The 47,733-nt window shown below is 42.8% G+C and carries 45 protein-coding genes and 2 pseudogenes; 39 read left to right on the forward strand and 8 right to left on the reverse strand.

Features of this window, described 5'->3' with window-relative positions:
* The coding region (locus E4K67_RS30905; RefSeq protein ID WP_243454662.1) for a hypothetical protein at nucleotides 1-216 on the forward strand (216 nt) is incomplete at its 5' end.
* Between the two features lie 41 nt (nucleotides 217-257).
* Here the strand turns inward: E4K67_RS30905 and E4K67_RS30915 are convergent.
* Together E4K67_RS30915 and E4K67_RS27300 are read right to left on the reverse strand one after the other, a co-directional pair.
* Nucleotides 258-718: pseudogene (locus E4K67_RS30915) on the reverse strand (DUF3102 domain-containing protein); the annotation flags it as partial.
* Nucleotides 719-1,078: 360 nt separating this feature from the next.
* Entirely contained in the window at nucleotides 1,079-1,471 is a 393-nt protein-coding gene (locus tag E4K67_RS27300; RefSeq protein ID WP_135552577.1) for a hypothetical protein, read from the reverse strand.
* 196 nt (nucleotides 1,472-1,667) lie between these two features.
* Here E4K67_RS27300 and E4K67_RS29980 point away from each other — a divergent pair, with 196 nt between their 5' ends.
* A complete protein-coding gene (locus E4K67_RS29980; protein WP_158408594.1) occupies nucleotides 1,668-1,826 on the forward strand; it encodes a hypothetical protein in 159 nt (52 codons plus the stop codon).
* A gap of 789 nt (nucleotides 1,827-2,615) precedes the next feature.
* Here the strand turns inward: E4K67_RS29980 and E4K67_RS30920 are convergent.
* The 3 genes from E4K67_RS30920 to E4K67_RS27315 are packed head-to-tail and all read right to left on the reverse strand — an operon-like array spanning nucleotide 2,616 to nucleotide 4,480.
* On the reverse strand, nucleotides 2,616-3,086 hold the full coding sequence (locus tag E4K67_RS30920; protein ID WP_243454656.1) for a hypothetical protein: 471 nt from the start codon (nucleotides 3,084-3,086) through the stop codon (nucleotides 2,616-2,618).
* A gap of 4 nt (nucleotides 3,087-3,090) precedes the next feature.
* Complete coding sequence (locus E4K67_RS30925) at nucleotides 3,091-3,882, reverse strand: hypothetical protein (RefSeq protein ID WP_243454657.1); 792 nt, start codon at nucleotides 3,880-3,882, stop codon at nucleotides 3,091-3,093.
* Nucleotides 3,883-3,925: 43 nt separating this feature from the next.
* Nucleotides 3,926-4,480, reverse strand: a complete 555-nt coding sequence (locus E4K67_RS27315; protein WP_135552581.1) for a CBO0543 family protein — start codon at nucleotides 4,478-4,480, stop codon at nucleotides 3,926-3,928.
* Nucleotides 4,481-4,978: 498 nt separating this feature from the next.
* On the opposite strand from E4K67_RS27315, the gene E4K67_RS27320 reads away from it, so the two are divergent.
* The 5 genes from E4K67_RS27320 to E4K67_RS27340 all read left to right on the forward strand — a co-directional run bounded on the left by E4K67_RS27320 (nucleotide 4,979) and on the right by E4K67_RS27340 (nucleotide 11,120).
* Nucleotides 4,979-6,160, forward strand: a complete 1,182-nt coding sequence (locus E4K67_RS27320) for a C40 family peptidase (protein WP_135552582.1) — start codon at nucleotides 4,979-4,981, stop codon at nucleotides 6,158-6,160.
* Between the two features lie 459 nt (nucleotides 6,161-6,619).
* Complete coding sequence (gene buk, locus E4K67_RS27325; protein ID WP_135552584.1) at nucleotides 6,620-7,684, forward strand: butyrate kinase; 1,065 nt, start codon at nucleotides 6,620-6,622, stop codon at nucleotides 7,682-7,684.
* A 39-nt stretch (nucleotides 7,685-7,723) separates the two neighbouring features.
* The gene (locus E4K67_RS27330; RefSeq protein ID WP_135552586.1) at nucleotides 7,724-8,632 is read left to right on the forward strand and encodes a bifunctional enoyl-CoA hydratase/phosphate acetyltransferase; all 909 of its coding nucleotides are present in this window, start codon (nucleotides 7,724-7,726) and stop codon (nucleotides 8,630-8,632) included.
* Nucleotides 8,633-8,808: 176 nt separating this feature from the next.
* Nucleotides 8,809-10,539, forward strand: a complete 1,731-nt coding sequence (iorA, locus tag E4K67_RS27335) for an indolepyruvate ferredoxin oxidoreductase subunit alpha (protein ID WP_135552588.1) — start codon at nucleotides 8,809-8,811, stop codon at nucleotides 10,537-10,539.
* Nucleotides 10,539-11,120, forward strand: a complete 582-nt coding sequence (locus E4K67_RS27340; RefSeq protein WP_135552590.1) for an indolepyruvate oxidoreductase subunit beta — start codon at nucleotides 10,539-10,541, stop codon at nucleotides 11,118-11,120. Before iorA ends, E4K67_RS27340 begins: the two co-directional genes overlap by 1 nt.
* A gap of 117 nt (nucleotides 11,121-11,237) precedes the next feature.
* Here the strand turns inward: E4K67_RS27340 and E4K67_RS30930 are convergent, their stop codons facing one another.
* Both E4K67_RS30930 and E4K67_RS27350 read right to left on the reverse strand, forming a co-directional pair.
* Nucleotides 11,238-11,417, reverse strand: a complete 180-nt coding sequence (locus E4K67_RS30930) for a type II toxin-antitoxin system antitoxin (RefSeq protein WP_243454658.1) — start codon at nucleotides 11,415-11,417, stop codon at nucleotides 11,238-11,240.
* Between the two features lie 55 nt (nucleotides 11,418-11,472).
* Nucleotides 11,473-12,312, reverse strand: coding sequence for an SPFH domain-containing protein (locus E4K67_RS27350; protein WP_135552592.1), 840 nt, complete (start codon nucleotides 12,310-12,312; stop codon nucleotides 11,473-11,475).
* Nucleotides 12,313-12,522: 210 nt separating this feature from the next.
* On the opposite strand from E4K67_RS27350, the gene E4K67_RS27355 reads away from it, so the two are divergent.
* The 17 genes and pseudogenes from E4K67_RS27355 to E4K67_RS27440 all read left to right on the forward strand — a co-directional run bounded on the left by E4K67_RS27355 (nucleotide 12,523) and on the right by E4K67_RS27440 (nucleotide 30,019).
* Nucleotides 12,523-13,392, forward strand: a complete 870-nt coding sequence (locus tag E4K67_RS27355; RefSeq protein WP_135552594.1) for an SDR family oxidoreductase — start codon at nucleotides 12,523-12,525, stop codon at nucleotides 13,390-13,392.
* Nucleotides 13,393-13,977: 585 nt separating this feature from the next.
* Nucleotides 13,978-14,961, forward strand: coding sequence for a 4Fe-4S binding protein (locus tag E4K67_RS27360; protein ID WP_135552596.1), 984 nt, complete (start codon nucleotides 13,978-13,980; stop codon nucleotides 14,959-14,961).
* 349 nt (nucleotides 14,962-15,310) lie between these two features.
* Entirely contained in the window at nucleotides 15,311-15,619 is a 309-nt protein-coding gene (locus E4K67_RS27365) for a hypothetical protein (RefSeq protein ID WP_135552598.1), read from the forward strand.
* Nucleotides 15,616-15,915: a hypothetical protein gene (locus tag E4K67_RS27370; protein WP_243454659.1), complete on the forward strand. Its 300-nt coding sequence runs from the start codon at nucleotides 15,616-15,618 to the stop codon at nucleotides 15,913-15,915. The genes E4K67_RS27365 and E4K67_RS27370 overlap by 4 nt, the downstream gene beginning before the upstream one ends.
* A gap of 147 nt (nucleotides 15,916-16,062) precedes the next feature.
* Nucleotides 16,063-17,451 (forward strand): APC family permease, encoded by a 1,389-nt coding sequence (locus tag E4K67_RS27375; RefSeq protein WP_135552600.1) that lies wholly within the window; start codon nucleotides 16,063-16,065, stop codon nucleotides 17,449-17,451.
* A 25-nt stretch (nucleotides 17,452-17,476) separates the two neighbouring features.
* Complete coding sequence (locus E4K67_RS27380) at nucleotides 17,477-17,728, forward strand: hypothetical protein (protein ID WP_135552602.1); 252 nt, start codon at nucleotides 17,477-17,479, stop codon at nucleotides 17,726-17,728.
* 359 nt (nucleotides 17,729-18,087) lie between these two features.
* Nucleotides 18,088-18,921 carry a pyrrolysine--tRNA(Pyl) ligase large subunit gene (gene pylSc, locus E4K67_RS27385; RefSeq protein WP_135552604.1) on the forward strand — a complete coding sequence of 278 codons (834 nt, stop codon included), beginning with the start codon at nucleotides 18,088-18,090 and terminating at the stop codon, nucleotides 18,919-18,921.
* A 185-nt stretch (nucleotides 18,922-19,106) separates the two neighbouring features.
* The gene (locus E4K67_RS27390) at nucleotides 19,107-20,060 is read left to right on the forward strand and encodes a choline/ethanolamine kinase family protein (RefSeq protein ID WP_135552606.1); all 954 of its coding nucleotides are present in this window, start codon (nucleotides 19,107-19,109) and stop codon (nucleotides 20,058-20,060) included.
* A 32-nt stretch (nucleotides 20,061-20,092) separates the two neighbouring features.
* Nucleotides 20,093-21,043: a choline kinase family protein gene (locus tag E4K67_RS27395; RefSeq protein ID WP_135552608.1), complete on the forward strand. Its 951-nt coding sequence runs from the start codon at nucleotides 20,093-20,095 to the stop codon at nucleotides 21,041-21,043.
* A gap of 659 nt (nucleotides 21,044-21,702) precedes the next feature.
* Nucleotides 21,703-22,776: a methylornithine synthase PylB gene (pylB, locus tag E4K67_RS27400; RefSeq protein WP_135552610.1), complete on the forward strand. Its 1,074-nt coding sequence runs from the start codon at nucleotides 21,703-21,705 to the stop codon at nucleotides 22,774-22,776.
* Nucleotides 22,777-22,808: 32 nt separating this feature from the next.
* On the forward strand, nucleotides 22,809-24,002 hold the full coding sequence (pylC, locus tag E4K67_RS27405; protein ID WP_135552612.1) for a 3-methylornithine--L-lysine ligase PylC: 1,194 nt from the start codon (nucleotides 22,809-22,811) through the stop codon (nucleotides 24,000-24,002).
* Nucleotides 24,003-24,007: 5 nt separating this feature from the next.
* Nucleotides 24,008-24,826, forward strand: a complete 819-nt coding sequence (pylD, locus tag E4K67_RS27410) for a 3-methylornithyl-N6-L-lysine dehydrogenase PylD (protein WP_135552614.1) — start codon at nucleotides 24,008-24,010, stop codon at nucleotides 24,824-24,826.
* A gap of 23 nt (nucleotides 24,827-24,849) precedes the next feature.
* Nucleotides 24,850-25,173 (forward strand): pyrrolysine--tRNA(Pyl) ligase small subunit, encoded by a 324-nt coding sequence (gene pylSn / locus E4K67_RS27415; RefSeq protein WP_135552616.1) that lies wholly within the window; start codon nucleotides 24,850-24,852, stop codon nucleotides 25,171-25,173.
* A gap of 143 nt (nucleotides 25,174-25,316) precedes the next feature.
* Complete coding sequence (locus E4K67_RS27420) at nucleotides 25,317-25,958, forward strand: cobalamin B12-binding domain-containing protein (RefSeq protein ID WP_135552618.1); 642 nt, start codon at nucleotides 25,317-25,319, stop codon at nucleotides 25,956-25,958.
* Nucleotides 25,959-26,130: 172 nt separating this feature from the next.
* Nucleotides 26,131-27,597, forward strand: a pseudogene (gene mttB / locus E4K67_RS30935) ([trimethylamine--corrinoid protein] Co-methyltransferase).
* Nucleotides 27,598-27,987: 390 nt separating this feature from the next.
* Nucleotides 27,988-29,664: a sodium:solute symporter family protein gene (locus tag E4K67_RS27435; RefSeq protein WP_135552623.1), complete on the forward strand. Its 1,677-nt coding sequence runs from the start codon at nucleotides 27,988-27,990 to the stop codon at nucleotides 29,662-29,664.
* A gap of 157 nt (nucleotides 29,665-29,821) precedes the next feature.
* The gene (locus tag E4K67_RS27440; RefSeq protein ID WP_135552625.1) at nucleotides 29,822-30,019 is read left to right on the forward strand and encodes a hypothetical protein; all 198 of its coding nucleotides are present in this window, start codon (nucleotides 29,822-29,824) and stop codon (nucleotides 30,017-30,019) included.
* A 37-nt stretch (nucleotides 30,020-30,056) separates the two neighbouring features.
* On the opposite strand, the gene E4K67_RS27445 is transcribed toward E4K67_RS27440, so the two are convergent.
* Nucleotides 30,057-31,484, reverse strand: coding sequence for a sigma-54 interaction domain-containing protein (locus tag E4K67_RS27445; RefSeq protein ID WP_135552627.1), 1,428 nt, complete (start codon nucleotides 31,482-31,484; stop codon nucleotides 30,057-30,059).
* 349 nt (nucleotides 31,485-31,833) lie between these two features.
* Between E4K67_RS27445 and E4K67_RS27450 the strand changes: the two genes are divergently transcribed.
* The 15 genes from E4K67_RS27450 (at nucleotide 31,834) to E4K67_RS27520 (ending at nucleotide 47,559) form a co-directional block, all read left to right on the forward strand.
* Complete coding sequence (locus E4K67_RS27450; protein ID WP_135552629.1) at nucleotides 31,834-33,288, forward strand: APC family permease; 1,455 nt, start codon at nucleotides 31,834-31,836, stop codon at nucleotides 33,286-33,288.
* A gap of 37 nt (nucleotides 33,289-33,325) precedes the next feature.
* Entirely contained in the window at nucleotides 33,326-34,678 is a 1,353-nt protein-coding gene (locus E4K67_RS27455) for an amino acid permease (RefSeq protein ID WP_135552631.1), read from the forward strand.
* A gap of 121 nt (nucleotides 34,679-34,799) precedes the next feature.
* Nucleotides 34,800-36,131 carry a sensor histidine kinase gene (locus E4K67_RS27460; protein ID WP_135552633.1) on the forward strand — a complete coding sequence of 444 codons (1,332 nt, stop codon included), beginning with the start codon at nucleotides 34,800-34,802 and terminating at the stop codon, nucleotides 36,129-36,131.
* Complete coding sequence (locus E4K67_RS27465; RefSeq protein ID WP_135552635.1) at nucleotides 36,128-36,700, forward strand: ANTAR domain-containing response regulator; 573 nt, start codon at nucleotides 36,128-36,130, stop codon at nucleotides 36,698-36,700. Before E4K67_RS27460 ends, E4K67_RS27465 begins: the two co-directional genes overlap by 4 nt.
* Before the next feature lie 494 nt (nucleotides 36,701-37,194).
* Nucleotides 37,195-38,439: an ethanolamine utilization protein EutH gene (eutH, locus tag E4K67_RS27470; protein ID WP_243454660.1), complete on the forward strand. Its 1,245-nt coding sequence runs from the start codon at nucleotides 37,195-37,197 to the stop codon at nucleotides 38,437-38,439.
* A gap of 703 nt (nucleotides 38,440-39,142) precedes the next feature.
* Complete coding sequence (locus E4K67_RS27475; protein WP_243454661.1) at nucleotides 39,143-39,463, forward strand: BMC domain-containing protein; 321 nt, start codon at nucleotides 39,143-39,145, stop codon at nucleotides 39,461-39,463.
* 47 nt (nucleotides 39,464-39,510) lie between these two features.
* The gene (gene eutL / locus E4K67_RS27480) at nucleotides 39,511-40,158 is read left to right on the forward strand and encodes an ethanolamine utilization microcompartment protein EutL (protein WP_135552637.1); all 648 of its coding nucleotides are present in this window, start codon (nucleotides 39,511-39,513) and stop codon (nucleotides 40,156-40,158) included.
* A gap of 24 nt (nucleotides 40,159-40,182) precedes the next feature.
* Complete coding sequence (locus tag E4K67_RS27485) at nucleotides 40,183-41,679, forward strand: acetaldehyde dehydrogenase (acetylating) (RefSeq protein WP_135552639.1); 1,497 nt, start codon at nucleotides 40,183-40,185, stop codon at nucleotides 41,677-41,679.
* 171 nt (nucleotides 41,680-41,850) lie between these two features.
* Entirely contained in the window at nucleotides 41,851-42,162 is a 312-nt protein-coding gene (locus E4K67_RS27490) for a BMC domain-containing protein (protein WP_135552641.1), read from the forward strand.
* 102 nt (nucleotides 42,163-42,264) lie between these two features.
* Nucleotides 42,265-43,656 carry a phosphate propanoyltransferase gene (gene pduL, locus E4K67_RS27495; RefSeq protein ID WP_199242669.1) on the forward strand — a complete coding sequence of 464 codons (1,392 nt, stop codon included), beginning with the start codon at nucleotides 42,265-42,267 and terminating at the stop codon, nucleotides 43,654-43,656.
* A gap of 3 nt (nucleotides 43,657-43,659) precedes the next feature.
* Entirely contained in the window at nucleotides 43,660-44,577 is a 918-nt protein-coding gene (locus E4K67_RS27500) for a flavoprotein (protein WP_135552643.1), read from the forward strand.
* Nucleotides 44,574-44,867 (forward strand): EutN/CcmL family microcompartment protein, encoded by a 294-nt coding sequence (locus E4K67_RS27505; RefSeq protein WP_135552644.1) that lies wholly within the window; start codon nucleotides 44,574-44,576, stop codon nucleotides 44,865-44,867. Before E4K67_RS27500 ends, E4K67_RS27505 begins: the two co-directional genes overlap by 4 nt.
* A gap of 17 nt (nucleotides 44,868-44,884) precedes the next feature.
* On the forward strand, nucleotides 44,885-46,255 hold the full coding sequence (locus E4K67_RS27510; protein WP_135552646.1) for a 4Fe-4S dicluster domain-containing protein: 1,371 nt from the start codon (nucleotides 44,885-44,887) through the stop codon (nucleotides 46,253-46,255).
* Nucleotides 46,252-46,800, forward strand: coding sequence for a BMC domain-containing protein (locus tag E4K67_RS27515; protein ID WP_135552647.1), 549 nt, complete (start codon nucleotides 46,252-46,254; stop codon nucleotides 46,798-46,800). Before E4K67_RS27510 ends, E4K67_RS27515 begins: the two co-directional genes overlap by 4 nt.
* 96 nt (nucleotides 46,801-46,896) lie before the next feature.
* Nucleotides 46,897-47,559: a cupin domain-containing protein gene (locus tag E4K67_RS27520; RefSeq protein WP_135552649.1), complete on the forward strand. Its 663-nt coding sequence runs from the start codon at nucleotides 46,897-46,899 to the stop codon at nucleotides 47,557-47,559.
* The last annotated feature ends 174 nt before the right edge of the window (nucleotides 47,560-47,733 follow it).

Consider the following 47,733-nt stretch of genomic DNA (forward strand, 5'->3'; position numbering starts at 1 on the left):
TCCAGGGCCGATGATACTTGGGGCGCAAGCCCCTGGGAAAGTAGGTCATCGCCAGGTAAACAAGCAAAAAGCTATCTCTTAGGAGATAGCTTTTTTGTGTTGAGTTATACTAATATGGGGCCGGGGTTCCACCCGTTCATCCACATTGCTGGAGCTTGCGTTATGAGTCGCAGTGTGGGGAAGGCTTGTCCGCCTTTCGACCTCCAGGGCCGATGATATTTGGGGCGCAAGCCCCTGGGAAAGTAGGATCCACACTGCTGGAGTGTCTGCCGCAGCTCCCGCTTGCTCATGTTCCCAACATCATTGGCCGCTATAAATTGATCCCGGTCCTCTACCGGAATCCCAAAAAGGATGAGCCCTTGGGTGTAGTTCAAATGGTGCACCGGTGCACCATTTGGGCCCTCTTCCTCGTCAGGGGTGGAGAGTATAGGGGTTCAAATGGTGCATCGATGCACCATTTGGGCTCTCTCTCGTCAGGGGAGGAGAGTATAGACCCGTACTCCCGGAAGGTTTTCATCAGTCTGCTGGCCGTGCTCCGGGTGTAACTCACGGATTCAGTCAGCCAATTGAGCCACTCCCCATGGGGTACCAGCTCTTTGGCTTCCGTCAGACGCCTTCCGATCTCCACGGCATTGGGAAGCAGCATTTTGCCGCTTTCTTCTTTGATAACGTTCTCGGACGCAATTTGCTCAGGCGTCCTGTTGGAAATCATCCTCATACCGGCTGCCCATCCTTTTTTCGGAATGTCTTTTCAGATACTCTTATAGGATATGCCGGGCCCCGGACAAGTGTGAGGGTTATTCACCCATAAAAGAATGCGGTTTGGACAAAGATGCTTCCCAACTGTAAACCATAGTACTAGCAAATCCAGACTATATACTCCCCCTTGATCCATCGGCCTCTGGATCAAGGGGAAGGGAAAAAGAGATGGCTATCGTTGATAAGCCGTAAGGAGCATCTCATTTATGTTAGAGGTGGTCCTTATCCTTCGTTTTATCAGTAAAGGAAGGTGGCAAACGAAACGTCCCCTTGCCACCCTTGCCAACTCAGTCGCAGTGTAGCGAAAGGCTCGTCAGCCTTAGTACATTGTTGGATTTAAAGTTTGGTCGACATTGGTGTCAGGATGGATGGACCGATTGAGATCATAATTGGTATCTTGTAATTCCACCCCTTTTTGGTATTGGTTAAGAGCTGTTAATGTGTTTCTGTACTCATCATTCATACCAAGTCCCTTTTGGATTTGTGCCAGCATTTCTATGAACTCTGAGCATGTACTCGAGTAGTATCTGTCACCCGTTCCCAAATCATCATAGACACTTATCATATCTAAGATTAAAGGAATCCTTTGTTTCACATTAGAATAATCATTGGTCTCCTCGGCTCTCTTCACATCAGCTCTGAAATAACTGGCGATTATTTTGGTTTTTTGTTCAAGGGTCTCAATGTATTCAGTTTGAGAGATATCCGACAATTAAAACACCATCCTTAATATATGTCCTTATTTGACCTTTCCATTATAATTTGGTATGCGTGAGTAGTAACATCTTTCCCACTATGTAAGATCTATACTGTTGTTTGACTACTATCGCGAACTTAGTTGAATCGTCATATTTTTACCAAAATCTGCACAAACTATGTAAGTAGCTTATTATGAAGGAGATTATGCCATGGAAAACGACGACCTAAACGTGCAAAAAGAGAGCCCTGTGGATTATCAAACAATGTTTCCAGGATACGAGAAACATGTTTACAAAAGTGCTTTCGCTAATGAACTATCTCCTCCAGATAAACTACCAGGTGCACCATGTCACAGTCCTTTAGAGTGACTTTGTGCACCTGGATTATCACAGCTTATAGCATTAAAGAGACTACATGACAGATGTAGTCTCTTTAATATATTTCATAGGGTTTAAGTTTCGTAAGTCTGAGGCATATCATTTTGAGTTGGTTATTCTTTTTTCGAGGTATTCGTGGTAGACATATATTAGAGTAAAAGCTAGTATATATACGATTGGAGACCAAGGGATTATTTTCCATTTTGGATAAAGCGAAATTTTATAGGGCACTACAATGAATATCTCAAAGAGTGTAAGAGCAAGAGAATAAAAGGCGATATAGGCCATGACAGCATATCTTGATCTAGGTGCAAATTTCAAAAACGTAATTGCAAGACTTGGAAATACTAATAGACATGACCAGAAGCTATACCACCCTCTGTATTCTACACTTACAATGTAGTATAACGAAAACTGTTTGCAAAGAAGCATATCACTGCCCATTGAAAGTGCGATAACCATTACTATGATTAAACCATCAATAAATGTTAGCTTATGCCTGGAGACCGCCACTACTGCCATAACCATAGATACAGTTACCATAGTCCAGTACGGAACGTAAAACAATTCATCACCCCGGTATTTACGCAATTTTATAACAATCGATTATATAAGCGAGTGTTCCACTTTTATTTGTTTTGGTGGAATAGTACACTTCTTTCCGCGAAGCATTATTTTTTGGAGACGACACCCTCAACTGGAGACTATAGTCACTGAAGTCTCACTGTGCTGCTTTAGCTGGACGTGTACACTATCACACTCTGTTAATCTATATCGGAATTAGTCATTGGATTCTAGATCTAATTTTCTTACACCTAGAGCGTGGTGCTCCCAAAGTAAGTCTTTAACCATCTCCACTTGGGTTTCTTTACACTCAATTATTAAGACAACCTCCGAGGCCTTTGAATTCTTTTGTCTATAACAATTGTATTTCTTAGTGATACTCAACTTAATAATTAAACCTAAACTAAATCCAACCACAATACCGATGATTCCCCATAAAATTGGCCCCCATCGTAGTAAAAAGCCATAAATGCTTGCAAAGAGACAAAATAGAGCAGCTAGAATAATAGGCAAATCCAATAAACTCAAACCGTCCGAAGAATGAATAGAATCAAAGAGTTTTAGGTCTTCTCCTCTTTTATCCATCGCCACACCTAGGATTTTATCTTTGGGGATTCCTTTCATTTGCATTGCAGTAATAGCTAATTCTAGATAATTCGAATGGTCAAATGTTGAGACAATATACATGTGTTTACTCGCTTTCGTCCGCTTTAAACGGCATTTTAAAGTATCTATTCTGATAATTCTTATTAAGAAATTTGTTTTGTTCCCAATCAAACAATTTATTATTTGATACACAATTTATATAGGCGTCATAAATTGCAAAGAAGTAGACACTAGGAATATTTAAGAACCATTGTGGATTAAGAATAGATTTAGCGTAGTCAATCTGTCCTAATAACGTGTAATGGATAGCGGGAAGTATAGCGGCTTGCTGGGCAATCGCGATAGTAGCTATTATGATAAACAAAGCACCTGGAATCCGATGAATTAAGAGTTGTCCGAGTCCTGGCATCATTGCTGACCAGAGGGCTGCTGTCCATGGTGTTCTCTTATCTAAATAATTAAATTCAAGCTGGCCTATGTTGAACATATTAAATTCAGCATCTTCTCTGACCGCTAAAATGTATTGATGATTAATGTCAACTGTAGTTCGATAGGCATCCCAAACGCTAAAAATATAAGTCGGAATATAGAGTAGTACCCAATTAATATCAAGAATGTCTTTCGCCATTTCGAATCTGCCAGTAAAGGAATATAGAATTGCTAGGTTAATATGTGCCTTCACATTAATAAAAATTTCCCAAATAAATAGGAAATATCCCCTTATGTATTTTGATAGCAATAAGTGACCTAAGCCTGGAAAGGTAAGGGACCACCCAGCAATAATGTAGGGGTTTCTTAAATGAAGTTGTGTAGTACCATATAAACCAATATAGGCAATGTAACGTCGTACGGAAGAATATAATTCTGGACGGTCCAATTAATAGCCTCCTCAAATGATTATATTAATAGTATGTCCCTATTTATAAAGCTTCTTCCTGGCGTGATAACATTTTGTTTGTTACAAGCTTACTAAGAATAGATATCAGTATGTAAATTGGAAATGAATAAATGAACTGCCAAGAAATTAATTGGTACTGTTTTATGTACACTGCTAGGGGTTCAACAACAAAAGCTAAAGCTAGGGCTACGATTGTACTAGCAATCAAGAATTGCTTCCATGCTTGGTAACGCTGATAGATTAGCATGTAAAGAATAGGTAATAGGATAAAATCTACAGGAAAAAGCAAAGGCGTTTGGGGGAGTATTCTTATCGTGTAGTTCCAAAGAAGTGATTCAGACCCTAATACATCAAGAAAGCTCGCTGAGACATTTATCAAGAGCCCAAATACCGATATTTCGAGTATTCTTTGTTTATCTACAAGTTTCCACCATACAAATAACGGTATGACTACGCAAGCTATCCCAATCCACCATTGCCAAGTGAACACCTCATACTTGAGCCAGTGTTCTATTGATAACTGCTTATAAACCTGCTTTGTTTGAATTATTTGCTCAGTAATTGTTGAATTGTTCATAGATCACCCTCCAAATAGTACTAAACTATATCTGTCTTAATGTAGCTCTAGTCTTCTTACACCAAGTGCATTATGCTCCCAGAGTAAGTCTTTTATCAACTCGCACTGGCTTTCTGGGCACTTAATGATTAAGACACACTCCATGAAATCAAGCTGTTTGTCCCTATTATCGTTTCTTTGAGTGGTGATCAACTTCATAATTAGACCTAATCTACAACCAATAAGCATACCGATAATTCCCCATAAGACTGGACCCTATGAAAGCAAAAAGCCGCAAATGCTACCAAAGAGACAACAAAGAGTTACGTGTATAATGGGTATCGACATTAGGCTAAGTAACGCCTTACAGATGAATTATCCAGGATGCTACACTTAATACCCTCCTAGAATTCTTTTATTTAGCATGCCCTTTTTTATATAAAATCCAATGAGTAGGGGAGGAGTTTCGACATTAGTGGCGAATCCTACTATAAAAGAGTAAGTTGAGGGGTTAAATGAATGAAAAAGATACGTTTTCTACATAAGGCAAGCTTAGTAACCATCATGGGCATCATTCTTTTAGCAGCTTCAGTGATCCCAGCACGTGCGGATACTTTACAGCAACAGCTGAATCAATCTAAGGAACAAGCAAATCAGTTAAATAGTTCCTTAAAGGCTCAGAAAGATAAAGTCGCGGGTGTAACGACACAGGTAATGGCATTAAAGCAATCTGTTTTAGCTTTAAATAATAGTATGGCGCGGGAACAAGCATTACTAACAGCGGAACAACGTAACCTTAAGGGATTGGAAGAAGAGCAAAAAAAACTTGAGGCTAAGCGTCAGGAACATATAAAACAGTTAGGTAATGTCTTAAAGAGTAACTACGAAGATGGTATGACAACGTATTTTGAGGTGTTGTTTGAAGCCACTAGTTTATCTGATTTCATTGAACGCGCGGATAAAATCCAGATGGTCGTCGGGAGCTTTAGTAAGCTCCAAAAGGATATTGTAAAGTTAAACGAAACTATGGACAATCAAAAAGGAATCATAGTGCAAAAGCAGACTTTAATTCAAGCTTCGATAGAGAATAAAGCACAAACACAGCAAACCGTGCAAGAAACGCTGGACAAGCAACAAGCAATCCTTGCTCAATTAAGTACAGATGAGAAATCATTACTTAATTCTTCTCTGGCAGCTCAAACAAAGGTTGGTCGGATACAACAATTGATTGAACACGAAGCAATCGAAGCTGCTAACGCCGCTAAAGACCCCAGTTCTCGTGGGACGAGTAATGGTGGTGGAGGAGTTGCTGGAACTGTTAAAGTTTCAGGTGGAGCCCAACAAATTCTTAATTTTGGGGCTAAGTTTATTGGGACACCATATGTCTGGGGAGGCACAACCCCTTCGCCCGGATTTGATTGTTCAGGATTCACGCAATATGTGTATAGTAAAAATGGCATATCGTTGAGTCGAACATCGGAGCAGCAGTTTAACAATGGAGTTTCCGTTTCACGATCAGAATTAAGTCCGGGGGATTTAGTGTTCTTTCATACGTACTCTTCAGGTGCTTCCCATGTTGGAATCTATACAGGAAATAACACAATGATTAATTCGTCTAATGGTGGTGTGTCTTATGACGACATGTCAAATTCCTATTGGGCACCACGATATCTGGGTGCTCGTCGTGTCGTGGCGAAATAACAGGACCTTTTAGCTGAGACTCCCACTTCTATAAGTGGGAGTGTACCCCGTACTCCGCTTCGCTGGGGAGAGCGTACTCCTTCGCCGCGAAGTGTTCTTAATAAGATAGAGCAGTTCGGCGAACCCATGCACAGGAAGCTTTCATTACTGAACTCGATGTTCAACTTTAGTTAAGCGAGTTCACTCCGGTTAGTACTAAGATAAGAAGGCGTTCTCTCAATCGAGAAACGCCTTCTTAATCAATCTAACGGATGAGGCATTTTTACTTCTATTTTAGTGGGCCCAAAATTGGATAAAACAATTTGATTATAGATAATATATGAATAGAATATCCAATATTCGGTAAGTGTCTATGTGAACACTGTCCTTGCTTGCGTTCTGTGGTATAATCAAATAATCAATTTTGTAATAGCTCTACATTGTGATTTTGAGCGAGTTTCAGAATAAGGAGGACGGGTTTTGAAAGTACTTGCCATTAATCCGGGATCAACGTCAACGAAAATCGCGGCCTATGCGAATGAAACTTGCCTTTGGAATCAAGGAATTGAGCACTCAGCTAGTGAGATCAACGCTTTTGCCTGTGTAGGAGATCAATATAAATATCGAATAGCGTCAGTCTTAAAATTGCTTGAAGAAAAAGGGACGCCATTAGAGTGTTTCGATGGGATAGTTGGACGGGGTGGCTTACTTAACCCCTTAGTGGGAGGCACCTACTTGGTGGATGACGATCTTGTCCGCGCTTTGCATAATGCCCCTGGCGGCGAACATGCTTCCAACTTAGGTGGAATTATTGCGTATCACTTAGGGCGGAGTATCAATGTCCCTGTTTATATCGTGGATCCAGTCTCAGTGGACGAAATGGAACCAGTAGCACGACTTTCTGGGCTGCCAGAATTGCCTCGTATGAGCCAGTCTCATGCATTAAATATGAAGGCAGTTGCCCGAAAAGTAGCCCTTGAGAGGGGGACAACCTACCAGGATCTAAACTTGATTATCGCTCACTTGGGTGGAGGGATTTCTGTAGCCCCGCACTGTAAAGGAAAAATGATTGATGTGAATAACGCCAATAATGAGGGCCCTTATTCCCTAGAACGGTGTGGCACGTTGCCAGCTTATCACCTCGTTAAACTCTGCTTTTCCGGAAAATATACTGAGAAAGAGGTAGTCACCAAACTTCATAAAGAAGGGGGTCTATTCGCTTACCTTGGGATAAAAGATGGGCGGATTGCTGAAAAAAGGATGAACGAGGGAGATCTTTTTGCTAAGCTTATTTTAGAAGGGCTCTGCTATCAAGTTGCTAAGGAAATCGGCGCAATGGCCACAGTGCTAGCGGGAGAAGTAGACCACATCGTTTTAACCGGGGGACTCGCTCATTCTGAATATATAACCCAAGAAATCGCTCGACGCGTATCGTTTATTGCCCCTGTTCGGGTGATTCCTGGAGAGTCAGAAATGGAAGCACTAGCACTGGGAGCCTTAAGAGTCCTCAATGGGCAAGAGAATGCGTTAACCTATGAAGTATAGCAGGGGCTGGTAGCCATCGGAAAAATGGAGTGTAAATAAATGCGATTTATCGGATTTGAATCTTTACTCGACAGGGCGAAGAGCATGGGTCGGGCAAAGGTTGCCGTAGCGGCAGCAGCAGATAAAGAAGTATTGGAAGCGATCAAGTTAGCAGAAAAAGAAGGCCTGATCACCCCAATACTCGTCGGTGATGTATCAGAAATCGAGCGCTTAGCTAAAGAAATAGGGTTCGACTTAAATGGAGCGCAGCTTGTCCATGAAGCTAGCCCCGAAGCAGTGGCGCATAAGGCAGTAGATGTCGTTGTCGATGGACAGGCGCATTTCTTAATGAAGGGACTTATTAACAGTGCGGATTTTTTACGGGCAGTATTACGACCTGATCGGGGATTGAGAACGGGACGGTTACTCAGTCACCTATCTGCATTTCAAGTGCCTGGATTTCCCCATATGCTATACGTGACTGACGGGGGAATGAATATTGCTCCGAATTTGGCGCAGAAGAAGGAAATTTTAGAGAATAGCTTGTTATATTTGAACGGAATTGGGATGGATTCAGTCAATACGATTGTGTTAACGGCGAATGAAGTAGCGAATCCCAAAATGCCGGCGACAATGGATGCCCAGGCCTTGGCACAGATGAGTCAGGCTGGAGGATTTCCAGGGGCGATTGTGGAAGGTCCGATGGCTCTCGATGGAGCAGTGAGCGCTGCTGCTTTGAAACACAAGGGGATTTCTAGTCAGATTAATGGAGATGTTGATCTGTTTTTAGTATCTAGCATTGAAGTCGGGAATGTTTTAGGAAAATCTCTGGTTTACTTTGCAGGGGCGACAATGGCAGGAATTGTGCTGGGGGCGAAGGTGCCAATTGTCTTGACGTCGCGTAATGATACCCCAAGGAGTAAGTTCATGGCGTTGACAATGGCTGCGCTTAATCGAACAATATTATAAGTTAGAAACTAGTGTTTTTTTGACATAAGTGAAATATAGCTAAATGAAGGACAAACTGCACAATAAAGAACCTACTAGGCTCTTACATTTTTCTATTTTCTGAGTTAAAATGCTTACATGGGCTAAGTTTAGGAAAACTTTGCTCATTTCCACTAAGAGGGGAGACTTAAAAAGGCATGAATACATTAATGACAGGCAATGAGGCAATTGCTCGAGGTGTCTACGAATATGGTGTCAGCGTTGCTGCAGCCTATCCTGGCACACCAAGCACGGAAATCCTCGAAAATATTGTAAAATACCCAGAAGTTTATTGTCAGTGGTCTCCTAATGAAAAGGTAGCAATGGAAGTAGGCATTGGCGCAGCTATTGCCGGTGCTCGAAGCATTGTTACAATGAAAATGGTAGGTGTTAATGTTGCAGCTGATCCGCTTTTCACTGTAGCTTACACCGGAATCCGTGCTGGCTTAGTCTTGGTGTCAGCTGATGATCCTGGAATGCACTCCTCACAAAATGAGCAAGACAATAGACTATATGCGGCATTTGCCAAGATACCTATGTTAGAACCCTCGAACTCTCAGGAGGCTAAAGACATGGTTGGCTTGGCTATGGAAATTTCAGAAACCTTTGATACCCCAGTTATGTTACGGATTACGACTCGTATAGCTCACTCCCTAAGTTTAGTGGAGCTAAATGATCCAATTGAACGACTTGTTAAGACTTATGAACGAAACCCACGTAAATACGTCATGCTTCCAGGAAATGGGCGCGCCCGGCGTTTAGTGGTGGAAGAAAGAATGCATAAACTAGCTGACTATACAGAAACGGTGGCAGTCAATAATATGGAGCTGAAAGACCAGTCCATTGGCATCATCACCTCAGGAATTTCCTATCAATATGTCAAAGAAGCTCTTCCTACTGCCTCCGTTCTCAAATTAGGATTAACCAATCCCTTACCGTCAGGCTTAATCAAAGAGTTCGCTGCAAAAGTAGATAAGCTTTATGTTGTTGAGGAATTAGAACCTTATATGGAAAAGGAAGTCCGTCTCTTAGGAATTAATGTCATAGGGAAAGAACTCTTTCCTCCTTACGGAGAACTCTCCGTTCGTATGGTATCGGAAAAGATCAGTGGCCAACCCGTAATAACGGTAGCCCCAGTCTTTGACGCTCCGATTCGTCCACCAGTCATGTGTCCTGGTTGCCCACATCGCGGAATATTTTACACCCTAAAACAACTCAAACTCGTTGTTTCGGGTGATATTGGCTGTTACACGCTAGGAGCAATGGCCCCACTCGAAGCAATGGATACTACTATCTGCATGGGAGCCTCAATATCCGCAGGCTTAGGAATGATTAAGGCCCATCCAGAAATGGCCGAAAATATGGTCGCTGTGATTGGCGACTCAACCTTTTTACATTCGGGTATTACAGGTCTCATGGATGTTGTTTATAATGGCGGAAATCTCACGACGCTCATCCTTGATAACTCCATTACAGGCATGACAGGGCACCAGCATAACCCGGCTTCAGGCAAGACTCTCATGGGTCAGGCAGCTCCTCAGGTCGACTTTGTTGCCTTGTGTAAGGCCTTGGGAGTAAAACGAATTACAGAGGTCGATCCTTTTGACCTAGCAAGAGTTAAAGAAATTATTAAGACCGAAGTCGCCGCTCCTGAACCCTCAGTGATCATTGCCCGGCGTCCTTGTGCTCTTATTATCAAAAATACTGAAAAACCTCTCCAAGTCCAAGACTGCACCGGTTGTAAAATGTGCTTAAAACTTGGTTGTCCAGCACTCTCCTTTGATGAAGTAAACAAAACAATCCAAGTAGATCAAGCCCTATGTACAGGGTGTGGACTATGCATTAATGTGTGTAAATTTAAGGCCTTGAGAAAGGCTGGTGACGCATAATGTCTAAAATAATTAATGTTTTACTCGTGGGAGTCGGTGGTCAAGGAACGATTTTGGCCTCCAAAATTTTAACCCATGTTGCGATAGCTCAGGGATACGAAGTCAAAATGTCAGAGATCCACGGTATGGCCCAACGGGGTGGATCAGTAGTAACTCAAGTTCGTATGGGAGAAAACGTTTACTCTCCGGTCATTGAAGCAGGAGAAGCAGACTTTATCGTTGCCTTCGAACAGTTAGAAGCTTATCGGTGGGCTCACTTCTTAAAAAAAGACGGCGTCTTGATCGTTAATACACAAAAGATTGTGCCCTTAACAGTACTCATCGGAGCTGCGACTTACCCAGAGAGTATCCTTGTCGACCTCAAAGAGCGAGTGGAGTGTTTTATCGGATTGGACGGATTGAAATTAGCTTCCGAAGCTGGTAACGCCAAGGCCACGAATGTTGTACTAATGGGAGTCCTCTCTAAATATATGGATTTCCCTGCGGATTCCTGGCAAAATGCCCTTGTGGCAAGAATCCCAGCTAAGATGCTTGAATTAAATAAGAAAGCTTTTGCTTATGGGGTTGCTATGGCGAAGTGAACTCGTTCAACAAAAACTTGGCAACTCTGAAGATTAGTTAGTATCATATGCAAATAAACAGAAAAGAAGCTGGAACACCGTTAGGTAAGCCAGCTTCTTTTCTATTTATTGAGCTTTTCATTTATCCGAATCCTCAGAGCTAACCTGGTCTTGTAAACGACCCGCTCGTCGGACTGCCTCCCGAAGCAGAAACTCAATGTGAGCATTAGCGCTGCGAAATTCATCGGCAGCCCAACGCTCCAGCGCGGTGTAAAGTTTGGGATCAAGCCGTAGGGGGAACTGTTTTTTGATTGCCATAATATCCACATCCAATTATTTAGCTGCAGTTTCTTGTAGATTAAATGAGGCTATTTTAATAAACTGTTCCTGTATTAATGACAGGTTGGACTGCGCGTTCAGAAACGATGGACACTAAGAGATTATTTATCATGGAGGCTTTGCGTTCTTCGTCAAGTTTAACGACACCATCGTTTTCTAGTCGTTCAATAGCCATTTGCACCATGCCCACAGCACCTTCTACGATAATCTGGCGAGCAGAGAGAATAGCGGAAGCTTGTTGACGCTGAAGCATTGCGCCTGCAATCTCGGTGGCATAGGCCAAATGAGTCAGACGGGCCTCGCTCACTTCGACACCTGCGAGCATGAGGCGTTGTTGCAGTTCTTGCATTAATTCTGAGGAAACTTCTTCAGGATTGCCTCGCAAGGAAAGCCCCTTTCCTTCAAAATTATCATACGCATATCGGGTAGCTACGTGTCGCAAAGCAGTTTCACTTTGTATTTCCACGAATTGTTCATATTTTTCAACATCAAACATTGCTTTTGCGGTATCTACTACTCGAAAGACGACAACAGTAGCAATCTCAACAGGATTGCCTTCGATATCATTGACTTTAAGGGTTTTGCTATTAAAATTTCGAACCCGCAATGAAACTCCTTTACGTATAGCAAAGGGAACACTTAACCATAGCCCAGGTTCGCGGAGTGAACCGATATAACTCCCGAAAAAGACCAGTGTGTAGGACTTGTTCGGTTGAACCACTAAAATGCCTGTTCCTAGAATAGTAGCAATGATTATAAGCGGAATTCCCACCAAGTTTTCCTGGATGAGTAATGCAATTCCACCAATCAAGAGGGCGAGCATAAGGATCAATGCCAGATAACCATTCACGGCCCATGCTTTCTTTTCAATCATTTTGAAGAATCCTCCTTTAGATTAATTTCTTTAGATTAAATTCGATTGCGGAACATCTAATTCAACCTAAGGGTGATATTGATATGATATCACTTTTATATCGGGATGTGAAGAGATGCAGAGAATAAACATGAGTATGAAATAGTAAAAATGGTCATTTTAATAAGTATGGAGCGTTTAAATGACTAATTAGGGAAGGGTGTGAAGCATATGTCCCAGGCGAAAATTCCTCAACCCACGTTTCCAGCCCAACACCAAGATCAACAACCAGGGCTGGAATCTATTATGAATCCCAAACCAGCTGCCGAAGATGCAGCATATTTGGGAAGTGCAAAGTTGAAAGGTAAAGTGGCAATCATTAGTGGGGGAGACAGTGGGATAGGTCGCGCAGTGGGGATTGCTTATGCAAAAGAAGGGGCCGATGTTGTAATAGCTTATTTGAACGAACATGGCGATGCGTTAGAGACGAAAGCGCGTATAGAACAATTGGGGTGCAGATGCTTAGTTTTAGCTGGAGATGTAGGTGATGAAGTCTTTTGTCAGGAAGTCATTAATCAGACGGTACAGACTTTTGGAAAAATAGATATCTTGGTAAACAATGCAGGAGAACAACACCCTCAAAATAGTTTGCTTGATGTGACGACTGCACAGCTTGAGAGAACCTTCCGTACGAACATTTTTAGTTACTTCTTTTTGAGCAAAGCTGCGTTACCCCATCTTAAGGTTGGGAGTGTTATTATCAATACCTCATCGATTACAGCGTATGAGGGGCACGATCAACTTATTGATTATTCGGCGACTAAAGGAGCGGTCGTTTCCTTTACTCGTTCACTGTCCGAATCTCTATGTAAGTCGGGTATTCGCGTCAACGGGGTTGCCCCCGGACCGATTTGGACGCCATTAATTCCTGCCTCATTTCAAGCAGACCAAGTTGCAACCTTTGGAAGTACAACGCCGATGAAACGAGCTGGACAACCTAAAGAGTTAGCGCCTGCTTATGTATTTTTGGCCTCCGAGGATTCTTCCTATATGTCAGGGCAAATGCTTCATATAAATGGGGGAATCATAGTGGGCGGATAGGTACTAATCAATTGATAGCAAATATTGTTCCTCAACTTGGAATAATGATCGTTATTGCCATGAATAATTATGTTAACTCCATTTCTTAGCATATAATTTAAAGAAAAATTGAACTGGTGCTGAAACTTGGTTTCAAAAAATTCTAGGATAGAAACTCAATTTGTGCAGTGTTTATAAGAAAGAGAAGCTCAGAAATAAATGACGCTCTCCTGGGAAAATAGGTTAAAACCTACCCCAGAAGAGCGCCATTGCTCTGTAACAATTTTAGAAATCGCCATTAATAAAGATAAAATGTTTTATGGGAATATTATCACATGGAATCTGAGATTTAGGCATGATATATTTAAAAGTAAGCTTTAAGGTGTTATTTGACTGAGATTGTGATTCACATCATAGTTCATTCGAAGACTATAACTTATAATGGACAAGATCAGTATAACTAAATTAATCCAATCGTTAGACTCCCACTTCTACAAGTGGGGGTTGGCATTGTGCTTCGCTTCGGTGGGGGTAGAGTCCCTACCGAAATCTCGATGTTCAATTTTAGTTGAACGAGTTAACTACAACGAGGAATGAGGGGTATCTATGTATTTGAAATTGAGAAAACATGTTTCTACGAGACATGTGATTCAAAGTTTGGTCGCAATGATAGTTGTTTATATCGGAATAACATTTGTTATCTTTATCAACCAGATTGCCAATAACTCAACGTCTATCCTAAATCGACCTGCTGGTGTCGAGGCCTTTTTGCCGATTAGCGCTTTGGTCGGATTAAAAGCGTGGATCACAACAGGTAGTTTTGACCCTGTTCATCCCGCTGGATTAGTGATTCTCCTGTTAGCGTTGACTCTATCGCTGTTACTCAAACGGACATTTTGCTCTTGGATCTGCCCAATCGGAACGTTGTCTGAAGGGCTCGCTAACCTTGGGAAACGAGTGTTTGGACGGAATTTTACAATACCTAACTGGCTGGATTATTTACTACGCTCCGTAAAGTACCTCATACTATTTTTTTTCGTCTTGGCCATCTTCTTCGGGATGAGCGGGCTGGATGCGGCTGCATTCGTGCAATCTCCTTATAATATGGTCGCAGATATCAAAATGCTGAAATTCATGCAACACTTAACGAGCGTTGGGACGATTGTTATAGGGATGATCGTAGTCTTTTCGATTCTTTATGAGAATTTTTGGTGTCGATATCTGTGTCCCTACGGTGGGCTATTGGGACTTTTAAGTGTTCTAAGTCCGTATAAGATCACACGAAATCGAGAATCTTGTATTCAATGTGGGAAATGTACTAAACGTTGTCCGAACCACATTCTTGTGGACCAAGCAAGTCGAGTATCGTCTCCAGAGTGCACGGGTTGCTTAAACTGCGTACAACAGTGTCCATCTAACGATACGTTGACGTTTAAGTCCCGGCTAGGACTGCCAGCCCTCGCAGTTAGTATTCTGGTTATATCGCTCCTGTTTATTGTCAGCGCAAAAATTACGGGTCATTGGGAAACGAACGTGACGGTGGAGATGTATAAGCAAATCCTACCTCTCGTCGATCAGATCGGACACTGAGGTTAGGGTTAGGGTTAGGATTTAAGATAAGATTGTCAGTCTAAGTGGAACCGGAATATGAAAAATTCCTGTTCCACTTTTTTATTGTACATAAGCAAGAATCACCGAACTATGTTGAAGTCAGAGAATTAAGTCTAATATCAAGTTAATAATGACTTATTGAAGTATAGGTAGTGGGGATAGAACTCAGAAGATCCCTTAGAAATGTTGAAATTCTGTAAGGGGTGCCTAATTCTAGGGGCATATAAGGTTAATCACGCAGAATTGCCGCCATAAACTAAAGAGACTTACTTTGGCATAACAATTGCAATATCTCAATTGCAGGAATAGGGTGTGAGGTGATAAACGGATGAAGGATGACGGGGTGAAAATGGATAAAATGTATCGGCAAGATACGGGACTAGTTGTAATATTTATTATCTTTGCTTGGTTGGTCTTAGGATTTGTCTTAGTGAGTGTAAGTAGTATAGCCCCAAATGATCTAATTCGGAATGTAACTCTAATGGCTGGATTAATGGCTGGGATTTTCGTAACGAGCTCGTTGATTGCTGTTTTAGTGCATTTGAAGAAAAACCGGGTCGGTATATATAGTGAGGAATTGTGCCAAGGCATAAGACAAGTTGAAATGCCGATCGAAGGAAAGGAGATTACAACTTGAAAGCTGGCGAAAAACAAAAAAAACATGTAAATAGTATGTGGATGGAAGTATTTGACGTCATGTTTATCATGTTGCTTTGCTTCGTTATACTACTCACAACGATGTTGATGCGGGGGAAGGTTCTCGTAGGTTCGGGCTCAACTGGGGGTATTGATTATTCTTTTAATTTGTCGACTTTCATGATGATTGTTGTGGCCTTGGGAGCCTATTTGTTTTATGTGATTTCCATGTCTGATAAGGAACTAAAAGCCATGATCAAATACAGTTATGATCAGGTTCGAAAAAGAGTGAGTTAAAGTATGAATTCCAGGATGGGGGAGTTAGTTTGAATCTATGGTCATTGATGAACTGGGTTGCTTGGGGTTTATGTGCTTTTTTCTTTGTACTCCTTGCGCAAGATTTCATCCGGGTTGAAATGAGCAGGAGAGGGGAGGACAAGAACCTTGACTGATTCAAAGACAATTCAACACGATGAGGAACAACATCTTTCGAAAGTCTTAGGACCGATCCATATATGGGCATTGGGAGTAGGGATTGTTCTTGTTGGGGAGTTTATGGGTTGGAATTTTACAGTTGCTAAGGGAGGATCGCTGGGAGCAATTATAGCTTGCTGGATCATCGCGCTCCTTTACATTGCCTTAGTTATGATTAACACTGAAATCGGATCGGTTATTCCAGAAGCAGGCGGACAATATGCCATGGCTAAATATCTCCTGGGTCCGCTTGCAGCCTTTAATGTTGGACTAATGCTTGTTTTTGAGTATGTCATGCTTGAAGCGGCTGATGCTTTGGTGGTTGGAGCTATTTTGCAATCGATTAATCCCGCAATCCAAAGTCTACCTTATGTAATCTTGACGTTGTTATTATTGACGTATTTTAACTATCGGGGTGTCTATGCAACCTTGACCCTTAATTTCTTTATTACGGCTATAGCCTTGGTGACCATCTTTGTGCTTCTGTTTTCGACTCACTTTCATGTTCCTTCGCAAAGTATTCTTAGACTTGGAGAACTGACGAATGGATTACCTTATGGCTGGGTAGGGGTGATCGCGGCGCTTCAGTTCGCAATCTGGTTTTTCTTAGGGATAGAAGGAACTGCCTTAGCAGCAGAGGAATGTCGTTCAACTGCCCGTTCTCTGCCAATGGGTACACTGATTGGAATGGTAACTCTGCTAGTTGGAGCCACTGTTACTTGGTTCGTTTGTTCTGGACTGGTAGAGGCTGGAACTCTCGGGGGATCGGTTTATCCACTCTATGAGGCTGCACTGGCAACGAAAATGTCCGGGGTTATTGTAGTCATGTTCGTTGGTACAATTTTAGCCTGCATGGCGAGTGCGAATGGATGTATTAATGACGCGAGCAGGGCTTGGTTTGCGATGTCGAGAGATACTCTGATTCCTGGTGCATTTTCAGCTGTCCATCCTAAATATAAAACGCCTTATCGGGCTATCTTGTTCCTGCTGCCGATTTCACTGGCTTTTGGTTTCACAGGATTACTGGACCAAGTCATAACCTTTTCAATTTTATCGGCCTTGCTAGTCTATCTGTTTATGGGATATATGATGTTTAAATTTAGAAGGATGTATCCCATGGGAGCGATTGAACGAGGGTATGTAGCACCTTGGCACCCATTGCCAGCAATTGTCTTGCTTGTTCTGACATTAACAACGCTAACCGGGATGTATTTTGGCTATTGGGTTAATTTATTGGCGGGTTTATTATTCTACTCTTTAGCGTCTCTTTGGTTCACCTTACATCGCTATAAGTTCGTCGATACACAAGCCTTCCTCAAAGCAGGTGCGACTCGCTGGCCACGGCCACGGGGGTACTAAATAATATTAACAAAGGAGGGTCTTTATGCCGACATGGGGTCCAGTAGTGGCAGCTTTCCTTGTACCTGGTTCAGGTTATGTCATCTTAGCAAGGCCTATGCGAGGACTGGTTATGATTTTTTGGATGTGCATTTTTGGCTATATCACATTTCGTCTATCATCGGCCAACATTTCATTGATTGGCAGATTCTCTGGAGGAATCGCAGTTTGGGTTATTTCAGTCCTTGAGGTACATCAGCTAACTCGAAAAAAACGAACGGGTCAAGCTCACAATTAAGTTAATTGTGACTGAATGGAGTCCTGTATGACTTGAGGTTCTGGGAAGAAGGTTAGTTCATCAGGTGAGATCTTGGGATATATTTTAGGATGTTAACAGAGAATAAGACAAGGATTCTGCGCAGGGACGCAACCAGAGCGTTCTACAAGTGAGGCATTGGGGACAATTATTGGTTTAGAGAAATGAAGGTAGAGTCCATCCTGGGTCGCTGGCATAGAATTTGCATAATAGTTTAAGTATGCTTCATTGGAAGCCTAAACACACGGGGGGTAGATCGGATTGATCGCGTGGTCTCTAAATCCATGTAGGCGGGTGAAACTCCCGTACTCCTCGCCAATAAATTCAGGGGGTAAGCGGAATTGAATATCACATGGACGCTAATCCAAAAACAGAGATTTCAAGAACTTAACGCAAGTGTTGCACAACGAGAGATGTGCTTTGAATCGCAGCAAGACCGCGATCGTGTTTTTCAAGAACAGGAACGTATATTGGTTCAGCAGGGGAAACTCCGTTTAAAAGAGCTACATGACACCAAAAAACGTCCGTCTTTGTGTGTGCTCGAACAGAAACTCGTAGAAGCTCTGACCCAGAAGGGGTTCGTCCAAGTGATCACACCAACGATTATATCCAAAGGGTCATTGGCTAAAATGTCGGTCGCGGATGATCACCCACTCTTTTCGCAAGTGTTCTGGCTCGATACCAAGCGTTGTTTACGCCCGATGCTGGCACCAAATCTATATACACTATGGAAAGATTTATTGCGTTTATGGGAAAAACCGATACGCATCTTTGAAATAGGGACGTGCTATAGGAAAGAATCCAAAGGTGCACTACATCTGAATGAGTTTACAATGCTTAATCTAACAGAATTAGGCTTACCAGAGGATCAGAGACAACAACGATTAGAAGAACTGGCGGCTCTGGTTATGGATACTGCCGGTATTACTGATTATCAGTTGGAATTGACGACATCTGTGGTTTATGGAGATACGTTAGATGTTGTCAAAGGCATTGAGTTAGGTTCGAGTGCCATGGGGCCCCATCCACTTGATGATCAGTGGGGAATTACTGATCCTTGGGTTGGGATTGGATTTGGTTTAGAACGGTTGCTAATGATCAAGGAAGAAGCCCAAAATGTCCAAAGTATGGGTAGGAGTCTTACCTATCTGGATAGTGTACGCTTAAATATTTAAGGGACTGTTAAGGTACAACATTTAGTGGACTCACCAACTAAAGTTGAGGAATTAAACGACTTATGGGGGATCACTCCGACGTGCAGAAATAGGGTTTCATACGATTAAATTAATTGAGTATTTTGTATATACGGCATAAATTTATTGATAAATATTATTACTTGCATGGGAGGACTTTATTATTTATGCATGAACAAATTATGATTGAACCATCCATCCCTTTGGAGACGATTGGGCGAGTCTACAAACTGATTAGTGAGATTCCTTACTTTGAGAAATCGAAAATTAGGGTGATTGAGATTTTACCGGGAGGGTTAACAAACAGTAACTACAAAGTTACGATTGATAACGTGACCTATGCTGTAAGGCTAGCTGGAGCAGGAACGATGGAGTACTTAAACCGTCCTGCAGAAAAACATAATGCTCAGGTCATGGCTGATCTTGGTATTAGTGCCCCTATTGTTTATTATGACGAAACAACAGGAAATCAGGTGTGTAAATATATCGATGAATGTAAAACATTGCGCATTAAAGATTTCAAAGAAGAAGAGAATTACCTCAGTATGGCAGCCCGTGTTTTCAGAAATTATCATGACTGTAAAAAAGAGTTCATCTCCGACTTCAATCCCCTAAAAGAGATAGAGACCTATATACAATTACTTTCTGATAAAAATTTTGAATTTTATGAAGGCGCAGAAATAATGCGTGAGAAGATAGAGGAAATTAGAGAGTTGTTTACAAATAACCCTCCGCCAACGGCGCCTTGTCATAATGATCCGCTTTGTGAAAACTGGTTGGATGACAAGAAAAATTTCTATCTAATTGATTGGGAGTATGGTGGAATGAACGATCCTTTGTTTGATCTAGGAGCTTTAGCCATTGAAGCTGAACTGTCTGACGAACAAGAGCGCTTCTTTCTGCAGCAATATTTTGGTAAGGACCTGACGGAGAAACAACTGGGTTCACTCATAATCAATAAATTTCTATGCGATGCTTTATGGGCTTATTGGGCTGTACTTCAAATTGCTATGGGAAAATCAAGGGAAGACTACTGGCCATATGGATTGAATCGTTTTAATCGAGCTTATGCATTAATACACAATGGAAGTTTGGATCGGGCGATTAAAGCTAATCAATAGAGAGTCAGTGTTGTATGGGAGGATTTATTGTTATGCATGAACAAATTATGATCGAATCTTCTATTTCGTTGGAAACTATTGGGCGAGTCTTTAAATTGATCAGTGAGAGTCCATACTTTGTGAATTCAAGAGTTAGCCAGATTGAGATTTTACCAGGCGGTATAACGAACAATAACTACAAAGTTACGGTTGATGACGTGACCTATGCACTAAGGCTTGCTGGAGTAGGTACTATGGAGTATTTAAATCGTCCTGCGGAAAAACATAATGCGCAGGTTATGGCTGATATTGGTATTAGTGCTCCAATTATTTTTTACGATGAAACTACAGGGAATCAGATCTGCAAATATATTGATGACAGTAAAACCTTACAAGCTGTAGATTTTAAGGCTGAGAAATATCTCAGCATGGCAGCTCGCGTTTTCAGAACCTATCATGACGGTGATAAAGAGTTTATCTCTGAATTTAGTCCCTTAAGTGAGATAGAGTCCTATATAAAATTACTTGATGAGAGAAATTTTGAGTTTTATGAAGGCGCAGAACTAATGTGCGAAAAAATAGAAGCAATTAGAGAGCTGTTCAAAGATAACCCCCCGCCAAAGGTTCCTTGTCATAATGATCCGCTTCCTGTTAACTGGTTGGATGACAAGAAAAATTTCTACTTAATTGATTGGGAGTATGCTGGGATGGACGATCCGATGTTTGATTTAGCTGCCTTAGCTATCGAAGCTGAACTGACTGACGCTCAAGAACGCTTCTTACTACAGCAGTATTTTGAGAAGGAGCTAACAGAGAAACAATTGGGTTCCCTCATTATTAATAAATTCTTGTGCGATGCTATATGGGCTTATTGGTCAATCTTGCAAATTGCTATGGGCAAATCAAAGGAAGAGTACTGGCCGTACGGATTAAATCGCTTTAACCGTGCTTATACTTTAATACACAATGGGAGTTTAGATCGGGCGATTAAGGCTAATCAATAGAGGAGTCAGTATCTTAGCCCGTTCTTACATCCTTCGGCGATAAGTGTTCGTCTTGGGTTTGTGCCTTCGGCGATACTAATCCTACGCCGATAGGTATGCCTCTTGGGATCACGGCTTCGGCGATAGTCTCCACTGGAGACTATCGTGTTCCATCGCTAAGGCTAAAACTCAAAACCTCTGGGCTTTCTGCAAGTGAACCGTTGAGTTTCTTGCGCAAGTTTGGGGACGGTTCTTGGACTTGCAGTTGCATTTTGTCGAATTGGGGTTTGTGGCGCTGTTTGCGTTTAGTGACGCAAATGTGCTTGGGGTGGTGCTTAAGAAAGTGCTTATGAAGTGGTTCGGTGTTATGTCACCGGGCCTTTTCCTTTAACCTTTTCTCCCCTAAGGTGATAGTCACCCTTAGATTATCGGATTGAGTTAATTATGACTTATTGGACCTGAATCGACTTGAGTGAGATCATTTTTCTCTGGATTTGTGGCTTAATAGTAGTTTGGTTTCATTCTGGTATGTAGAATTAGGATGGAGGATATCCTTTAGTCTTGAGGGTTTGAGGAGAATATTTGCGTAATAATGAAATGCTCTTATTTTGGCATAGAACTTGCAATTAAAAACGTGTATAGTGGTTAAAGGCTAAGCTAACTAAGGAGAAGGTGACTCAATGGCAATGAATCCGGCTACGGCTAAATTAGATGGAATTTTGGAAAAGGCAAATCAAGAGATCCTCTTAGGGAGAGAAGAACTCCTGTTTTTGTTGGGGCTATCCGAAGAAGAAGAGCTTTCTAAGGTGTTTGAAACAGCAAGGCTTCTGAGAACTCGCTATTTTCTGGACAGGGTATTCATCTATGGTTTTGTTTATTTCTCAACCTATTGCCGGAATGAATGTGCTTTTTGTCTATATCGTAAGTCAAATCGTTCGTTGGTACGTTATCGTAAAACTGATTTAGAAATTATGGAGACAGCTTTGAGTCTCGTCGAATCAGGGGTACACTTGCTCGATCTGACAATGGGAGAAGATCCGTTTTATTTTGACGATCGAGAATCCGGATTTGAACATCTTATTAGAACGGTGGAGCTTATCAAAAAAAGCACCGATATTCCGATTATGATTTCTGCGGGAGTCGTTCCCGAGGTGATTCTTAAGGAATTCAAAGCGTCTGGGGTCAACTGGTATGCCACTTATCAGGAAACCCATAACCAGGATTTATACCGTAAACTTAGACTAGGGCAGAGTTATGCTGAACGAATGGACCGGAAAAAGCTAGCTCGAACGATGGGATTTCTTATAGAAGAGGGATTGCTGACTGGGGTAGGTGATACGGACGAAGACTTGGTTGACTCGCTGGAGGCGATGAGGGAGCTCGGGGCAGATCAATTACGGGTAATGAGCTTTGTTCCACAGAAAGATACACCCATGCAGAATTATCCGATCGTACCCCACTTAAGAGAGTTATTAATTATTGCAGTAATGCGTTTAGTTTTTCCAGATCGCTTGATTCCAGCGTCATTGGATGTCGATGGTTTAAATGGTTTAGCGGATCGCCTCAACGCTGGAGCGAACGTCGTAACCTCGATTATCCCGCCACAGTCTGGCTTAGCTGGAGTATCAAACCATTCTTTAGATATCGAAGCTGGAAACCGGACGATAAGCAAAATTATTCCTGTATTAAAAGAGTGCGGACTTGTTCCTGCAAGTCGCGAAGAATATGCCCAGTGGATCTTGAAGCGACGATAACGTAGGTATGAACTCTAGGAAGGAGCGCTGGTATGCGGGTAGCGATTGTAGGTGGAAAACTTCAAGGGATGGAAGCGGTCTATCTGGCGAAGAAAGCTGGCTGGGAGGTTGTCCTAGTCGATAAAGAATCTGAGGTGCCTGCAGCAGAGCTCTGTGACCAGTTTTACTCGATCGATGTCACAAAAGTCGTAGAGTGGATTCCATTTTTGCGAGAAATTGATTTGGTTATCCCCGCTCTGGAGAATCAGGAAGCCTTAGACTGCCTCGTACGGACAGCGAATTATTCTGGGGTCCCGTTGTTATTTGATGGGGATGCCTACGAGATTTCCTCGTCGAAGATTAAATCCAATCTTATGTTTGCTGAAACCGGGGTTCCTGCACCAATCCCGTGGCCTGAATGCGGATTTCCTATTATTGTAAAACCTTCCGAGGCAAGTGGAAGTGAAGGGGTAATCAAGATTGAAGGAGCAATGGAATTACAACGTTTATTTGCTAAAAATAATTTAACGGACTGGGTTATTGAGGAGTATCTAGAAGGCCCCTCCTATTCATTAGAAGTTATTGGTTTCGCGGAAGTTTATAAAGTGTTGAAAATTACAGAGCTTCATATGGATGAAAGCTATGATTGTAAACGCGTCTTAGGTTCAGCTGGTTTGTCAGAAGAACTCAATGAAGAATTCGAACAGGTTGGTCTAGAGTTAGCCCGAAGCTTAAAGCTGAATGGGATTATGGACATTGAGACGATACTTCATCAGGGAAAGTTAAAAGTTTTAGAAATTGATGCTAGACTTCCTAGTCAAACACCGATCGCAGTTTATCATTCGACTGGAATTAATATGTTAGAGATTCTCGGAGAGGCGTTTGTGCAAGGGAAGCCCTGGCAGTCATTTGAAGTTTCAGAAAAGCGGGGTGTGATTTATGAACACATCCACGTTATGGATGATTACCTAGAAATTATGGGTGAACACATTATGGCTGACGTCGGTCCACTTCACCTCTATCCAGATTTCTTTGGGGCTGATGAAGCAATTTCCAGCTATTCTCCCGGTAAAATTGAGTGGGTAGCCACTTTGATCATCACTGGGGAAGACTGCCAAGCGGCATGGGATAAACGTGAAATTGTTCTTCAAGAAATCCAGAAGGAATTCGGAATTAAACATTACTATGATCGGTATCCGGTGATGAAGGACAGCGATGGGTTTATTAAAATAGCTTCAGGGAGTTGATCAATTTGACTCGACTTAAAAAAGATGACGTTGTTAAGATCGCCACTTCGTTAGAAGATTATAACTCTCAATTGGTAAGAATGACTGGGTGTTCGTTACGAGAGCTCGCCGCCCATGCAGTAGCTAAGGGCTCTAACGAAGACTACGTTCAGAAACTGAACGTTGCCGTGATTCCGATGACCTGTGGTCAAGGTGTTATAGAAGGCTTTGTGGAGTCGGTAGCCAGCATCATAAGCTATTTGGGATTTAATGCCGTAATTACAAAAAGTCGAGATGCAGGTGGTGTGGCGGAAGCCGTGCAAAATGGCTCAGATATTTTGTTCATGGCAGATGATGATCGCTTTGTGGCCATAAATGTGAAGACCGGTAAGGTATCTGACAATGGAGAGGCTACTGGTAAGGGATACGTGGCTGGTTTGGTGCATATGTGCGACGGCTTAGAGGGTGAAAAGGTGTTGGTGATCGGGGCAGGTCCTGTGGGCACAGGGGCAGCTTTAGCCCTCAAGCGCATAGGGGCAGAGGTTTCAATCTACGATACAGATTTGTCGGCTAGCCAACGGTTATCTGGAGAGTTGATAAAACAGGGTTATGTTGTAGAAATAGAAACAGACTTAGAAGGTGCTTTAGGAGGACATCGCATTTTGGTGGATGCCTGCCCAGCTGAAGAATTTATTATGTTGCGGCATATCTCGGAGCATACCATGATTGCGGCTCCAGGTATTCCACTAGGGATAGAGGCCTTAGGAGTAGCACAACTGTCAAGCCGATTGCTTCATGACCCGTTACAAATTGGAGTTGCGACAATGATGTTTGATGTTTTGTGAACTCTAGATTGGAGTTGAAATAGATGACAGTCGATCCCTCAAAAAAGAAGCGTTATTACCGTAAGAATGTAGATTTTTTTAAGTTAGTTGAAAAGATTAAGTTATGGCCCTCTAGAACGGGGACTCTGCATGGCATTAAAAGTATGACGATTAGAGGGAATAAAGCTGAGATTATTACGCATTGCAACGAAACCTTCGAAATATTTAATTCCAAGCATAGTCGAGCGGCACGTTGCCTTAGAAATAAATTGTTTTTTCATGCCTGTACCACGTGTAAAATTCCAGATTGGAAATTGAAAAAATATTCATCTACTTATGTTAATCAAGACTACGGCTCCCGCCTTTAGAAAATTAATTGGAGATAATGCTTGTTTTCTCCATCTTGTGGAACGGCAAGCTTTATTATATAGACCTTTACTCAGGTTAAGAAAGCCCAGCTAAGTTGGTAAATCAAGGTTTATATTAGTGACAAAAGAGGAGGAAATTTGTAATGGCTAGTTATGCGGATCTTGCACAAAGTGTTATTGAGGGCCAGAGGGATCAGGTTAAGGATCAGGTCACGAGTCTTATCGCAGCAGGGAATAGCCCATTGGAGATTGTGAACGAGGGATTAATTGCAGGAATGAATGTAGTGGGGGTTCGCTTCAAGGCTGGGGATATGTATGTACCAGAAGTGCTCATGGCTGCCAAGAGCATGAGTGGTGGACTTGAGATTGTTAGACCGTTAATTGCCGAGGCTGACCAAAAGAGCAAAGGGAAAATTCTTCTTGGAACGGTAAAAGGGGACCTTCACGACATCGGTAAGAACCTTGTCGGCATGCTGATCGAAAGTGGCGGGCTTGAAGTGATCAATATGGGAGTAGATGTCTCAGCAGAAGACTTTATTGATGCGATTATTGAGCATGAACCGGATATTTTAGCCTTGTCTGCATTATTGACCACGACCATGCCGGCAATGCAAGACATCATTGAGTTGTTAGAAGAAGAAGAGCTAAGAGACAAAGTAAAGGTGATTATTGGGGGAGCGCCGGTTTCTAGGGAATATGCTGACACTATTGGAGCGGACGGTTATGCTCCAGACGCTGGTTCAGCGGTAGAGCTATGTAAGAAGCTTTTAGCGGACAAAGAATAATAATTGCTTCCTATTATTATATAGCCAAATTTTAAGGAGGTGATGTCTTTAGTAAATCCAGCCTAATCTTACAATTAATGTAGACGCTTGGTGAAAATATATGGAGGTGATCAATTTGACCGTCAGAGGAATACACGCTGGTTCCACCCGTATGGATGGCATCGGACTGAATATGTTTACTAACGATGAACTGTATGATGTCCATCTAGCGACGTTGGACCTTTTATGGGACATTGGGGTAAGGGTGGAAAGTGAAGAAGCACGAGAAATATTCTATAGTGCTGGATGTACTGTCAACCGGGAAACCAATATCGTAAAGATACCTGCGTTTCTTGTAGAAGATGCGATTCGCTCGATCCCTAAGACGTTTAGGGCGTGTGGGAGAAAGCGCGAGAATGACTGGCTTAATGAAGGCAATCGTACTGGGTTCGTGAACTTTGGGGAAGCCATACGCATGATTGACCCTTATACCCGCCAACTTCGTAAACCATTCAAAAAAGACGTCGATGATGTGACTCGATTCTGTGAAGCAATGGATCAAATTGTCGTCTATGAAAGGGCTCTAGGGCCCTCTGAAGTCGATCCGGATGTTTCTCAAGTTCATATTGCCGAATCGTTTTATAACTTTTCGACAAAGCATGCCTATATTGGCATGAATCGTCCAGAGAATATGCGTGCTGTTGCAAAAATGGGCTATGTTGTTTCCGGTGGCGAAGATAAGTTTCGGGAAAGACCGCTATTCTCACAAAGTACAGACCCAGTTGCTCCGCTCGTCCATGCTAAGGGCGCGACGGATACCCTACTCCAAGCTATTCGCTTGGGCGTTCCGGCTAAGATTAACTCCATGGGACTAGCTGGGGGGACGACCTGTGTTCACCTCGCTAGTACACTCGTTACTCATAATGCCGAGATCTTGAGTATGTTTGTTTTAGGACAGTTGGAAAAGAGAGGGTATCCGATGGTCTATGGAACTTCCACGACCATGATGGACTTGAGAACAACTGTTGCTTGTGTGGGAACTCCGGAACTTGCACTCTTCAGTGCAGCGTGTGCTAAACTTTCTCAATTTTACAATATACCCGTCTGGGTGGCCGGTGGATAGACAGATAGCAAAGTACCGGATGCTCAAGCGGCACATGAGTTTACCCTGACCGCCTTATTACCAGCGTTAGCAGGCGCTAACATGATATATGGTTTGGGGATGCTCGAAGGTGGCCTGACTTGGGACTATGCTCAGATGGCTATGCAGAATGAAATGGCTCGAATGATCCTGCATACTATTAAAGGTATTCCGATAAGTGATGAGAAAATGGCTTTAGAAGTTGTCCGTTCGGTAGGCATCGGCGGGGAATTCATTAGCTGTGATCATACTTACGCGCATTACAAAGAGCTTAGTAAAACTGAGTTACTAAATCGACAGAATAGAGAGAACTGGGAAACGGCTGGCAGTAAGGATATTGTCGAAACTTCCTATGCAAAATCTATTGATATTCTAGAGAATTACGAGAATCAGAACCCACTTTCCGAAGATATCCAACGCCAGTTAAAAGATATTGTTTTAGAAGCGGAAGCAGAAACGACAGAAATCAAGGCGAAGGAAAAAGAAGCCCGAAGAAGACCGAGAAAACCTAAATTTTAATTCATCAGGGTTCATTGCAAGGGTTAAGGGGCCGGTTGCATTGCCGGTCCCTTATTTTCAGGATTAGTTTGATTCTTTAATAATGAAGTTTTATAGAACTTATTTAATATTGAATTTGACTCATAGGCGAGTCGATTCTGACTTGTGACAACTTCCGAGGGATACAGAAACCTTGCCGATAGGGATTTACTCATACTATTGAGATAATATTTTATTGGCAAGGTTTTTGCATATCACTTTAGGTATGAAAATTCTGAAAATCGCGAGTCAAACGGAAAACTGTAGGAAAGGGGGAGATTGCTTCTCATAGAAAAATGTAAAACGTAGTTCTATTCCTTAAATCAGTCATTGTAATACTTGCCAAAGTTAATTACGAAGGAGTGACAATGAATGGGAAGTGCTGATGTTAGTCCATTATGGTACTGGTTAGTTTTTTTTGCATATATTGCTTTCCTTATTGGTGTAGGTGTGAATGCCTATAAAAAGCAAAAATCTATTGGTAATGCTGAAGAGGAACATAATGATTATTGGATTACAGGTCGCAGTCAACCGGCTTATATGGTAGGTATGTCCGTAGCATCTGGGTGGATGTTAATTGGGATGATTACCTGGATGACATGGGCCACCTATGATCTGGGTGTATCCGGTTTATGGGTCGTGGCAATACCCTGGTTTTTCTCGAATATCTGGCAATTCTTAATGGCTCGTCCACTCAGAAGGATTAAGGCCATATCACAGTGCCAGATGCTGGAAAAACGTTTTGGATTACCAGCGAGGATTTTGTCGGCTCCTATCAATATTTTTTCTTATACTATCTGGTCAGCTGCTGAACTTTATGCAGCATCGTTGATCATGGCACCAGCGCTTCACATATCGATTGAGGCAATGATTATTATTTATGCAATACCTATTGCCATGTATATGTGGATGGGTGGTTTCCGGTCAGTAATTAATGCTAACATAGTACAATTCTTTATGGGCACAATAATATTGGTTGTAACGACTATTGCCATTTTCATGACTGCGCATGGCATCGCAGTAGCTCAAGGTACAACAGTTTGGGGTATGCTGCACGCTCAGCCAATAATCAACAGTCTTGCCTATCCGGTGGATGCAGCTAAGGACTCAACCAGCTTTTTTGCCTATGTCTCATTATCCTTCCCTTTGATCGTTATGCTCGGACTAGTGCCAGGGTGGGCAGGGGCTGAAGACTTCTGGTTAAAAGCACAAGCCGCTAGAAGCACACGCGAAGCTCGTCTCGGCGGATTTTATAGTATCTGCTTCAATACCGTTATTATCGTTTTGCCTGCCTCAATTATTGGTATTATGGGCCTCGTTGTATTCCCGCCTGAGATGAAAGACGGTGTATTATCTGCTGCCTCTGCTCTGGGAGATAAAGGCGGATATAATCTAATTTCAACTTACATTAATTCCTATATGCCTCCATTACTCAAAGGACTCCTGATTTTCTTATTGTCAGCTCACACGATGTCTACGGTAGCTAATTACAGTAATATCACTGCTATGAACTTGTCGTACGATGTTTTGCAACCTTTGATCTATAAGAAAAGGAACTGGTCTGATGCTAAGATTGTCAAATATTCACGACTAGTTACCGTGTTCATGATCGTAGTTAACATTCTTCTAGCCATTCTCTATAACAGCCCAGTCATGGGAGCAACTCTGAATGACGCTTACTTCTTATCGTCAGGGTTACTTACAGCTGGAATCTCCGTGATGATTTATGTTCTATGGTGGAAGCGCGCAACCCTATTGGGTGTTATGCTCGGTGGATTATTCGGTACTATCGGAACTTTCACCTTCTTTATCTTGGAATACAAGGTCTGGAAATCTGTTTATTACACGCCGATTTGGGACTGGGTTTTCGGTGCAGGAGCCATGGCTAACTCATACTTGGGTTACTGTGTCGTCGGTTTGTTCTGCGGGGTTGCCGGTGTACTCATTGGTACGTATGCGTCCCCACCTCCGTCCAAAGAACAGCTTGCTGCTGTCTCAGATACCCCTATTGATAACAATGAAGAGTTCTTCTCAGGGATGAACGTTTAAAGTTAGTGAAGGGTTAAGAGTTCAATGGTTACAAAAATGGCTAAGGATTATTTCCTTAGCCATTTTTACAATAAAGAATTGGAAGTTGTAATCTGTTTAATATATCGATATAATTTTTATAGGTTATTTTTATGCTCTATTTGAAAGGAGTTTTGAAATGCTGGCAGCTGATTTTTCAAGATTTGTGCTTATACCTTTATTTGTGCTAAATATGGGTGCAATGTTAATAACCTTACAGATGAAAAAGAAGACTAAACCAGAGTTCTCTGGAAATCTTAACATACTCTACTTGATAGAGAATATAATTGGCTTAGGTTGTGCTATTGGTTTAAGTTATATTGCTTTTTTTGGTTAAATAAGGGGTGTCAGACAGAATAGAGTTCTATATAAAATTAATCCGTCAGTTTCAGGTCATGTTCTGCGGCTGGAAAATATTTTCGTATTAAACGGCTAGCTTTACTCTGGCTGATATCTAGGAATTTGGCGACTTCATAGGAGCTACCTAACTCTTTGTAGGCATTTAATATCAGATTTTTTTCTACATCACACATGGCATCATCAAGGGACAGGGAACGAGTAGCAGTAATTGTTGGAATAGTAGAGGAAGCTGGCCTATCTGCCTGATTAAATGATTTAGGTAGGTCACATTCATCAATAATCGATGCCTGAGTCACAACGGTTAAGCGTTCGATAATATTTTCCAGCTCTCGAACATTCCCAGGCCAAGGATATTGCATAAAGAGTTCATAGCACCTAGGGCTCAAATCGTGCTCTGATTTATATTTCTTATTGAACTTCGCCAAGATATATTGAGTTAGAGGGATGATTTCCTCTTTTCTTTCTCTTAACGGCGGGAGCAAAAGTTCAAAAATATTTAATCGATAATATAGATCTTCCCTAAAATCACCTTTCTTGATCATGCTTTGTAAGTCACGGTTTGTTGCAGCAATGATTCGGCAATGGACTTGCTGGATTTCGCGACCTCCCACTTTAAAGTACTGATTTTCATGGAGAACTTGCAAAAGCTTCGCTTGCATCCGCAAAGAAAGTTCCCCGATTTCATCTAAGAAAAGGGTACCGTCTTTAGCTAACTCGATCAAACCAATGTTACCTTTGACATTGGCCCCAGTAAAAGCCCCTTTTGAGTAGCCAAACATCTCGGCTTCCATCAGTTCGGAAGGAATGGAAGCACAGTTAACCGTAATAAATGGACCGTCTCTGTGGGGACTGTTATTGTGAATGTATTTGGCCATATGCCCTTTTCCAGAACCAGATTCACCCAGAAGGAGAACGGTTGAATCGACGGGAGCAATGCGTCCAACGAGCTTCAAGAGGGATTCCATTTTTGGACTTTTACAGATAAATCCGGGGATGTTTGTTTCTTTTTTACGGAGGACTTCTACCTCCATTTGGTAGCGTTTTAATAACTGTATACTCTTATCTAATTCATGTTTTATGCCTTCAGACTCAGTAACATCTCTGGAATTCTCGATAATTAGTTCTATATTACCCTCTGAGTCGAAAACTGGGGTTGCCGTGGTTAGGAGAGTTTTTCCTGTACATGTTTTTTGTTCGAGGGTAATGCTCATTTTCTTGTCGATAGCAATGGGACTGATCCGCGGACCCCAATATTTCTTTTCTGATATTTCCCTAGATTTTTTGCCAATGATTTCGGACGCTTTCACACCGTAATGCTTTTCACAGACATTATTCACATAAATGACGATTCCCATGGCATTGGTGACATAGATTTCATCATGGGAATTGTCAAGAATTTTTTTCAGGGTCTCTAAATCAAGATCTGAATTTCCTATATCCATATTTTTAATACCCCCTACTTTCACGTGGCATTTCATATGGTGCTTGCATGTTCACCCTATATTCTAAGCCATGTGAAGATATCGATCAAATGTTTTACTATAAGTATTTTCGTCTTAACGCTTAAATCTCCTTCTATATTTTGCGCATTTGCAAAATATTTGTAGTAAATTGTGATTGCTTGTCGTCCTTAAGATATAAGATATAGGATTATACTGTTTGTAATCAGAGAAATTTAGATATGGGGAGATAAGGTGATAGGTTTGTCGTTCACCATTGACACTGGACTTTGCCTATGGCAACATTAAATAGACACAAGATGTTAGATATAGTGGTGGAGGTCTGGCCAAAATGCTCCAGGACAAAGAATCACTTGTTTTCTCGAATGATATGATATCTGATGCACAGGACATATTGATTACTAACAGGATAGCTGAGGACTTTTTACAGAACCAATATATGAAGAAAAATTTAGATACAAAATCTTTATGGGTTCTGGGTGTTGGAACCATAATGGCCGGTCCACTTATTGGCTGGAATTTTGGAGTAGGTGAAGTAGGGCCGCTGGGTATGTTTGTAGCCTTAATTATTCTATCTTTTTATTATTGTGTATTTTTCTTAATTTCTGCTAAATTATCCGTACTTTATCCTTACATTGGTGGGCCCTATGCCTACGTTCGACAAGGCTTAGGTTCGTTCGGAGCATATTGGGCTGGGGTTCTAACTTGTTTTGAATTTATTGGTGGTACAGCGGTTGTTTTAGCAGCCTTTAGGAACTATCTAGCCTTTATAAATACTGAGTATTCCACCTTGTTTTATTTAAGCATTTTTATAGTACTCTTAGTTAATTTGCAACTATTTAGTTCCATTGTTATGACCTTTGTTCATTACTGTTTTACTTGCTGCGCGCTAGGCGTACTTGCTATTTTCTTACTGGGGACTTTTGAAACAGTACAAAGTGCTAATCTTTTAATAGCGGCTCCTACTCTTTTTGATTGGCGAGGAATCCTAAATGCACTTCCATTTATCTCATTATTTTTCATGGGCTTGGAAAATATTACAATGACTGCCGAGGAAGTCAGGTTCCCCGGTCGGAGTATGCCTAATGGGCTATTCCTTGGATTTTTTACTGCAGTGGTCATTAGTTTTAGTATTGGCTATTTTACTGTGGGTTCGGTTAATTGGCAGCTTTTAAAAGCAAGCGAATTTCCATTGCTATTCACCTTAGTACACGTTCAAAGTCAAGATAAAGTACTGATAAGCACGTTCACTGTCATGAGCTCAGTCGGCTTTATAGCTGCACTTCAAGGGTTTATTAACGGTTATTCAAGACAAGTCTATGCGCTGTCCAGGGGCGGATATTTTCCATCTTTTTTAAGTAAACTCCATCCAAGGAGAAAGACCTATCCTTTTGCAATTCTTGTGCCTGCGGCAATTAGTTTAGGGCTATCCTACCTGTTCTCGATTAAATTACTAATAGTGGGAGCATTCTATTCAGCCGTTATAGTTCATTTACTAATAATAATTTCATTCATCAGAATCCGTAATTCGGAGCCAGAGCTTTTTTATCCATATCGACGGGTTTACGATTCTTTCCTGTTATACTTGACTGTCGTCATATTAACAGGCATTTTATTTGGTTTTGCTCATCGATATTTACTTGAGAACTGGAGGATCATGGTTCTAATTCCGAGCATAATTAGTCTTTATTATTTTATATTCGGTGTTAAAAATATTCGGCAAGAGGCACCTGAAGAAGCAGCCGCCGCATCTAAAATAAGAAGAAACCGGATACGTTTTTCTTAGACAGACGAATTTATCTTGGCATTTGAGGAGTCATAAAATGGTCGCGAAGAATCGATTTAAGAGTCAAATTGAAAAGGATATCTGCGATTTAAATCGGTTAGGATATGCACAGGAACTTTACCGAACTATTGGAGGATTTTCTAATTTTTCGATCACTTTTTCGGTAATCTCAATTTTAAGCGGTTTATTGTTTCTTTATAGCGATGGGCAAGGACCAGCAGGGAATTGGAATATCTGGGTGTGGGTCATGGTCTGCGTCTTTCAGATTATATTAGCGCTGGCCCTCGGTGAAATCGCATCGATTTATCCATTGGCCGGAGGAGTGTATAAATGGACAGAACGGCTTAGTAATAACCAAAGTATTGGGTGGGTTTGTGGCTATTTTTCAATAATAGGATGGATTGCCTGTACGGCTGGTATCGAATTTGGAATGGGGACATTTCTAGCGTTTTATCTAGGCTTAGATAAGACTCCTTGGATGATACTGGGGATGACTGGAATCATCATTTTACTGCACAGTTCGATAAACATTTATGGCATTCGTATTGTAGCATGGTTCAATGATTTCAGTGTCAATGTTCATATTATGGGGGTTGTAATCTTAGTTAGTTTATTGCTGATTTTTGGACAAAGGAATTCTCTCAGGAGCGTTTTTTCCATCAAGCATAGTTTAAATGGTAGTATAGTTGCTAACTTTGCCCAGCCACTGCTCATGTCAGCTTGGACTCTTATGGCATTTGATGCTTCAGCAAGTGTTTCAGAAGAAAGTATTAACCCCTCTAAGGTTGTACCCTGGGGAATGTTTTATGCGGTAGTGATGTCAGCATTGCTTGGTGTGATCCTGTTGGTTAGTCTGAATTTGGCTTTACCAGATTTAAAGCAGCCAATTGACAACAATATGCCGTTTTCACTTTATGTCATCCAACAAGCAATAGGGCACACCATGTTTGAATTTATTATGAGTTTTATCTTAATGGCTCAGTTCGCAGCCGGGCTATCTTCCCAGACAGTACTAATTCGAATTCTTTACTCCTTTTCTCGGGATCAAGGATTACCTTTATCAAAAACTTGGCGGCGTGTTTCGTCTAGATATGATACCCCTATTTATAGTGTATTTTTAGCCGCGACATTAACGTTTATTTTAATCCTTTTGACCAGGAACTTATATTTTATAGCGTCACTCAGCACCATGGGCATTTATTCGTCTTATGTTATAACACTTGGGACGGCAATTTGGGGCCATCGGAAAATTAAAGAAAACTACGGTTCTTTTTATCTAGGTAAATTGGGGGGGAGTATCCGTTTAATTAGTTTTCTCTGGGCTCTTTTTATTGTGGGATTTATTATTCTTTTCTTTTTCGGGAAAGCGGGTAGACTTCCATGGTTTTAACTTTGGTCAAGCTGGTATATCATGACTCAACTTCAAATTTAACAAAATGGAAAGTAGGTCGAAGTTAAACGCCTTGCGTATCAATAAGCAGAGCGAAACTTTGTGACATTGACCGCCATCGTTGGCAGATGAAAGGTGTGAGCGGCAAATTCATATTAAAGAGAAATGCTTAATTCATAACGAGTTTAACTTTGATCAAATTATTGCTCTGGAAAAAATAACCGAACACGTAAAATTACTTGGGCCTTATCTGTATGGTCGTACGGAACTTTCTATTTTCAGTAAAGAGAAACAGGACGTTATTTTAGCGTCGAATGATAATAGATTGCCTGAAGTAATAGTTAGGGATAATGAGTGGAGTGAAGAAGACAAAAAAACGATTCCAATTTACCTAGGAATTAATAATAAGGTAGGAATTGTAGCAGTTGAAGCTAAAAAAACACTTTCTGAGAATTACTTTGAAGATTTGAAGCTACTTTATACAGGGAGGTCTAATGCTTATTCTCCAACGAATGATCTGCTTCCCGATGGATTTTTGATCATAAACCTTCAAGCAGAGATAGAGTGTACGAATTATACAGCCGACAGCATCTTATTTAGGCTGGGTTTTCAAGATCTCTCGTTTAGCGAACTTGGTAGGGCACTGGGTTTTAGTAGGGAGGACATTGCTAAATACATTACTCAACCAGCTTTTCTGGCCCTTAACCTATCAATTCAACAATTTGATATTATTTTAATTGTAAATCCTCTTTTTGCTGGGGATAAGTTCGTGGGGGCACTGGTAGTTCTTTCAGACATAAGTTCTGTAAAGAGAATAGAAAAAGAACTCATGGAAAAACATACTGTAATTAAAGAAATTCATCATCGTGTAAAGAATAATCTTCAGACCATTATCAGTTTGCTGCGTTTACAAATGAGAAGAACGAACTCAAAAGTTGTGGAAAAAATCCTGAACCGAAGTATTAATCGAATTTTGAGCATTGCTCTGATCCATGAAGCTCTTTCCAAACAAAATTTTGAAGTAGTCAATATTAAGCAAACTAGCTATAATATTTTACAAACGATTCTCTCCAATATGGTGGATCCAAGTCAAAATATTACAGGTGAAATATCCGGGACCGAAGTCTTCCTTCCCGCTACAGTAGCCAGCAATGTTTCTCTTTGTATCACAGAATTGATTCAAAATGCAGTTGAACATGCCTTTATCGCTCGTTCTGAAGGTAGCATCCGAGTGGCAGTGGGAAGAGAACAGGATGAGGTTTTCATAACCGTTGAAGATAATGGGATTGGAATATCCGCTAAAGCTCAAAATGGAGGGCAGTTAGGTACGCAGATAGTTGATAGCATTATTCAGCGCAAGTTGAAGGGGCGGTTCTCTTTAGAAAGCTATCGTTACGGAACTAAAGCTTGCCTGAGGTTTCCTAGTCCGTACCATGAGGAGGATGAGAGATGAAACAATTGAGGATCATACTGGCAGATGATGAGCCTATTACATTATTAGATATAAAAGAAATACTCACTGAAGAAGGGTTTATGGTGATAGGAGAATGTGAGGATGGAGTGAGTGCAGTTAACTTAGCCAAAGTCCTTAAGCCAGACTTGGTGATTTTAGATATCAAGATGCCAATTATGAACGGAATAGATGCTGCTAAAATACTTAGTCAGGAGCGAATAGCCCCGGTGCTACTTCTAACAGCCTACAGTAGTGATGAATTTATTAACCAGGCCGGGGCAGCTGGAGTGTTGGCTTATTTGGTTAAACCTGTCACAAAAAACAGTTTAATTGCCGCTTGTAAAATCGCGTTAAAAAGGGCTGAAGAATTTAATGTCTTAAGAAATGAGAATTTAAGCCTTCAGGATGCCTTAGAAACCCGAAAATTGATTGAGAGAGCTAAAGGGATCTTAGAGAAGAAATATCTGTTGAGTGAGGAAAAAGCATTTAATAAAATTAGACAAATAAGTATGGAGAAAAGTAAATCAATGAAAGAGGTCGCAAAAGCAATTATTCTCAGCTTATCATAAGCATATATATTAATGTTCAGAAATGAATTAAGGCTTTACTGACAACGGTAGAGACGATTTTGACTATGTTTAGGATCCGATGATTTAGAGGGACGGAGGATATGCCACATGTTCCTGTGTTGGTTTGACATTTGTGAAAAAACGTGCTATAGTCGCATCATATTAAATTATTTAGAGTATATCTACAATTCAAATTCTACTTAGCGAATATTAGGGCAAAAAATTGTATAGTTATCAGGAACAATGTCGTTTCTGACGAGGGTGCTGAAATCCTCATAATCCGGTCAATACTTGACCGGATTATGAGGATTTTTTATTTGCAGGATTTGCTGTTTTAAGGTGTTGTTTATCAGGCTGTCCAAGGTTGCAGGAAGATTCTATTTAAGGAGCTATAAAGATTCGTATTCCTAATCATATCAGGTGGGGAGAACGGCCCAATTCTGGGTATTAAACTAAGGAGGTGAGTAGGGGCTTAGAGACAGAAAAACAAAAAAATGAGGAGGATTATTATGGCACAGATTGGCAATTATATTCTTTACATTATCATGGCCTGCGCAGTGGCAGGAGCGTTAGCGTCGATTCTTAAAGAAGAATCAGCTCTGGGAAAAGAATTTCTGGAAGGTTTATATTCTATTGGACCTATTTTTGTTCCAGTTGCTGGCATTATGGCGGCCACTCCCTACCTGGCCCTTTTTGTAAAAACTGTGTTTGGACCTATTTTTGCTGCCATCGGCGCAGACCCGGCCATCGCTGCTACGACCTTTATTGCCGTTGACATGGGTGGCTATCAGTTGGCAGATGCCTTGGCGGCTACCCGTGAAAGCTGGATTATGGCGATGACCACCGGCTACATGGCAGGAGCGACCATCGTTTTTAGTATTCCTGTTGGATTGGCTATGTTGGAGAAGAAAGATCATAAATATATGGCCCTTGGAATTATGTCCGGGATTCTCACAGTGCCCATCGGTGTATTTATCACCAGTACTATTCTGGCTCTAAGCAATGCCAAAGTTCGCGATATCATCACCACAGATGGCGAATCCACTTATCAGCTTGCTTTGAGTTTCGGTACGATTTTTTCTAATCTGGTTCCGTTGATCGTTATTTGCGGGGCTATTGCTATCGGATTAAAATTAATTCCAGAGAAGATGATCAAAGGGTTTATGTTCTTCGGTAAAACGATGGACACTGGGATTAAACTGGTTCTCGTCTTTTCCATCGTTGAATATTTTACAGGCGTCTTCTCTACCGTTTTAGGCGGCTGGGGGTTCAACCCGATTATCGCTGATGCGGAAGATCAATTCCGTGCTTTAGAAATTTCGGGCTATATTGGGATTATGTTAGCTGGAGCATTTCCTATGGTTTACCTGATTAAGAAGTATCTAGCTAAACCTTTGGAAGCGATTGGCAGCAAATTCGGTTTTAGTTCTATTGGTAGTGCTGGGATACTTGCCGCCGCCGCCAACATTTTAGCCTTATTCAGGATCATTAAAGATATGCCGGCTGCTGATAAGGTGAAATGTATTGCTTTTGCTGTTTGCTCCGCTTTCCTATTTGGGGATCACTTGGCCTTTACGGCAAACTTCCAGCCGACGATGATTCTGCCGGTAATGATAGGCAAACTCAGCGCCGGATTGATTGCCGTCGGACTCGCCATCTGGCTCGCAGTGCCCGAAGCGATTAAACTGGAGGTTGAAGATAAACTTGCCGATTCACAAAATGATATTCAGGCAAAGTGAACTCGTTCAACTAAAGTGGAACATCGGACTTCGGTGAAATAGTCTCCGGTAGAGACTATCGCCGAAGCCGCTATCCCGAAAAGAATACCTAACGGCGGAGGACTAATATCGCCGAAGCCGCTATCCTAAAAGGAACCAGCACAGCTACGGTGGGGTTACCCCCGCCGTAGCTGAGTACGGGGCGACAATCCCGCATGGAGAAGGAAGAGTCTCAAGAACAAATTAAGTCAAAAAGTAAACTGTTAGGATAACTGAGTGAAATATGGTTCGTTGAAGTCATAAACGACTTAATGAAACAATCTCGTTTTGACCTGCTTTATTGATGTCATTGGTTTAATAAGATACTTGTATAATGGCATGATTCTTGCATTAGTTCTAAGGATAAAGGCTTAGTGAAAGAGGAGTCAAAGGCGGCTTGTGGATACTAAGGCCCTTATTGACGTCCTCGAAGTGGCTTCCTTTTTATCAATCATCTGCTAAACAGCCACAACAGCTATCGCGTAATAATGCATAATTAGGCGTCCTAGAAAAAATTGTATTAACCTATTAAATGTGGGAATACAGCAGTTGACACAACTGCTTATCAGTTATAGTTTAAAACTAGAGCGATTGCTAAATTAAATCGCTGAGTAGCAACGATGTATTCCAAGCGATATTTTGGTTTAATGAAAGGAGACTAACGAAAATGGCAATAAGAGATGATATGGTTGCGCTAGGAATGGTAGAAACCCGAGGAATAGTAGGAGCAATCGAGGCCGCCGATGCGATGGTCAAAGCGGCGAATGTGACCTTGATCGGTAAGGTAAAAGTAGGGGGAGCCTTAGTCACAGTGATGGTACGAGGAGACGTAGGAGCGGTGAAAGCAGCCGTAGATGCAGGAGCAGCAGCAGCAGAACGAGTGGGAGAACTCGTCAGCTGTCACGTAATACCGCGCCCCCATCCAGAACTAGAAGAAATCTTGCCAAAGCTCCCAGTGTACGTTGAAGAAAAGCCGAAAACAAAAAACGTAGAGAACACGAAATAAGGGGTCGGAAGTAGCGATAAGCGACCGGCGTCATAAGGAGGGTTACCATGATCGAGCCCATTAGAGCCAAGGTTTTAGCCGTCAGATTAATACCCAATGTTGCTCCGGATTTAGCCGAGAAATTGGGATTGACGGGAAATCAGAGATCCATAGGAATGATCACAGCGGACATAGACGATTCCACCTACGTAGCATTAGATGAAGCCACCAAAAAGGCCGAAGTAGAAGTTGTGTATGCGAAAAGTTTTTATTGCGGAGCAGCAAGAGCCTCAGGCCCATTATCCGGGGAAATCATCGGAATCTTTGCCGGCCCGAATCCCGCTGAAGTACGAGCAGGCGTAGACGCCTGCATCGAGCACTTAGAAAGCGAGTGCTTTTTCTACACGTGTGATGGAGGAAAAACAGCCTGGTTCCCACACACGATTTCACGAACGGGAAGTTACCTCTCTAAAATAGCGGGAATAGAAGAAGGGCAACCCCTCGCCTATTTAATAGCCCCTCCAATCGAGGCCATGTACGGACTCGATGCCGCCCTAAAAGCAGCGGAAGTCACCATGAAAGCGTTTTACGGACCACCAACAGAAACTAACTTTGGGGGCGGGTTATTAACCGGCTCACAAAGCGCGTGTAAATCAGCGTGTGAGGCCTTCCAACGCGCGGTAATCGATGTGGTGGAAAATGGTCTTAAATTCTAGAAGAAGGGGAGGTGGAGCTTTGTAATGGAACTTGACCGGGATTTATGTTCTTTACAAGAAGCCAGAAATTTAGTGAAAGCTGCCCGCAAAGCCCAAGAAGCCCTCAGAAACTTCACGCAGGAACAAGTCGATCACATAATAGACATGATGCGCGAGGCAGGAGAAGCGAATGCAGCGAGATTAGCCATGATGGCCGTTTCGGAAACTGGAATGGGAAATTATGCCGACAAATGCTTTAAAAACTATTTTGCATCCCGAACAGTGTATGACTTTATAATGCCTATGAAAACTGTGGGAATCATCCGAGAAGATCACGAGCAAAAGATCTGGGAAATAGCCGAGCCCGTGGGTGTGATCGCCGGAATCATCCCGACCACGAACCCGACGTCAACGGTGATCTATAAAGCCATGATCGCCCTGAAATCCCGTAATGCGATCGTGTTTTCCCCGCACCCAACCGCGGTGCGCTGTACGAATGAAGCGGCGAAAATCATGAATCAAGCAGCGGTCGCAGCAGGAGCCCCCGAAGGAGTCATAGGGTGTATCCTAAATGTTTCCATGGGAGCGACCACCGAACTGATGAAACATCCAAGTGTCGCGATGATCCTAGCCACCGGCGGAAGCGCGCTCGTGAAAGCAGCCTATAGCAGCGGAAAACCAGCCCTCGGCGTAGGACCTGGAAATGTGCCCGCCTTTGTGGAACGGAGTGCGGATCTAGCCAAGGCAGCAGAATACATCGTAATGGGCAAGAGCTTTGACAATGGGACGATTTGTGCCTCAGAACAAGCGATTGTAGCGGAAGAATGCATAGCCGATGAACTAATAAGCCAGCTCAAGCGTCAGGGTGCCCACTTCCTCGATCCCGAAGAAGTGCAAAAAGTGTCGTCAGTGGTGATGCTAGGAAACGGAGGAGTCAACCCCAAAGTCGTGGGGAAAGACCCTAAGTTCATAGCTCAACTGGCCGGAATCAGCATCCCAGAAAAAACTAGATGTCTAATAGCCCCGTTAGCAGGCGTCGGTATAAAATGGCCCATGTCATATGAGAAGCTGACAACCGTACTAGGGTTTTACCGAGCAGCGGACTGGCAGGCGGGATGTGAGCGTTGCCTTGAGCTCTTAGAGGCAGGTGGGATTGGCCATAGCTTGGTAATCCACAGCAATAATCAAGAGATCATCCGAGAATTTGCGCTTAAAAAACCAGTCAATCGAATCCTGGTTAATACCCCAGCAGCCATGGGAGGCGTGGGAGCGACCACAGGCTTGGCCCCCTCGTTCACCTTAGGGTGTGGAACCTGGGCAGGCTCGAGTGTCTCCGAAAACGTCACCCCCCTGCACTTGATCAACATCAAACGAGTCGCGTGGCATCTGGGAATCCCCGAGCGCAAACCCGTAGAAGCCATAAAAGATATGGGAACGGGCGAAAGGGCTCAGAACCAGAGCCAAAACCAAAACCAGCCAATTGATATCCAGTTGGTTCAAGAGATCGTCAGTCAAGTTATGAAACACTTAAAAAGTAAGTGAGTACTAACGTGTTAAGTGCGATGCTCCTTTTGACAACTTTTAACCCATTTTAAATACGACTCCAACTTGATGATGAATTGTGAATCAGCAATGATCAAGTTCAAGCACTGAAGAGCAATACACAATTTGCGAACCACGAACCACGAACTACGAATGAGGAGGGAACAAATCATGGCACAAGATCGAAGTGTAATAGCGCTTGGAATGATAGAAACCAAAGGATTAATCCCAGCGATCGAAGCAGCGGATCAAATGTTAAAAGCGGCCAATGTAACGCTTTGTGGAAAAGAACATGTTTCTGGAGGATTAGTCTCAGTAATGGTCCGTGGAGATGTCGGGGCAGTGAAAGCGGCCGTAGACGCAGGAGCAGCAGCAGCCCAGCGAGTGGGCGAGTTACTCAGTGTACACGTGATACCACGCCCACATCAGGACGTCGAGTACATTTTGCCAACAGGCGATAATAAAAGCTACGGCGATAAATAAGCAAACTTAGATAGTCGATAGTTGATGTTCGGTGTCAGAAGACCTAAAGAAATTCTCTGACCTCTGGCATCTGATCTCCGACTTCTGTAATGGGGTGAGGACTTGATCGTCACAGAGTATGAATTGCGAGCCAATTGGCATAAAACGAAGGAGAAAGTCATCACGTTACCACCAGGAAGCGTGATCACCCCTTCGGCGAGAGACTTTATACGATCCAAGGGAATCGATGTTCAAATCGAAGGAAACGGGATTTTAGACATAAACAAGACCACGTTTTCCAATTCCCAGCAAACCGTTATAAGGCCTAAACCATTTGAAAAACCAGTACGCCAGAACGTCCCAGGAGAGAATGCATCAAAGGTAGGGGTACAAGACCGTGGGTCGGTAAGCCCTTTAGGGGTTAAACCCGAACATATGACCCATCTGCATCAAGGCGCCTTAGTCACAAAAACACACCCGGTGATTGCTTACCGAGGACAACTCGATCTGTTTCAGTGTGAACTCGTCGAAGCCCAAGTACTCTTTATACAAGAGGGCGAAGAGGGATTAGTTGCAAGGTTAGAAGAGATCGCCACCTTCGCCAGAGAGTTGATGGTCCATGAAGTGAAAGAGACTCCATTTCAATGGGAGATTCTCATCGGACACACCCCAGAGGAACTACGTGAACGATCGCATCATCCTAAAAAATACTTTGGGGTTGAGCATACGCCCTTAAGCTATACCCACGGACTGGTCGTTGCTAAACTACAACATCTGAGAGCAAAGTCCCGTGAAGTCGAACTCTATGCGAACCGAGCGTTTACTAACGAGTCGGGAGAATGCACCCGGACGGACTTGATACAGGCCTTAAACCGACTATCCAGTGCGTTTTATATTCTCGCCTGTGAAGTTCGGGGGCGGAAAAACGATGAGAAGAAACCAGAGAAACGAATTTCCATAGGCATTTCAAACCGGCATATTCATCTTTCCGAAGACGACTTATTTGCCTTATTCGGCGAAAACTACGTCTTGACCGTCCAAAAAGAGCTTTCCCAACCAGGTCAATTTGCAGCGCAAGAAACTGTCACTTTAGTCGGCCCGAAAGGGTCACTAGAGAAGGTACGTATCTTGGGACCTATGAGAAAAAGTACCCAGGCAGAAATAAGCGCAACGGATTGTTACAAACTGGGGATCAAACCCGTCATTCGAGATTCAGGGCAACATGACGGAACACCTGGCCTGGAAATAGTCGGGCCACAGGGTAGAGTAACGTTGGAATCGGGCGTGATGGTGGCCAGTCGTCATATACATCTAAACCTCCAAGAAGCAGCAGAGTGGACTGTAAACGATGGGGACAGAGTACGCGTTCAAATCCAAAGCAAACGCCCGATGATCTTGGAAGATGTGTTAATTCGAGTCAATGAGCATTACCATAAAGAGATGCACCTGGATTTGGATGAAGCCAACGCGGCTCTCATCGACGGACAAACCCATGGTGTGCTCATGGGGGTATGAAGGATGAATGAAGAACTCATCAACCAAATCGTAAGTCGAATCCTATCTGAACCCGCGTTTCAAGCGCTGCTGCACGGAAACAAGGATGGAAACAGTGCAGAACTTAAAGCGGTTAAACCAGACGCTTTAGTCTTACTAAACTACGTTCCGGATTTTGAACGAGTTTTGACTGCCACACAGCAACAATTTGGATCGGACTATACCCTAAGTATTTTACCAAGTGATCAGACCAATATGTCCAAACCAAAGCTTCCAGAGGGGATGAGCTGGATAACTCCCCAAGACGCTTTAAGCAAATCGAATTGGCAAAAAATCATCCTACCAGCCTGTTCCCCGAATACCCTAGCTAAAGCCGCTTTAGGCATAAGGGATAATCCGATCAGTGAGACTATTGGGCGCGGGATCACCCAAGGTACATCCATCTTACTGGTGACAGAGTATCTCGGATTCACCGCCCAAACCCCAAAAGCCTACCGTGCACTCTATGAAGGGTATCTTCAAACGGTCCAAGCCTACGGAGTCGTGGTGAGTACAACCCTAGGAGAAGGGTGTACCAGCACCTTGAATAAAGATAAGGGCAGAACAAGTTCGGTTGGAGATAGCCTGATTACCGACAAAGGGACAGTGCAATCATCGCTTTACCCAACCGTTACACACGCCAGACAGTCCAATCAAGCAAGCCTTTTTGACCAGAGATTAGCGATTAATGAACAGAGAAAACCCTCCACCGAGCAGAGTGCGCCGAATCGGGAAGAGATCCGATTCGATAAGAAGTTCTTAGGAGACAAACAAGTCTACGGAATTCCAGAAGGATCTATTGTCCTAGTGAAACGAGGGACGGTCATCTCCCCGCTAGCCCGAGACACCATGAAGAGTCGCCGAATCGAATTGCGGCAGGAGAAGGAGGAAGGAAGACGATGATTTTAGCCCGCGTCATAGGCAATGTATGGTCCACGCGAAAGGAAGAATCCCTACGTGGACTAAAGTTTTTAGTCGTCCAGCCAGTTACCCTCTCCTATGCTGAAGACGGCTCAGCGAAACTCACGGAATTTGGGAATTCACTCGTTGCAGCAGATCAAATCGGAGCAGGAGAAGACGAAATCGTGATGATCGCTAGCGGCTCTTCGGCCCGACAAGGACTGGCTGACCATAGCATACCCGTCGATGCCACCATCGTGGGTATCATCGATAAAGAAACCTTTGAAGCGTAAGCTAAAGTGGGTGAAAAATGAACGACGTAAATGAGAACCATGAACTAATTCATGAAATAAGTGCAGAGCAAATCAGCACCCTCGTACGGAATGCTGGTGTCGTTGGAGCAGGCGGAGCAGGATTTCCGACGCATGTCAAGTTCGCGGCGCAAGCCGAAATCGTGATCGTCAACGGAGCAGAATGCGAGCCCTTACTGAAAACAGACCAACAACTGGTAGCACTCTATCCAGAACAACTGATCAAAGGCTTAAGTCTCGCAATGGAAGCAACGGGTGCCAAACAGGGGATCATCGCGTTGAAAGCCAAGTATAAGGAAGCCATCACGGCCTTAGAGCCCTACTTAAGAGAACACCAGCAGATCTCGATTATGCCCGATATTTATCCTGCAGGAGATGAAGTCATCACCATCTGGTTAACCACAGGACGGCGCGTTCCTCCAGGGGGAATCCCGCTCAATATCGGTGTGGTTGTCAATAACGTACAAACTCTCATCAATGTAGCCAAAGCCTACGACGGTGAACCGGTCACAACGCGTACTCTAACCGTCACAGGCGCCGTGAAGAAGCCCAGCACGGTCACAGTTCCAATCGGAACCTCCCTGCGGGAAGTCCTAGACCTTGCTGGTGGAGGACGTTCAGAAGACCTAGTGTATATCAATGGAGGTCCGATGATGGGGAGCGTGATCACGGATCTAAGCGATCCCGTGACTAAGACCACAGGAGGACTCATTGCCTTACCCAAGGATCACCTTCTGATCGAACGAAAAGGCAAAAGTCTAGAAACTATTTTGCGCATCGCCAAAACAGTGTGTGAACAATGTTGCTTCTGCACTGAACTTTGTCCCAGACACATGATCGGGCACGAATTATCGCCGCACCTTCTCATCCGAGCGGTGAACTATAAAAACCTTGGAAAAGCCTCCATGCTGACAAGTGCCCTGACCTGTTCAGAGTGTGGCGTGTGTGAAGCCTATGCGTGTCCGGTGGGAATATCCCCACTCCGAGTGAACCAAGCCTTAAAGGCAGAGCTACGAGCCAAAGGGCTAAAATACCAAGGAGAACTCGGCAACGTTGACCCGATGGCCAAACATCGTTTAATACCGACAACCCGCTTAATGGATCGTCTAAACTTACGTTCGTTGTACAGCGAAGCCCCCCTATCTCTCGAGAGTTATATTCCAGACGAGGTCACCCTAAAGCTGCAACAGCATATCGGAGCACCCGCCGAGACGAAAGTCAAGGTTGGAGATGTCGTTCGTCACGGACAAATCGTGGGAGAAATACCGGAAGGAGCCTTGGGTGCTCGTGTCCATGCAAGCATTGACGGAACAGTAATGAAGGTTACGCCCCAAACAATAACGATAGGGAGAGGGGGTGGTGCAAAGTGATCCACGCAATAGGGCTCGTCGAATTTACAAGCATAGCCCAAGGCATCGAATGCGCCGACATCATGGCCAAATCAGCGGACGTGAAGATCTTAGTGGCGAAAACCACGTGTCCTGGGAAATACATTGTCTTAGTGAGTGGAGAGGTGTCGTCAATTCAGCAATCGGTGAACGCCGGAATTGAACTAGGCGCTGAGACCGTAGTGGATTCGTTTATCATCCCCAATGTCCATCCCTCCATTTTACCAGCGATCAGTGGCGTGAGTACGCTCAAGGATATAAAGGCCCTGGGGATTATAGAAACCTATAGCGTTGCCTCCTTGATTGAGGCAGCGGACGCGGCAGTAAAAGCGGGCGACGTGGAACCACTGCTCCTTCATCTAGCCTTTGGGATCGGCGGAAAGAGTTACACGATTCTCACGGGAGAAGTCGCCTCCGTGAAAGCAGCAGTTGAAGAAGGAAGTGCCCTAGCCAGCGCCAAAGGACTCCTCATACGCCAAGTCGTTATCCCACGTCCTGCGAAGCAACTTATTGAGAGTTTATTATAATCGAGGCACCAAGGGAAAACTAAGAATACTAACAACGAAGACTTGAATATGGCATCGAACCACGAAGAGTGAACATCGAAAAAGGGAGGTGTATCTATGGGACGTTTTATTTCAGCGAATGTATTGCGAGAAATGGCCAAAATGGATAAGGATATATTATTAGAAGAAGATAGTGTACTAACCCCCTCCGCCAAAGATTTAGCCAAAGAATTGGGGATAACGATTACCAAAGGACGACAAGAAATCATCGGACAGAGCGTAATGGGTCAGTCGACGGGGCAACCTGTGAATCACCAAAACGAACGACAGGTGACAGCTGGAGTTATAGGAGCAGAAACCAAAGACGCTGACCTTAAAAAAACCGTGCAGAAAATTCTGAGTGAAGTCTTAAAACCGGCCTGTGAGAACCCCAAAGCGACGCATGTGATGGGCAAAGATGTGGTAATCCAACCCTTTTTAGAAGCTCCTCCGGGACAAAAGGTTGGACTGGTTGATGTAATTGATGCACGAGTTGGAAACATGGCTTCGGGCTTTATGACGTTTGACCACTCCAGATTACCCTGGTTTTTAAACTATGACGAAGTCGATTACATCATAGAAGGGGATTTTGTACTAGAGGTTGAGGGCCAAGTGTTCCGAGCTGTCGCAGGAGATGTGATTTATATTCCGAAGGGAAGTGAAGTTGTCTTTTCTTCTCCAACCTTTTGCAAGGTGTTTTATGCAACCTATCCTGCCAACTGGGCAGAATTTTGCGAATAAGATCACTAAGCCGGATTGAGAAAGGTACGATAGTTTTAATATTTTTGATCTGAGCGCTATCTGTAAAAAACTCTTCCAGAAAAGGAAGAGTTTTTTATTTGTCTAACGAAAACCACCTGCTATGCAGGTGGTTCCAAAAAGCTTTAGCTATGCGTAGAAAAAACTACCTACCTT

The sequence above is a fragment of the Desulfosporosinus fructosivorans genome, assembly GCF_004766045.1.
Classification (GTDB): domain Bacteria; phylum Bacillota; class Desulfitobacteriia; order Desulfitobacteriales; family Desulfitobacteriaceae; genus Desulfosporosinus; species Desulfosporosinus fructosivorans.

Bases quoted from the DNA above. Each gene is read 5' to 3' on its own strand.
- E4K67_RS29980 (WP_158408594.1), top strand. From the start codon at position 1,668: ATGGAAAACGACGACCTAAACGTGCAAAAAGAGAGCCCTGTGGATTAT.
- E4K67_RS30920 (WP_243454656.1), bottom strand. From the start codon at position 3,086: ATGTATATTGTCTCAACATTTGACCATTCGAATTATCTAGAATTAGCT.
- E4K67_RS27315 (WP_135552581.1), bottom strand. From the start codon at position 4,480: ATGAACAATTCAACAATTACTGAGCAAATAATTCAAACAAAGCAGGTT.
- E4K67_RS27320 (WP_135552582.1), top strand. From the start codon at position 4,979: ATGAAAAAGATACGTTTTCTACATAAGGCAAGCTTAGTAACCATCATG.
- E4K67_RS27330 (WP_135552586.1), top strand. From the start codon at position 7,724: ATGCGATTTATCGGATTTGAATCTTTACTCGACAGGGCGAAGAGCATG.
- iorA (WP_135552588.1), top strand. From the start codon at position 8,809: ATGAATACATTAATGACAGGCAATGAGGCAATTGCTCGAGGTGTCTAC.
- E4K67_RS27340 (WP_135552590.1), top strand. From the start codon at position 10,539: ATGTCTAAAATAATTAATGTTTTACTCGTGGGAGTCGGTGGTCAAGGA.
- E4K67_RS30930 (WP_243454658.1), bottom strand. From the start codon at position 11,417: ATGGCAATCAAAAAACAGTTCCCCCTACGGCTTGATCCCAAACTTTAC.
- E4K67_RS27350 (WP_135552592.1), bottom strand. From the start codon at position 12,312: ATGATTGAAAAGAAAGCATGGGCCGTGAATGGTTATCTGGCATTGATC.
- E4K67_RS27355 (WP_135552594.1), top strand. From the start codon at position 12,523: ATGTCCCAGGCGAAAATTCCTCAACCCACGTTTCCAGCCCAACACCAA.
- E4K67_RS27360 (WP_135552596.1), top strand. From the start codon at position 13,978: ATGTATTTGAAATTGAGAAAACATGTTTCTACGAGACATGTGATTCAA.
- E4K67_RS27365 (WP_135552598.1), top strand. From the start codon at position 15,311: ATGAAGGATGACGGGGTGAAAATGGATAAAATGTATCGGCAAGATACG.
- E4K67_RS27380 (WP_135552602.1), top strand. From the start codon at position 17,477: ATGCCGACATGGGGTCCAGTAGTGGCAGCTTTCCTTGTACCTGGTTCA.
- E4K67_RS27390 (WP_135552606.1), top strand. From the start codon at position 19,107: ATGCATGAACAAATTATGATTGAACCATCCATCCCTTTGGAGACGATT.
- E4K67_RS27395 (WP_135552608.1), top strand. From the start codon at position 20,093: ATGCATGAACAAATTATGATCGAATCTTCTATTTCGTTGGAAACTATT.
- pylB (WP_135552610.1), top strand. From the start codon at position 21,703: ATGGCAATGAATCCGGCTACGGCTAAATTAGATGGAATTTTGGAAAAG.
- pylC (WP_135552612.1), top strand. From the start codon at position 22,809: ATGCGGGTAGCGATTGTAGGTGGAAAACTTCAAGGGATGGAAGCGGTC.
- pylSn (WP_135552616.1), top strand. From the start codon at position 24,850: ATGACAGTCGATCCCTCAAAAAAGAAGCGTTATTACCGTAAGAATGTA.
- E4K67_RS27420 (WP_135552618.1), top strand. From the start codon at position 25,317: ATGGCTAGTTATGCGGATCTTGCACAAAGTGTTATTGAGGGCCAGAGG.
- E4K67_RS27435 (WP_135552623.1), top strand. From the start codon at position 27,988: ATGGGAAGTGCTGATGTTAGTCCATTATGGTACTGGTTAGTTTTTTTT.
- E4K67_RS27440 (WP_135552625.1), top strand. From the start codon at position 29,822: ATGCTGGCAGCTGATTTTTCAAGATTTGTGCTTATACCTTTATTTGTG.
- E4K67_RS27445 (WP_135552627.1), bottom strand. From the start codon at position 31,484: ATGGATATAGGAAATTCAGATCTTGATTTAGAGACCCTGAAAAAAATT.
- E4K67_RS27450 (WP_135552629.1), top strand. From the start codon at position 31,834: ATGCTCCAGGACAAAGAATCACTTGTTTTCTCGAATGATATGATATCT.
- E4K67_RS27455 (WP_135552631.1), top strand. From the start codon at position 33,326: ATGGTCGCGAAGAATCGATTTAAGAGTCAAATTGAAAAGGATATCTGC.
- E4K67_RS27465 (WP_135552635.1), top strand. From the start codon at position 36,128: ATGAAACAATTGAGGATCATACTGGCAGATGATGAGCCTATTACATTA.
- eutH (WP_243454660.1), top strand. From the start codon at position 37,195: ATGAGGAGGATTATTATGGCACAGATTGGCAATTATATTCTTTACATT.
- E4K67_RS27475 (WP_243454661.1), top strand. From the start codon at position 39,143: ATGGTTGCGCTAGGAATGGTAGAAACCCGAGGAATAGTAGGAGCAATC.
- eutL (WP_135552637.1), top strand. From the start codon at position 39,511: ATGATCGAGCCCATTAGAGCCAAGGTTTTAGCCGTCAGATTAATACCC.
- E4K67_RS27485 (WP_135552639.1), top strand. From the start codon at position 40,183: ATGGAACTTGACCGGGATTTATGTTCTTTACAAGAAGCCAGAAATTTA.
- E4K67_RS27490 (WP_135552641.1), top strand. From the start codon at position 41,851: ATGGCACAAGATCGAAGTGTAATAGCGCTTGGAATGATAGAAACCAAA.
- E4K67_RS27500 (WP_135552643.1), top strand. From the start codon at position 43,660: ATGAATGAAGAACTCATCAACCAAATCGTAAGTCGAATCCTATCTGAA.
- E4K67_RS27505 (WP_135552644.1), top strand. From the start codon at position 44,574: ATGATTTTAGCCCGCGTCATAGGCAATGTATGGTCCACGCGAAAGGAA.
- E4K67_RS27510 (WP_135552646.1), top strand. From the start codon at position 44,885: ATGAACGACGTAAATGAGAACCATGAACTAATTCATGAAATAAGTGCA.
- E4K67_RS27520 (WP_135552649.1), top strand. From the start codon at position 46,897: ATGGGACGTTTTATTTCAGCGAATGTATTGCGAGAAATGGCCAAAATG.